Here is a 55,338-nt window from a genome sequence, read left to right on the forward strand (position 1 = left end):
CGATCGCCTGCTGGGAGAACGCGAAGATCCCCAGCCCGATGAACCCGAAGTGGGCGATCGAGGTGTAGGAGACGAAGCGCTTCATGTCGGTCTGCATCGCGGCGAGCAGCGCCCCGTAGAGCACGCCGATCACCGAGAGCACGAGTACGAGCGGGGCCAGCGTCTGTGAGGCCAGCGGGAACAGCGGCAGGCAGTAGCGCAGGAACCCGAAGACGCCGACCTTGTCCAGGACGCCGACGAGGATGACGCCGCCGCCGATCGGGGCCTGGGCACCGGCGTCGGGCAGCCACGTGTGCAGCGGCACCAGCGGCGCCTTGATCGCGAAGGCGGCGAAGAACCCGAGGAACAGGAAGATCTGCGTGGACTCCGGCAGCTGCGCCGCGAGCCGCTGCAGCTCGGCCCAGTCGAAGGTCGCCTGCCCGAGCCGGGTGCCGCTCGCGACGTAGATCCCGATCACCGAGCCGAGCATGATCAGCCCGCCGAGGAACGAGTACAGGAAGAACTTCACCGCGGCGTACTGCCGCCGGGCCCCGCCGAAGCGCCCGATGATGAAGTACATCGGGACGAGCATGACCTCGAACATCACGTAGAAGACGAAGACGTCGGTCGCGGCGAACAGGGCCACGAGCACGCCCTGCAGCGAGAGCATCAGCGCGACGAACCCGCCCGCGCCCCGCGGCTCGCCGTCGGGACCGTCGGGGAACCGCTCCGCCGCCTGCGTGAACGACGTGTACGCGATGACGGTCGGCACGAGGACCGCGAGCAGCGCGACCATCGCGAGCGCGATGCCGTCGAGGCCGAGGGAGAACGAGACCCCGAAGGCCGGGATCCACTCGACCGAGGACTCGCCCTGGAACCGGGTCGGCGCGGCGGGGTCGAACAGACCCCAGACCACGGCGACCGCGACGAGCTCGACCAGGGAGACGCCGAAGCCCAGGGACTTCGCGGCCGCGTCGCGGCCGCCCTTGACCAGGACGCCGCAGACCACCGCCCCCACCAGGGGGAGCAGGACGAGGACGATCACGAGGGCGCTCACGGCAGAGCCACCGCCAGCAACGCCGCGACCAGCACGAGCGAGCCTCCCAGCATCGTCAGCGCGTACGAGCGCACGAACCCGGTCTGGGTCCGCCGGGCCCGGCCCGACGTCCCGCCGAGCAGGGCGGCGGTGCCGTTGACGGCCCCGTCCACCCCGCGGTTGTCGAGGTAGACCAGCGCCCGGGAGAACCAGATCCCCGGACGCGCGATCAGCTTCTCGTTGATCGCGTTGGCGTAGAGGTCGGCGCGGGCGGCCCGCACCGGCAGGGCCACCCGCTGCGGGCGCTCGACCGGGACCTCCTTGCGGCCCACCGTCAGGTAGGCGATCCCGGCGCCGAGCAGCATGAGCACCGAGGCGATGCCGGGGACGAGCCCCGTCGGGATGACGGTGTCCTCGACCTCGCGCAGCGGGCCGATCGACGGCTCGAGCCACCCGCCGAGGCGCTCCCCGATGACGAGGAACGCGCCGGCCCCGACCGAGCCGACGGCCAGCAGGATCATCGGCACCGTCATCGTCGCGGGCGACTCGTGCGGGTGGTAGTGCTCCGGCGAACCGTGCCCGGGCTCCGGGTGCTGCGGAGCCGCCTCGCTCTCCAGCGACGGGTCCCACGGCGCGGCGCGCGGCGTCAGCGAGCGCCACCGCTCCGGGCCGAAGAACGTCATGAGCATCAGCCGCGTCATGTAGAAGGCGGTCAGGCCGGCCGCCAGCAGCGCCGCGCCGCCGAGCAGCCAGCCGCGTACCGGCGAGCCCCCGAGGGCGGCCTCGATGATGAGGTCCTTCGAGTAGAAGCCGGACAGGAACGGGAAGCCGATGAGCGCCAGGTAGCCGAGGGTGAACGTGGCGAACGTGATCGGCATGTGCCGCCACAGCCCGCCGAACCGGCGCATGTCGGTCTCGTCGGCCATCCCGTGCATCACCGACCCGGCGCCGAGGAAGAGCCCCGCCTTGAAGAAGCCGTGGGTGAGCAGGTGCGCGAGGCCGGCCGCGTAGCCGATCGGCCCGAGCCCGACGGCGAGCATCATGTAGCCGATCTGGCTGACCGTGGAGTAGGCCAGGACCTTCTTGATGTCGTCGTAGGCGCAGCCGACGATCGCGCCGATCAGCAGCGTGATCGCCCCGACGATCGTCACCACGAGCTGCCCGGTGGGCGTGAGGTCGTAGATCGGGTGCGAGCGCGCGACGAGGTAGACGCCCGCCGTCACCATGGTGGCGGCGTGGATGAGGGCCGAGACGGGGGTCGGGCCCTCCATGGCGTCGGGGAGCCAGGCCTGCAGCGGGAACTGGCCGGACTTGCCGCACGCGCCGAGCAGGAGCAGCAGCGCGACCGCGGTGACCGCCCCGGGCGAGAGCTCCCCGGCCCGGGCGAAGACCTCGGTGTACTGGGTGGTGCCCAGCTGCGCGAAGAGGATGAAGATCGCCAGCGCGAGCCCGACGTCACCGACCCGGTTCATCAGGAAGGCCTTCTTCGCCGCGGACGCCGCGAGCGGGCGCTGCACGTAGAAGCCGATGAGCAGGTACGAGGCGAGACCGACGCCCTCCCACCCGAGGTAGAGGGTGAGGAAGCCGTTGCCGAGAACCAGCACGAGCATCGACGCGACGAACAGGTTGAGCATCGCGAAGAACTTGCGGCGGTTCTCGTCATGGGCCATGTAGCCCACCGAGTAGATGTGGATCAGCGACCCGACCCCGGTGATGAGCAGGACGAACGTCAGCGACAGCGGGTCCAGGCGCAGCCCGAACTCCACCGACAGCGACCCGGACGCGAACCACTCGTAGAGCGGCAGCTCGCGCACCCGCTCCTCGCCCGGCAGCGCGAGCGTCGAGACGAACAGCACGACGCCGTAGACGAAGGACCCGAGCACCGTGGCGGTGCCGAGCAGGTGGCCCCAGCGGTCGGTGCGCCGACCGCCGAGGAAGAGCACCGCGGCGCCCAGGGCCGGCAGCGCGACCAGGAGCCAGGCAGCGGTGCCGGCTCCCGTCGCCTCGGCCACGGGCGGCAACTCGGTGAGCATCGAGGAGCTCCCGTCAGTACTTGAGGAGGTTCGCGTCGTCGACCGAGGCGGTCCGGCGCGTGCGGAAGATGGCCATGATGATCGACAGCCCGACGACGACCTCGGCCGCGGCGACGACGATGACGAACAGGGCCATGACCTGCCCGTCGAGGTTGCCGTTGATCCGGGAGAAGGTCACCAGTGAGAGGTTCGTGGCGTTGAGCATGAGCTCGACGCACATGAACACGACGATCGCGTTGCGTCGCACCAGCACGCCCACGGTGCCGATCGCGAACAGCAGGGCGGAGAGCAGCAGGTAGTTCGTGGGGCTCACGCCTGGCTCCCCGTGACGGACTGGTCGTGGCGGTGGTCCGCGTGCGCCGACGTGTCGTGCTCGTCGCCGGCGTGCGCCAGTTCAGTCTGGTGGCCCAGCCGCTCGCGGGCGGTCGCCTCGATGATCTCCGAGAGCGACTCGGGGGCGACGGAGCCGTCGGGCAGCAGCGCCGGGGTGGCGACCGAGTCCGCCGTCGCGAAGACGCCGGGACCCGAGCGCGAGCCGTACTTCTCCAGCGGCCCCTGCAGGCGGGCGACGACGCGCTCGCGCTGGCTCGCGGTCTGGCGCTTGGCCCGGCCCGCGAAGGTGTAGACGACCGCGCCGAGGGTGCCGACGACGATGAGCGCCGAGGCGAGCTCGAGCGCGGCGACGTAGCGGGTGAAGACCAGCAGACCGAGGCCGCCGGTGTTCTGGTCCGGCAGGGTCGTGCCGACCACGCTCGCGGTCACCGACCCCGCCACCGTGCTGACGAGCAGCCCGGCGATGCCGACGCCGAGGATCGCGGCCGCGACGCGCTGACCGCGCAGCACCTCGACCACCGAGTCCGAGGCGTCCCGGCCGACCATCATCAGCACGAAGACGAAGAGCATCATGATCGCGCCGGTGTAGACGATGATCTGGGTGAACCCCAGGAACGGCGCCGACTGGACCATGTAGAGGAAGCCGAGCGAGAGCATCGTCACGACGAGCCACAGCGCGGAGTGCACGGCGTTGCGGGCGAACACCATGCCCAGCCCGCCGGCCAGCGCGATGGGGCCGAGGATCCAGAACCCGATGGCCTCGCCGATCGAGGTGGTCATCGCTTCTCCTCCGGGGCCTTCCCGACGAGGGCCGCACCCGGCAGGGCATTCGCCCCGGCGCGGTTGTCGGTGTCGAGGTCGTCCGCGCCGGCCTGGTCCCGGCCGCGCCGCGCCATCTCCGGGCCCTGCACGTAGTAGTCCTGCTCGTCGTCCCCGAGCCGCATGGGGTGCGGCGGCTGCTCCATGCCCGGCAGCAGCGGGGCGAGCAGCATGTCCTTGGTGTAGATCAGGTGCTGGCGGTCGTCGTCGGCGAGCTCGTACTCGTTGGTCATCGTCAGCGACCGCGTCGGGCACGCCTCGATGCAGAGCCCGCAGCCGATGCAGCGCAGGTAGTTGATCTGGTAGATCGCGCCGTAGCGCTCCCCCGGGGAGAACCGGGCGTCCTCGGTGTTGTCGCCGCCCTCGACGTAGATCGCGTCGGCGGGGCAGGCCCAGGCGCAGAGCTCGCAGCCCACGCACTTCTCGAGGCCGTCCGGGTGCCGGTTGAGCTGGTGGCGGCCGTGGTAGCGCGGCGCGGTCACCTTCTTGACCAGCGGGTACTCCTCGGTGACCACCTTCTTGAACATCGTCGAGAAGGTCACGCCGAAGCCGGCGATGCCGTCGAACATGCCCATCAGGCGTCCTCCTTCTGACCGGTGCCCACGGCGGCCGTCTCCTTCGAGGGGCCCGCCGGGCCGGACGACACCGCACGGCGGCGGCGCGGCGGGCTCGCCGGCACGGTGAGGTCGAGCGGCGGCACGGGGTAGTTCCCGACGACGGGTGGCTCGGCCGCGTCCTCGTCCTCGTCGGACGCGCGGTCGGGCAGCATCAGCGCGACCACGATCGCCACGACGAGCACGGCCGCGCCGATCATCAGCACCACCGGCGCCGAGATCGTGCCGAACTGGTTGCGCAGCACCCGCAGGACGGCGATCGCGATCAGCCACACGAGGCTGACCGGGATGAGGACCTTCCAGCCGAGCCGCATGAACTGGTCGTACCGCTGGCGGGGCAGGGTGCCGCGCAGCCAGATGTAGACGAACAGGAACACGAACATCTTCGAGATGAACCAGACGACCGGGAGCCAGCCCTCGTTGACCCCGGGGATCAGCGAGAGCGGCCACGGCGCCATCCAGCCGCCGAGGAACAGCGTGGTGGCCACCGCGGAGAGGGTGACCATGTTGACGTACTCGGCGAGGAAGAAGAGCGCGAACTTCAGCGACGAGTACTCGGTGTGGAAGCCGCCGACGAGCTCCGACTCGGCCTCGGGGAGGTCGAACGGCGCCCGGTTGGTCTCGCCGACCATCGAGACGGCGAAGACGATGAAGCTGACCGGCAGCAGCCAGATGTACCAGCCGTTCTGCTGCGCGGAGACGATGTCGGCGGTGGACAGCGAGCCCGCGTAGAGCACGACGCCGATGATCGAGATGCCCAGCGCCAGCTCGTAGGAGATCACCTGCGCGGCGCTGCGGAGGCTGCCGAGCAACGGGTAGGGCGATCCGGAGGCCCAGCCGGCCAGCACGATGCCGTACACGCCGATCGAGGAGCAGGCGAGCACCACGAGGATGCCGACCGGCAGGTCCGCGACCTGCAGCGCGGTCCGGTACCCGAAGATCGACACCTCAGGGCCGAGCGGGATCACGGCGAAGGCGACGAACGCCGGGATCGTCGAGAGCACCGGGGCGATGAAGAAGACGACCTTGTCCGCGAGGACCGGGCGGATGTCCTCCTTGAAGGCGAGCTTCAGCCCGTCGGCCAGCGACTGGAGCAGGCCGAACGGCCCGTTCCAGTTCGGGCCGGGCCGCTGCTGCATGCGCCCGACGACCTTGCGCTCCAGCCAGATCATGAACAGCGTCATGAAGATCAGCAGGGCGAAGACCGCGACCACCTTGATGATGGTCAGCCACAGCGGGTCGTCCGCGATCAGTGCCTGCGTGTACCCGGGGGTCCCGGGTGGCGGCAGCGGGTTCACTGCGGTCCTCCGTTCCCGACGACGGGCGTGGTGGCGGGGGTGGTCGCGGCGGGTCCGCGGACCTCGACGGCGCCGCCGTGGTGGAGCCCGAGCCCGGCGAGGGTGACGACCCCACCGGCGACCGGAACGTGCGAGGGCGCCCAGACGACGTCGGCGGGCAGGTCGGCGAGCTCGACCACGAGGTCGAGCGCCTCGCCGATCCGGGCCGGTTCCCCGGCGACCAGGCCGAGCCGCTCGGCGGTGTCCGCGGCGACCCGGAGGCGGGCCGGGCGGGCGGTGCCGGGCAGGTCGTTCTCCTCGGCCAGCAGCGCACCGCCGTCGATCAGCTGGCGCCAGGTGGCGAGCCGGACGGAGGACCCGCCGACGGGGGCGGCGGGGGTCGACGGGCGCGTCGCCGGGGTGGACGGGGTGACCGCCACGGTGCCCAGCTCCGCGAGCTCCGCCGCGGCGGCCTGCGGGGTCTGGGTGAACAGGTCGACGTCCATCTCGACGGCGAGCGAGTCCAGGACGCGGCAGTCCGGCAGCGTCACCGCGGCCGTGCCGCCGACGCGGCCGGAGCCGCCCTGGCCGGGGTCGATCGTCGTGGCGAAGGGCCGGTCGCGGCCCTCCCAGTTGCGGTAGGTGCCGCTGCGGTTGACCGCGGGCGCCACCGGCAGCACGACGTCGGCGTGCTCGGTGGCCTCGGAGAACACCTGCTCCAGGGAGATCACCACGTCGGCCTCGGCGAGGGCGGCGCGGGCGAGCTCCGGGTCGGGCAGGTCGGCGAGCTCGACGCCGCCGACGACGAGTCCGGCCAGCTCCCCGTCGCGTGCGGCGGTGAGGATGGCCGTGAGGTCGCGGCCGGGCGTCGTGGGCAGGGCGGGCACGCCCCAGACCTCGGCGACCGCCTCGCGGGCCGCCGCGTCGTCGACGCGACGGGCCCCGGGCAGCAGGGTCGGCAACGCGCCGGCGTCCACGCCGCCGCGCTCCCCGGCCCGTCGCGGCACCCACGCGATGCGGGCCCCGGTCCGGGCGCCCAGCTCGCTGACCGCGGTGAGCAGGCCCGGCACCTCGGCGGCGCGCTCGCCGACGAGCACCACGGCGCCCGGTGCGGCCAGGGCCGCGGCGAGGTCGTCGGGCAGGTCGGAGAGGGCCGCGGCCTCCTCGCCGGGCGCGGCACCCAGCAGGTGCCCCCCGGTCTTCGCGACGGCGGGCGTGGTCCAGCTGCCGACGTGCACCACGCGGGTGCCGTGGCGGGAGGCCTTGCGCAGCCGCAGGAAGACGATCGGCGACTCCTCCTCGGGGTCGAACGCCACGCACAGCACGGTGCGGGCGGCCTCGAGGTGGGCGTAGGAGACGTGGCTCGGCGCGACGCCCGCGACGTGGCCCGCGAGGAAGTCCAGCTCCTCGTCGGAGTGGGCGCGGGCCCGCTGGTCGACGTCGTTGGTACGCAGCGCGACCCGGGCGAACTTGGCGTAGGCGTAGGCGTCCTCGACGGTCAGCCGACCGCCGGGGAGCACCCCGACGCCGGACTTCGCGCCGTGCTCGGTGCCGTCCTCGTCGGTCCGCGGGGCGCCCGCGCCGTCCCGCGCGGCCGCGAGCAGGGCCGCGGCCCGCTCCAGCGCGTCCACCCACGGGACCGGCGTGAGCACGCCGTCCTCACGGACCATCGGCTGCAGCACCCGCTGCGGCGAGGTGGGGTACCGGAAGGCGAAGCGGCCCTTGTCGCAGAGCCACTCCTCGTTGACGGTCGGCTCCTCGCCGGCCAGCACGCGGGTGACGCCGCCGCGGCGCCAGTCCCGGCGGGTCGAGCAGCCCGACGCGCAGTGCTCGCACTGGCCCGGCGTCGAGACGAGGTCGAACGGCCGGGAGCGGAACCGGTAGGAGGCGCTGGTCAGTGCCCCGACCGGGCAGATCTGGATGGTGTTGCCGGAGAAGTAGGACTGGAACTCCTCGCCGGCGCCCCAGGCCGTCTCCTCCGTGCCGATCTGCTGGTGCGCGCCGCGCTCGAGGAGCTCGATGAACGGGTCGCCGGCGATCTGGTCGGAGAAGCGGGTGCAGCGCTGGCAGAGCACGCAGCGCTCGCGGTCGAGCAGCACCTCGTCGGAGATGGGCAGCGGCTTCTCGAAGTGCCGCTTGTGCTCGTGGAACCGCGACTCGGCCCGCCCCGAGGACATGGCCTGGTTCTGCAGGGGGCACTCGCCGCCCTTGTCGCAGATCGGGCAGTCCAGCGGGTGGTTGATGAGCAGGAGCTCCATCACGCCCTGCTGCGCCTTGTCGGCGACGGCGCTGGTCACCTGCGTCCGCACCACCATGCCGTCGGCGACGGTCATGGTGCAGCTGGCCTGCGGCTTGGGCATCGGCCGCCCGCCCATCTCCACCTCGACCAGGCACTGACGGCAGGCGCCGGCCGGCTCGAGGAGGGGGTGGTCGCAGAAGCGGGGGACCACGATGCCGAGGCGCTCGCAGGTCCGGATGAGGAGCTCGCCCTTGGGTGCGTCGACGGTGCGGTCGTCGATCGTCAGCCGGACGTGGCCCTCGGGGACCGGCGGGGCCTCCTGCTCGGGAGCCTGGGTCATGTCAGTGCGCTCCGGCGAGAACTCGGTCCGAGGACACCTGCTGGGAGGAGCAGAGGTCCAGGAACTCCTGGCGGAAGTACTTGATGCCGCTGGTGATCGGGGAGACGGCGCCGTCGCCCAGGGCGCAGAAGGAGCGGCCCAGGACGTTCGAGCACACGTCGAGGAGGGTGTCGATGTCCTCCTCGGTGCCCTGGCCGTCGTTCATGCGGCGCAGGATTCCGGCGAGCCAGTAGTTGCCCTCACGGCAGGGGGTGCACTTGCCGCAGGACTCGTGCTCGTAGAACTCGGTCCACTTCATCACCGCCCACGGCACGCTGACCGTCTCGTTGAAGATCATCACGGCGGTGGTGCCGAGCATGGAGCCGGCCTCCGCGGCGCCCTCGAAGTCCAGCGGGACGTCGAGGTGCTCGGCGGTGAACAGCGGCGTGGACGAGCCACCCGGCGTCCAGAACTTCAGCGGGATGCCGTCCTTCATGCCGCCGGCCATCTCGAGCAGCTCGCGCAGCGTGGTGCCGAGCGGGGCCTCGTACTGGCCCGGCCGCTCGACGTGCCCGGACAGCGAATAGATCTTCGGCCCGGGCGAGCGCTCGCGGCCCATCGTCCGGAACCACTCCTTGCCACCGGCCACGATCGACGGGACGGTCGCGATGGTCTCGACGTTGTTGACCACCGTCGGGGCCGCGTAGAGCCCCGCCGTCGCCGGGAACGGCGGCTTGAGCCGCGGCTGGCCGCGGCGCCCCTCGAGCGAGTCGAGCAGGGCGGTCTCCTCGCCGCAGATGTACGCGCCCGCCCCGGCGTGGACCACGATGTCGAGGTCGAAGCCGGTGCCGTGGATGTCCTTCCCGAGGTGGCCCGCCTCGTAGGCCTCCTGCACGGCGTAGTGCAGCCGCCGGATGGCGTGGACGATCTCACCGCGGATGTAGATCGCGCAGAAGCTCGCGCGGATCGCGTAGGCCGTGATGATGCAGCCCTCGATGAGGCTGTGCGGGTCGGCCATCATCAGCGGGGTGTCCTTGCAGGTCCCCGGCTCGCCCTCGTCGGCGTTGATGACGAGGTACTTCGGCTTGAACTGCGGGGCGTCCTTGGTGGCCTCGGTCGGCTCCTCGCCCGGCTTCGGCTGCGGGATGAAGCTCCACTTCATGCCCGTCGGGAAGCCCGCGCCGCCGCGACCGCGCAGCCCGGAGTCCTTCACCAGGGACACGATGTCGGCCGGGTCCATGGCGAGGGCCTGCTCCAGGGCGCCGTAGCCACCGAGCTCGGTGTAGTGGCGCAGGGTCCACGACTCCGGCAGCAGCCACCGGCGGGTCAGCACCGGGGTCAGCGGGTCGGGGCGGTACTCCTCGGGCGTCCCACTCGGCTGGGTCACGAGGCACCTCCAGGGAGGTCGGTGGCTTCGGTGGGTCGGTCGGGCCCGGCGTCGGGCATCGGGGGCGCGGTCCAGCCACGCTCCTCGGCGAGCCGCGCGCCGCGCAGCGTGGCCTCGTCGGCGCTGGGGCCGGCGTTCGCCGCGGCGCCCCCGACCTCGGGGTCGTCGAAGAAGCCGGCGAGCAGCAGCTCGATGCGGCGGAAGTCGGTCAGCGGGGCACCGCGCGTCGGGTGCGGCTTCTCGCCCCGCTGCAGCGCCGCGATGATCTCGAGCGCGCTGTCGACGGTCTGCCGGTCGTAGAACTCGTAGTTGACGGTGAGCACGGGCGCGAGGTCGCAGGCGGCCAGGCACTCGGCGTGCTCGATGGTCAGGCTGCCGGTGGTCCCCGGCTCGCCCGCGGTCTCCTCGTGGCCGATCCCGCCGAGCCGTTCACGCACGGCCGCGTAGATGTCGTCGCCGCCGAGCGCCGCGCACAGCGTGTTCGTGCAGACGCTGACCAGGTGCTCGCCGACCGGCTCGCGCTTGTACATCGTGTAGAACGTCGCGACCGCCGAGACCTCGGCGGGCGTGATGTCCAGGACGTCGGCGCAGAACGCGACGCCCTCGCGGCTCACGTGGCCCTCGACGTACTGCACGAGGTGCAGCAGCGGCAGCAGGGCCGAGCGCGGCTCCGGGTAGCGCATGACGATGGCCGCGGCCCGCTCGCGCTGCCCGTCGAAGCGCGAGAGGTCGACCTCGTTCACGGTCCGGCTGGTCGAGCTCCGCTGCGCCACGTCTCCCGTGCTGGTCATCGGTCGCAGCCCCCCATCACCGGGTCGAGACTCGCCAGCGCGGCGATGACGTCGGAGAGCAGCCCGCCCTCGCACATCGCCGGCGCGGCCTGCAGGTTGACGAAGCTGGGCTCGCGCAGGTGCACCCGCAGCGGGCGGGTGCCGCCGTCGGACACGAGGTGGGCGCCGAGCTCGCCGCGCGGCGACTCGATCGGCACGTAGGCCTGCCCCGGCGGGACCTTGAAGCCCTCGGTGACCAGCTTGAAGTGGTGGATCAGGGACTCCATCGACTGCCCCATGATCTGCCGGACGTGCTCGAGCGAGTTGCCCATGCCGTCGGCGCCGATGGACAGCTTCGCGGGCCAGGCGATCTTCGCGTCGCCGACCATCACCGGGCCGGGCTCGAGCGCCTCGACGCACTGCCGGATGATCCGCAGCGACTGGTGCATCTCCTCGACGCGCAGCTTGTAGCGCGCGAAGGAGTCGGCCGCCGTCTCGGTCGGCACCTCGAAGTCGTACTGCTCGTAGCCGAGGTAGGGCTCGACCTTGCGCAGGTCCCAGGCGAGGCCCGCCGAGCGCAGGATCGGTCCGGTGACCCCGAGGGAGAGGCAGCCGTCGAGCGGGAGGTAGCCGACGCCGACGAGGCGCTGCTGCCAGATCGCGTTGCCCGTGAGCAGCTGGTGGAAGCCCGGCAGGCGGGAGTCCATGACGTCGCAGAACTCGAGGATGCGCTTCTCCGCGCCCTCCGGGAGGTCCTGGACGACGCCGCCGGGGCGGATGAACGCGTGGTTCATCCGCAGGCCGGTGAGGAACTCGAGGAGGTGCAGGACCTCCTCGCGCTCGCGGAACCCGTTGGTCATGCCGGTGAGGGCGCCGAGCTCCATGCCGCCGGTGGCCAGCGCGACGAGGTGGGAGCCGATCCGGTTGATCTCCATGAGGAGGACCCGGATCACCTCGGCGCGGGTGGGCACCTCGACGCCGAGCAGGCGCTCGATCGACATGCAGTACGCGGTCTCGGTGAACAGCGGCGAGAGGTAGTCCGCCCGCGTCACGAAGGTGACGCCCTGGGTCCAGGTGCGGTACTCGCAGTTCTTCTCGATCCCGGTGTGCAGGTAGCCGATGACCAGCCGCACGTCGGTGACGGTCTCGCCGGAGACCTCCATGACCAGGCGCAGCACGCCGTGGGTGGACGGGTGCTGCGGCCCCATGTTGATGACGATGCGCTCGTCGCCCGACGACTCGTCGATGAGCTCGTCCCAGTCGCCACCGGTGACCGTGTAGACGGTCCCCTCGGTGGTCTCGCGGGAGCTCGCGGCGTAGGGGTCGGTGGCGGTGTCGGTGGTGGGCACGTCGGTGCTCATGTGTAGGCCCTCCGCTGGTCGGGCGGCGGGATCTCGGCGCCCTTGTACTCGACCGGGATGCCGCCCAGCGGGTAGCTCTTCAGCTGCGGGTGGCCGTTCCAGTCGTCCGGCATGAGGATCCGGGTCAGGCTCGGGTGGCCGTCGTAGACGATCCCGAACATGTCCCAGGTCTCGCGCTCGTGCCAGTCCGCCGTCGGGTAGACGGGCACGAGCGAGGGGCAGTGCGCGTCGTCGAGGTCCAGGCAGACCTCGAGCCGCAGACGGCGGCGGTAGGTCATCGAGAGCAGCTGAACCACCGAGTGGAGCTGCTGCGGCACGCCCTCGCCGTAGTCCACCCCGGACACCCCGGAGCAGAACTCGAAGCGCAGGGCCGGGTCGTCGCGCAGCGTCCTCGCCAGGGCCGGGAGGTGCTCGCGGGCGACGTACCAGGTCATCTCGCCGCGGTCGACCGTCACCTGCGGCACGGCCGTCTCGAAGGCGACTGCGTCCGATTCCCCCCGGGCCGCGCCCTCCTCGAGGGCGGCCGCGGTCTCGTCGACGACCTCGTCGAACCAGCCGCCGTAGGGCCGCTCGGCCGGGGCCGGGGCGTAGGCGGGCAGGCGCAGGCCGCCGAACCCGGAGGTGTCGCCGGACCCGCTGATGCCGAACATGCCCTCGCGCGCGCGGCCGGTCACGGCCGGCGCGTGCGGGCGGTCCTGCTCGGTCGGGGAGAACGCGACCGCGCCGCGCTCGGTGTGCTCGGAGGACCCGGCCGTCGCGCCGGTGGGGCCGCTGGCGCCGCCGGTCCCGGTCGCCGGGACGCCGGGCTGCTTCTCGTCGTCCGGCATCAGGCGTTCTCCCGCCCGTACTTGACCGACGACGGGAGCAGCTCCAGCGTCTCGCCCTGGGCGCGGCGCTCGGCGGCGAGCTGGGCCCGGACCGGGCCGAGCGGCTCCTGCTGGATCTTCTGGTGCAGCTTGAGGATCGCGTCGATCAGCATCTCCGGCCGCGGCGGGCAGCCGGGGAGGTACATGTCGACCGGCACGACGTGGTCGACGCCCTGGACCACCGCGTAGTTGTTGAACATGCCGCCGGAGGAGGCGCACACGCCCATCGCCAGCACCCAGCGCGGCTCGGCCATCTGGTCGTAGATCTGGCGCAGGACCGGCGCCATCTTGTTGGTCACGCGCCCGGCCACGATCATCAGGTCGGCCTGGCGCGGGCTGGGGCGGAAGACCTCCATGCCGAAGCGACCGAGGTCGTAGCGCGGCGCGCCCGACGTCATCATCTCGATCGCGCAGCAGGCCAGGCCGAAGGTGGCCGGCCACAGCGACGCCTTGCGGGTCCAGTTCACCAGCCCCTCGACGCTGGCCAGCAGGATGCCGTTCGGCAGCTTCTCCTCGAGTCCCATCTCGGACCTCCTAGCTCCAGTCCAGCCCGCCGCGACGCCACTCGTAGGCGTACGCGATGAGGATCGGCACGAGGAACACGAGCACGGCGGCGAGGCCGAACAGTCCGAGCGCGTCGATGTTGAGGACGTACGGGTACAGGAACACCAGCTCGACGTCGAAGAGGATGAACATCATCGCCGTCAGGTAGTAGGCGACCGGCACGCGGCCACCGCCCACCACGGGCTGCGGCGAGGGCTCGATCCCGCACTCGTAGCTGTCGAGCTTGGCGCGGTTGTAGCGACGTGGGCCGATGAAGGGCGCCGAGGTCACGGAGAACACGGCGAACCCGGCGGCGAGCACGAACATGACGATGAGGGGGATGTACGCGGTGAGTCCCGTGCTGCCCGGCATCCGGGGGAACCTCCAGCTCTTCGTGGCCTAGTGCGTGGTCGGCGACACCGTCGGTCCGGTGTCCGGCGTCACCCCCGGCGGACAGAGTCCGACCCTACGGAGGGACGGCGGACCACAGAGGGGTGAGGGTGTCCTTAGTCCGGTCTCATGCGGCGGTCCCCTTCCCGACGGCGGGTCGGGTCGGTCCGGGCCGTCGGGACGGCCTCGACGGCGCTGACGGCACGGCCTCGGGCAGCGCCGGGGTGAGCCGGAGCAGCACCTCGAGCAGCCGGTCGGACGCGTCGCCGTCGCGCCGGTCGTGCAGGTTCGCGAGCAGCTTGAGCAGGAACGCCATCACCCGGCGTCGGGGGAGCCCGTGGCGGGCCGTGGCCTGCACCAGCCAGGGGTGGCGCAGCGCGTGGGCGAAGCGGTTGCCCAGCCGGTAGTAGCTGGCGAGCTCGGCGCGGACGGCCTCCGGGTAGCCCGCCAGGGCCCGCTCGCGGGACGGCCCCTCGGGCCGGGCGAGGGCCTGGACGACGGCCTCCGCGGCGAGCGCCGCCGACTGCATGGCGTAGGCGATGCCCTCGCCGTTGAACGAGTTGACCATGCCCCCGGCGTCGCCGACGAGCAGCAGGCCGTCGCGGTAGACCGGGGTGCGGTTGAAGCCCATCGGCAGCGCCGCGCCGCCGATCTCGTTGACCGCGTTCTCCTCGCGCAGGCCCCACTCCTCCGGCAGCGAGTCGCACCAGGTGCGCAGGGTGGCCCGGTAGTTCGCGCCGGCCACGGCGTTCGTCCGGTCGAGGATGCCGAGCCCGACGTTCGCCGTCCCGTCGCCCATCCCGAACACCCAGCCGTAGCCGGGCAGCAGACCGCCCCGGCCGTCGGTGAGCTCGAGGTGGGTCTCGAGGTAGTCGTCGGTGCTCTTCGGGCTCGTGTAGTACCGCCGGACGGCCACGCCCAGCGGGCGGTCGTCGCGCCGGTCGATGCCGCGGGAGAGCGCCGTGCGCGCCCCGACGCCGTCGCACGCGATCACCAACGGCGCGCGGTAGGTGACCGGCTCCCGCTCCGGGCCGCGGCGGGCCTCCACCCCGACGACGCGGCCCGTGCGCTCGTCGGTCAGGGCGCCGGCGACCGAGGTCCGTTCCTGCACGCGCGCGCCCGCGGCGCGGGCGTGGTCGGCGAGCAGCTGGTCGAAGTCGCGGCGGGGGCGGACCATGCCGTAGGGCGGGAAGCTCGTGAGGTCGGGCCAGTCCAGGTCGACCGACATCCCGGCGCCGTAGACCCGCAGCCCCCTGTTGTGCAGCCAGCCCGCCTCCGGGCGGGTGTCGACCCCGAGGTCGATCAGCTGCTTGACCGCCCGCGGCGTCAGGCCGTCGCCGCACACCTTCTCGCGCGGGAACTCGGCCTTCTCCAGGACGAGCACGTCGAGTCCGGCCCGGGCGAGGTGCGTCGCGGCGGTGGATCCGGCCGGGCCGGCGCCGACCACGATGACGTCGGCCGCGCAGTCGTCACCCCCGACGCGACGCCGGGTGCGCTCGTGGTGGTGAGCGGACACCGTGGGACACCCCTTGTGAAATCGTTCACTAGCTCCGGGCGGGGACGAGTCTAGGCATGTTGCCTGCGACACGCCCGCTGGGAGGGGGTTTCGATTCCATCCGGACGGGAACCGGGCGCGATCGCCCGGGCCGGCGGCGTCCCGGCAGGGTCAGCGGACGGCGGTGTGGAGCGCGACGATCCCGCCGGTGAGGTCACGCCAGCTGACCGCGTGCCATCCGGCGGCGGTGATGCGGCGGGCGAGCGCGGGCTGGTCGGGCCAGGCGCGGATCGACTCGGCGAGGTAGACGTACGCGTCGGGGTTCGAGCTCACCGCGCGGGCCACCCGGGGCAGGGCCCGCATCAGGTAGTCGGTGTAGACGCGGCGGAACGGCGCCCACGTCGGGGTGGAGAACTCGCAGATCGCCAGCGTGCCGCCCGGCTTCGTCACCCGGGCGAACTCGGCCAGGGCTGCGTCCGGCTCGACGACGTTGCGCAGGCCGAACGACATCACCACGGCGTCGACCGACGCGTCCGGCAGCGGCAGCGCCATCGCGTCGGCGGCGAGGTAGGGCACCACGCCCGCATGCTTGCCCCGGCCCGCCTGCAGCATCCCGAGCGAGAAGTCGGCGGCGAGGCACGTGGCGCCCGTGCGGGCCAGCTCCACCGTGGAGACGCCCGTCCCGGCGGCGATGTCGAGCACGACGTCGCCCGGGCCGATCGTGAGCGCCTCGCGCGTCGCCTTCCGCCAGGCGCGGTCGCGCCCGAAGGAGAGCACGGTGTTGGTGACGTCGTAGCGCGCCGCCACGCCGTCGAACATGCGGGCGACGGCGGACGGGTCCCGGTCGAGTCCGGCGCGAGTGGACATCAGGAGATCATCGTACGGCGCCGACCGGCTCGCGATCGGGCGTCACGTCGTCGTCGGGCCGCACGACCCCGGCGTCCTCGGAGCGTCCGTTCCGGCGCCGCCGGGCGAGGGCCCACGTGGTGGGGCCGAGCACGACCCACAGCCCGACGACGCCCAGTGCGACCGGGCCGAGACCCGCCGTCCAGTTCCGGTCCGCGACGCGGACGAGCTCGGGCTTCGAGCGGTCGTACTGCACGACGACGTAGTTCCCGGGCTCGAGACCGCGCGGGTAGAGCACGCCGGTGTCGGGGGTGAGCACCGCACCGTCGGAGGCGGTGAAGCGGATGAAGGTGTGCCCGAGGTCCCCGCCGTCGAGCACCTCGGCGACCGCGGTGCCCTCGTCGGCCGAGATGGCGGCGTCGTTCCGCGCGGCCCCGACCAGCACCAGCACGGCCAGCACGCTCAGGACGACCCCGATGCCGACCACGATCTCGGGGGCCCGCCGCCCGACCGGGGCGAGCACGGTGCCGGCGATCCGCCAGGCGGACCGCACGGAGGCGAGCAGCGCGCGGACCCGTTCGCCCACCGCCACGCGTCCGTCGCTCACCCCGTCCACGGTAGAGACGACCGTGCGGGACGTGCGCGCCGGAGCCGGTCCGGTGCGCCGTCCGGGGGACCGGACGGGGCGAGCGGCGACCGCGCGTGGGGTCGCCGTGAACGCCGGCGGAACTCCGGCCGACGACCGGGCGGGCGGGCCCTCAGCGGTCGGTCGCGTCGGGGTCCAGGTCGTCCCGGTGCAGCAGGTCGTGTCGCACGCCGCCCGTCCGGTACGCCAGGCGTCCCACCAGGTGGGCGGTCACCGGGGCCGTGATGAGCGCGAACGCACCGATGAGCACGAGCATCCAGACGTCGGCCGCCTCCCGCAGGTGCAGGGCGGTGCCGATCGCCACCAGGAGCAGGCCGGTGGTCTGGGGCTTGGTCGCGGCGTGCATGCGGGACAGCACGTCGGGCAGGCGGACCAGCCCGATCGCCGCCGCCAGCACGAGCAGCGTGCCCAGGACGATGAGGACGCCGCCGATCACGTCGAGCACTCCGCCGTCGCTCATCGCCGCTCCTCCGTCCCGCTCGGGGTGTCGTCCCGGGTCTCCGTACGGGGCGGCGAGGTGCGGGGCGGCGAGGTGCGGGACGTCGAGGTGCGGCCGCGGCCCAGGAAGCGGGCGACCGTCGAGGAGCCGAGGAAACCGACGAGGCTCACCGCCACCACCGCCGGGAGCACGGTCGAGTCCCCGGTCGTCGCGGCGTGGATCATCAGGCCGCTCATGATGATCGCGACGATGGCGTCCAGGGAGACCATGCGGTCGAGCGCGGACGGGCCCAGGACGAACCGGACCGCGGCCACGAGCAGGGCCACCCCCACGAGGCCGAGCCCGATGGTCAGCAGCGTCATGCCACGCCCTCCTCGTCGGGCTCCCGGGCGCGGTCGCCGCGGACGGCCGTGATGCCGGTGGCGAGCAGGTTCTTCTCCAGGACGTGGACCCGGGCGCGGAACGCCTCGACCTCGGAGTCGCTGTCGGCACCGAGGACGTGGGCCCACAGGACCCCGCGCTCGGCGTCGGCGTCCACGACGACACTGCCCGGCACCAGCGACAGCGCCTCCACGAGGGCCGCCATCAACGCCTCGGACCGCTCCTCGAAGACCACCTCGATGACCGAGCTGCGGATCGGCGGCCCCGGGCGGACCGACTGCCACGCCACCTGCAGGCTCGACACCACGAGGTCCGCGGCGACCCGCAGGACGACCCGGGCGAGACCGAGCGGTCGCAGCCGGCCGTCGGAGGCGACCCCGGGCAGCGGGAACACCAGCACCACGAACAGGGCCACCGCGAGGCCGCCGAGCAGGTTGGCCCAGGAGAACGTGCCCCACAGCAGGATCCAGACCAGCGTGAGCCACACCAGGCGGAACAGCCGCGGCCCCGGCCGGCCGAACCGCGCCCTCACCGGGCGACCCGGTCGTCGGTGGCCTGGGCGAACACCGCGGAGACGTACGGCGTGCGGGCGGTGAGATCGGCGGCGGCGCGGTCGGTCAGGGCGTACAGCGGACCCGCGAAGACCGTCAGCGATACGCCGACCGCGACCAGCCCCGCCGTCGCGGCGGTCATCACCCGCGGCAGGCGCACCGACTCCTGCCGGTCCTCGCGGTCGGAGACGCCCGCACCGAGGAAGGCCCCGGAGTAGGAGGTCGACGGCCGGGACGAGCCCGCGTACGCCTCGCCCGCGCGGCCCGCCCCGATCAGCACCGGGAACCGCTCGTCCATCCCGTCGCGCAGGGTCTCGGGGTCGACCGGTTCGTCCTCGGGGTCCAGGTGGTCCTCGGGGTCGTCGCCGTCGTCGGCGGGCTCGAACGCGTCGTCGTCGTCCCCGTCGGCGTCGTCGGGGTGCTCGGCCGGCAGCTGCTCGACCGGGCGCCAGAACGCCAGCACCCACACCTTCGCCATCGCGTACAGCGTGAGGAGGCTGGTGAGCACCGAGCCCACCACGAGCAGCCACGCGAGGACCGAGCCGTCCTGCACACCCGCCTCGATCAGGCCGAGCTTGCCGACGAAGCCGGACAGCGGCGGGATGCCGCCGAGGTTGATCGCCGGCACGAAGTACAGGACGGCGAGCAACGGACTGGCGGCGGCGAGCCCGGCCAGCCGGGTGGTAGAGGTCGAGCCGCCGAGCCGCTCGATCAGTCCCGCGACGCAGAACAGGGTCGCCTGCACCGTGATGTGGTGGACGACGTAGAAGATCGCCGCGCCGACGCCCGCGGGGGTCGTCAACGCCACCCCGAAGATCATGTAGCCGATGTGGCTGACCAGGGTGAACGACAGGACCCGTTTGATGTCGTCCTGCGCGATGGCCCCGAGCGCCCCGATGACCATCGTCGCGAGCGCCGCCACCAGCAGGATGTCGTCGGCGATCGAGTCGCCGGGGAAGAGCAGCGTCTCGGTGCGGATGATCGAGTAGACGCCGACCTTGGTGAGCAGGCCCGCGAACACCGCGGTGACCGGCGCCGCCGCCGTCGGATAGGAGTCGGGCAGCCACGCCGACAGCGGGAACACGGCGGCCTTGATGCCGAACGCGGTGAGCAGCACCAGGTGGATGGTGAGCTGCGTGCCCGCCGGGACGCCCTCCATCCGCACCGAGATCTGCGCGAGGTTCAGCGTGCCCACCGCCGCGTAGACCAGGGCGATCCCGGCCAGGAAGACCAGCGAGGAGACCACGTTGACCACGACGTAGGTCAGGCCCGCCCGGATGCGCGAGCGCGTGCCGCCGAGGGTCAGCAGCACGTAGCTGGCCATGAGGAGGACCTCGAAGCCGACGTACAGGTTGAACAGGTCGCCGGAGAGGAACGCGTTGGCGACGCCGGCCGCGAGGACCAGGTAGGTCGGATGGAAGATCGACACCGGGGTGCGGGAGTCGTCGTTCGCAGTGCCCTGGCCGATGGCGTAGAGGAAGACCAGCAGCGTCACCGTCATCGACGTCAGCAGCATGATCGTCGAGAGCTGGTCGGCGACCAGGGTGATGCCGAGCGGGGCGGGCCAGGAGCCGACCGTGACCACCCGGGGCCGCTCCGCCGCTCCGGCCACCAGCACGGCGGAGATCGCGACGACCGCGACGAGCACCGAGACCGACACCGCGCGCTGCAGGTTGGGGCGGCCCGCGAGGACGAGGGCGAGCCCGGCGCCGAGCAGCGGCAGCAGCACCGGCAGCGGCATCAGGCTCTCGATGACGGTGGGTGCCGGGTTCACGTCCCGCCCCCCGTCGCCGCGGCGGGCGCCGCCTGCTCGGCCCGCGCGGCGCGCTCGTCGTCGGTGTCCGAGGTCGACTCGCACCCGGTCGTGTCGAACTCGTCCTCGTCGATCTGCTCGTCGCGCTCGAGGCGACGGCGGACCGAGCGGTCCTCGGCGTCCACGGCGAGGTCGTCCTCGCGGTCGAGCGTCCAGGTCCGGTGGATGATCGAGAGCAGGAAGGCGGCCACCCCCAGGGTGATGACGATGGCGGTGAGCACGAGGGCCTGCACCAGGGCGTCGCTCATCCCGGCCTCGGGGCTGCGCCCCACGAACGCCGGGGTGCCGAACGGGCCGCCCGACGAGATCACCAGCAGGTTGGTCGCGTTGCCGAGGACCAGCACGCCGAGCAGCACGCGGGTGAGGCTGCGGTCGAGCAGCAGGTAGATCCCCGCGCTGTAGAGCAGCGCGATGAGCACCAGCATCACGAGGGACATGCTCACGAACCGACCTCCGTCCGTTCCGGGGCGACCACCGCGGCGCTGGGGTCGGTGCGACGGTCGAGCTCGGCGCCGAGGCTGCGCAGGATGTCGAGCACGAGCCCGACGACGATCAGGTAGACGCCGATGTCGAACACCAGCGACGTCACGAACTTGACGGTGCCGAGCACCGGGAGGGTGACCTCGAGGACGGCGGTCTGCAGCACCTCGCCGCCGAGGACGAGCCCGCCGACGCCGCTCAGGCCGGCCAGGAGCAGTCCGGCCCCGAGCAGGGTGCCTGCTTCGACCGGGGCCGCCTCCCCCAGCTCGTAGCGGCCGCCCGCCACGTAGCGCACCACCAGGGCCAGTCCCGCGAGCAGGCCGCCCGCGAAGCCGCCGCCGGGCGCGTTGTGCCCGGCGAAGAGGAAGTAGATCGAGAGCACCATGATCGTCGGGAAGACGAGCCGGGTGACCACCTCGAGCAGCAGGCTGCGCTCGGTGGGCTCCGGTCCGGGGCGGGACCGCCGGGCGAGCCGCTCGAGCGTGGGTCCGCGCAGCCAGCCGAAACCGCCGCCCGGGGCGGGGTCGACCGTCGTCCGGCGTCGGCGGCGCCGCGACCCGCCGGGCGGCAGACCGGTGCGGCGGTTGAGGAAGACGAGGCTCGCCACGCCGGTGGCGGCGGCGAGCAGCACCGAGAGCTCGCCGATCGTGTCCCAGGCGCGGATGTCGACCAGGGTCACGTTGACGACGTTCTGGCCCTCGCCGAAGGCGTAGGCCTGCGACGGGAACGCGAGCGACACGGCGGGCTGGGTCCGCGCCCCGAGCGCGGTGGCACCGAGCAGGGCGACCAGGACACCGACGGGCAGCGCGACGGCGAGCCGCGCCAGCCGGCGGCGCCCGCTGTGGTGCTCGGTGATGTCGGCCGGCAATCGCCGCAGCACGAGGACGACCACCACCAGGGTCATCGTCTCGACGAGGGCCTGGGTGAGCGCGACGTCGGGCGCCCCCGCGAGCGCGAAGATGACCGCGACGCCGTAGCCGAGTCCGCCCACGAGCAGGACGGCGGCGATGCGGCGGCGGGCGCGCGCCGCGGCGACGGTCGACACCACCGCCAGGACGGCCATCACCACCTGCCCGGGCGAGTCGGCGACGCGGTCGACGCGGATGTCGCCGAGGGCCCCGGAGAGCACGAGGACGAGCCCCGGGCCGAGGAGCAGCACCCCGAGGATCGTGCAGAGCACCACCGGCAGCGATCCGCGCTGGGTCCGCACCGTGACCCGCAGGGCGACCTTCTCCAGCGCGTGGACCAGGGCGCGCCAGGTGACCTCGGAGCGGATCGCGTCGAGCGGACGGAACGTCGCGAGCCGGTCCGCGATCCGGGGGACCGCGAGCACCATGCCGAGCACGATCGCGAGCACCGAGAGCCCGAACGCGAGCGTGAGGCCGGGCCAGAGCTTGAGCTCCAGGGGCGTGGGATAGCTGGCGGCGAGGCCGTCGGCGTACGCGGTGAGCAGCGGGGTGAAGCCGCCGAGCACGAAGCCCGCGACGAGCGAGGCGAGGCCCAGGACGGCGGGCGCGGCCAGGAACAGCGCGCCGGGCCGGATCCACTCGGTGCGGGCGGCGGTCGTGGTGAACACGCCGGTGAAGGCCCCGAGGACGAAGCGGGAGCTGTAGGCGACGGTGAGCACCGAGCCGAGGACCACCAGCGCGAGCACGACGGACGCCCACGACCCGTAGGCCCGGTGGAGGAACGCCTCGAACGCGCCCTCCTTCGTCACGAAGCCGAACAGCGGTGGCATGCCCGCCATGGACGCCGCGGCGAGCGTGCCGACCACCGCGAGGACCGGCGCGCGGCGGGCGAGGCCGGAGAGCTCGCGGAGGTCCCGGGTGCCGGCGCACCGGTCGATGACGCCGACGGTGAGGAACAGCGCGGACTTGAACAGCGCGTGGGCCAGGACGAGCGCGACGGCGGCGAGCGCGGCGTCGCGGGTGCCGGCCCCGGCGAGCAGGAGGATGAACCCGAGCTGGGACACCGTGCCGTGCGCGAGCAGCAGCTTGAGATCGGTCTGGCGGGCGGCGACGATCCCGCCCAGCAGCATCGTGACGCCCGCCGCGATCGCGATGACGGGCCGCCAGCCGGGGTCGGCCGCGAAGCCCGGGGCGAGGCGCAGCACGAGGTAGACGCCGGCCTTGACCATCGCCGCGGCGTGCAGGAAGGCGCTGACCGGCGTGGGCGCGGCCATCGCCGACGGGAGCCAGAAGTGGAAGGGGACGAGCGCCGACTTCGACAGGGCGCCGACGAGCACGCACACCACGCCCGCCGTCACCGCCGCGCCGCCCAGCGACGGGCCCGCCGCCACGATCGCGGAGAGCCGGTAGGTGCCCGCGGCCTCGGCGAGGATCACCAGCCCGACGAGCATGGTCAGGCCGCCGGCCGCGGTGACCGTCAGCGCCTGCATCGCCGCCGCGCGGCTCGCCCGCTTGTGGGCGTCGTGTCCCACGAGCAGGAACGAGAAGATCGTCGTCAGTTCCCAGCAGACGTAGAGCACGACGACGTCGTCGGCCCAGACCAGTGCCAGCATCGCGGCGGCGAAGGCGAGCAGCACCCCGGCGAAGCGGGGCAGCCCGCCCGACGAGGGCGTGAAGTAGCGGGCGCAGTAGAGGACGACCAGGGCGCCGACCCCGGTGACGAGCAGGGAGAGCAGCGCCGAGAGCGGGTCGAGCCGCACGGCCACGTCGACGCCGAGGGCCGGGATCCAGGTGAAGCCCTCCACGACCGGACGCCCTGCGAGCACCGCCGGCAGCTGCGTGAGGATCCAGGCGAACGCGGCGGCGGGGACGAGGGCCAGCCCGACGAAGGCGGTGCGCCCGAGCGCCCGGACGACGAGGGGGGCGACGAGCGCGGCCACGGCCTGCACCGCCAGCAGGACCAGCACCTATCGACCCCCAGCTCCACCGCGTCGTCACCCGTCGTCGGGAACCAGCCTACCGACCGACGCCCGTCCGACCCGGTCGTCAGCCGAGGGCGACGTCACCCGGAATGTCCGGTTCGCCGATCGCGGCGCGGGCCGCGTCCCGACGGCGGTCGGCGTCGGCCCGCCGCGTCGAGCGCTCGACGGCGACCTCGACGACCCGGACGCCGGGCCGTCCGCCGGGCGCGAGTGCCTCGGCCAGCGCGGCGTCGTCGCCGGCGCACACCGTGCGGTGGGCGACGCCGTGCGCCCGGCACAACGCCTGCAGATCCGTGCCGTGCGGCGTGCCGAACACGCGCTCGAACGCGGCGGCGTGCGCCGGGGCGCCCTGCTCGAGCGTGGCGAACACGCTGCCGCCGTCGTCGTTCGCGACGACGATCGTGAGCTCCGGGCGGGGTTCGTCGGGACCGACGAGCAGGCCCCCGGAGTCGTGCAGGAAGGTCAGGTCCCCGAGCAGCGCGTAGGCGGGACGACCGTCGGCGAGCGCGGCGCCGGTGGCGAAGGACACGGCACCGTCGATCCCCGACACCCCGCGGGCGGAGAGCAGCGTCAGGTCCGCCCGCGGGACGGCGGCGAGCGCGACGTCGCGGACGGGGCTCGACGAGCCGACCACGAACAGCGCGCCGGCCGGCAGGGTGCGCACGACCGCGGCCGCGAGACCGGCCGCGGACCCGGCGTCGGGACCGGTCACCCGAGCCACCCGCGCGTCCGCCGCGCGGACGGTCTCGCCCCAGGCGACGTCGACGCCCCAGTCCGCGGGCGGTGGCAGCGCGCCGACCCGGGACGCCGAGGAGGCGACGTCGGTCCAGCCCGGGCGGGCCCCCGTCTCCCCGGCCGACGGGACCACGACCACCTCGACCCGCGGGTCGGACAGCAGCCGCGACACCGGCCGGTGCAGCGTCGGCCGCCCCACGACGACGGCGCGGGCGGGCAGCAGGTCCGGGCGCGTGCCGTCGAGGGCCGACTCCAGCAGCTGCGTCCCTGCCCGGAGCGAGCGGCCCCACAGCGGCGAGGTCGGTTCCGCGATCACCGGGACGCCGTCGGGCAGGCCGTCCGGGGCCTCGGCGCCGTGCCCGGCCACGACGATCGTCGGGACGGCCGCGGAGAGGTCCAGCGGTGCCACCTGCGGCACCCGGGCGGCGACAGCGGTCCACGGGGCGCCGTCCGCCCGGCCCCGGGCCCAGTCCGGGAGGTCGTCCTCCGGCCCGTCGTCGACCAGGGGTTCCCGCAGGGGCAGGTCGAGCTGGACCGGGCCGGGGTCCGCGGTGGTGGTGCCGCGCGCCCGGTCGAGCACCCGGCACACCGCGGCCCGCCACCCGGCCGCCGCCCGCGGTCGCTCCTCGGCGAGGGGCAGGACGACGGCCGCGCGGACCGCGCCGCCGAACAGCCCGGCCTGGTCGATCGTCTGGTTCGCGCCGGTCCCGACGAGCTCGAGCGGCCGGTCGGCGCTCGCCACCACGAGCGGAATTCCCGCGTGGGAGGCCTCGAGCACCGCGGGGTGGAGGTTCGCGACGGCCGTCCCCGACGTCACGACGACGGGCACGGGGCGGCGGGAGCGTGCGGCGAGGCCGACCGCGAGGAAGCCCGCCGAGCGCTCGTCGATCCGGACGTGCAGGCGCACGCGCCCGGCGGCGTCCGCGGCGTGGAGGGCGAGCAGCAGCGGGGCGTTGCGTGAGCCCGGGCACGCCACGACCTCGCGGACCCCGCCCCGGACCCACTCGTCGACGACGACGCGGGCCTGCATCGTCGACGGGGTCACGACCGGCGAGGGTATCCAGGGCGCGCGCTCCCGGCCGTGCGAGCGCGACGGACGCGGCGCAGGACACCCACATCCGCCCCGTCCGTGCCCGTCCGGGCCCCGGACGACGGGCGCGTCCGGTTCGCAGCGTGGCCCGCGCCCCGGGCGGATGACGCCCGAGGGGGTGGAGCCGGGCGCGTCCTGCCCGGGGCGGCCACCCGCCGCGGGGTGCACTGCGGGACATGCGCTCCCCCCGGTCCGCGGACGACGGTCCGACCCCGCGGCGGCCGGTCCCCCGACGGCGGCGGCTCCTCCTGCCCGCCCTGCTGACGAGCGGGGTCCTGCTGCTCGCCGGGGCGATCGCGGCGATCGGGGCCCCGCCGCCCACCCCCGGGGTGACCTCGCCCGGGGTCGACGCGCAGACCTGGCGTCCGGAACTCGCCGGCGACGCGGTGGGCGTGCAGGTGGCCGACGGCTCCGCCCGGCTCGCGTCCCCGCGGGCGGCGCAGCGGCCCGGCAGCCTGCGCGGCGCCTCCCGGCAGGGCTTCCTCGATCTCGGGACGCACACCTTCGCGCGGCCGGTGGACCGGTTCGTGGTGCCGGTGACGGCGGACGCCCCGGCGGGCACCGCGGTGGACGTCGACGTGCGCGGCCGGGACGAGGCCGGCCGGTGGAGCGAGTGGACCCCGGCGGAGCCGGGGGATCCCGCCGTCCTGCCCGCTCCGACGCGGACGGTGGCGCTGCGGCTCACCCTGGCCGCGCCGCCCGGCGGCTCGACGCCCACGGTCCGCGCCGTCACCGTGCGCGCGGACCGGGTGGCCGCCGGATCGCGGGCGCTGTCCCCGCGCGCCTCCTACCGGGTGTTCGCCACCCGGGAGGGCCTCGTCGGCGGCACCACCGCGAACGGCCACGTCATCGCCGAGGACGACCAGTTCGTCGCGCTGCCCTCGCGCCGGGCGCTCGACGTCGACGGCAAGGGCGACTACACCGTGCGGGTCTGCACCGCGGCGGGTCGCTGCGCGACCGTGCCGGTGTGGGACGTGGGCCCGTGGAACACCGACGACGACTACTGGAACGCCGCCCCGCCCCGGCAGAACTGGGGCGACCTGGCGCAGGGCACCCCGCAGGCGCAGGCCGCCTACACCGACCGGTACCACGGCGGGGCGGACGGCTTCGGGCGACAGGTGAAGAACCCGGCCGGCATCGACCTCGGCGACGGGGTGTTCCACGCGCTCGGGATGCAGGACAACGGGTGGGTGACCGTCGACTACCTCTGGACCGGGCGCTCCGGCGAGGCCCCCGCCGACGTGCACCTCGCGACGGCGGACAGCCCCGCGGCCCCGATCACGGTGCGGTCGGCGCCGACCGCGGGCGCGGTCGACGAGGGCGTGGTGGGCCACGGCGCGGTGGTCGACGTCCAGTGCCGGACGACGGGCGACGCGGTCTCCGGCAGCCGGGGCGCGAGCGCGGAGTGGCTGCGCATCGCGGCCGACCGCTACGTGCCCGCCGCCTTCCTGACGACGGGGACGCCGGCCCCCGCCTGCTGAGATCGACTTCCCTGCCGGCCTGACTACAGTCGCGCCATGGCCACCGTGGCGGAATGGATCGAGGGCGCCCGGCCCCGCACCCTGCCGAACGCGATCGCTCCCGTCGTCGCCGGCAGCGGGGCCGCGGCGAGCGGGGACGGATTCCACCCCCTCGCGGCCGTGCTCGCGCTGCTCGTGGCGATGGGCATGGTGATCGGCGTCAACTTCGCCAACGACTACTCCGACGGCATCCGCGGCACGGACGACGACCGGGTGGGCCCGATGCGCCTCGTCGGCTCGCGGGCCGCCTCCCCCGGGGCCGTGCGGCGGGCCGCGTTCGTCTCGCTCGGGATCGGCGCGCTGGCCGGCGTCGCGCTGCTCGCCGTCAGCGGCGCCTGGTGGCTGCTCGTCGTCGGCCTCGTCTGCCTCGCCGGGGCCTGGTACTACACCGGCGGCTCCTCGCCCTACGGCTACCGCGGGCTGGGCGAGATCGCGGTCTTCCTCTTCTTCGGCCCGGTGGCGGTGCTCGGCACGGAGTACACACAGTCCGGGCGGGCCAGCGGGCTCGGCATCGGGACGGCCGTCGGGGTGGGGCTGCTGTCGTGCGCCGTCCTCGTCGCGAACAACCTCCGCGACGTCCCGTCCGACACCGTCGCGGGTAAAAGGACCTTGGCCGTCCTGCTCGGCGAGCGGGACACGCGTGTGATGTACGCCGCTCTCGTGGTGGTCCCGCTGGGCATGAGCCTCGTCCTGAGCCTCCGCGCACCGTGGGCGCTGCTCGGTCTGGTCTCGCTCGTGCTCCTGGTGCCGGCGCTGCGCCGGGTGCTCGGTGGCGCCCGCGGACCCGCGCTCATCCCGGTGCTCCGCGACACCGGCCTCGCGCTGCTGGTGTGGGCGGTCGGCACGGCGATCGGACTCGCGCTCGTCTCCTGACGGCGGGTCGGGCCCGGCGGCGGCGTGCGATCCCGCAACGCCCGTTGCCCGGCGGCCCCCGCAGGAGCGGGCCGGGGGTGGCCCTACGCGGCCGGGTCGTCGCCCCGCAGCTCGGCGCGGAGACGTTCGCGCTGCTCACGACGGGTGGCGGTGACAGCACCGAGCTCGGCGTTGACCCGCGCGCGCAGCGGCCGGAACAGCACCAGCGAGAGCGGCAGCGCGAGGACGATCGCGATGATGAGGGCCACCAGCACCGGCAGACCCACGAGGACGAGCACCCCGGCGAGCACCGCGACGAGCACCAGCCGGGCACCGACGTACAGCCCGATCGCGAGCGCGGCCGAGCCGCTGCGCCCGGTTCCGGACGCCGGCGTGGCCACGGTCTCCGGGCCCTGTTCCCCTGTCTCCACGGGGTCCAGGGTAGGCGCGCGGGGGCGGTGGACACTGCGACCCGATCGTCCGATTCCTGCCTTTGTGAACCTTTTACCTCCGCACTAGCGTTCGAGTACGTGGGGGGTGCGATGTCACGATCGCTCCAGTTCGTCTGCTCCGCCCCGCGGTCACCTGGCCGCACCGGGCGACAGAACCCTGGGATATCGGGCCCGCGCGGCCCGAGGAGGTGCAGCATGACCATCGCACCCGAGGCGACCGAGCGTCTGATGACCCCCGGCGAGGTCGCCACCATGTTCCGTGTCGACCCGAAGACGGTGACGCGCTGGGCCGCGGCCGGCCGCATCGGCTCCATCCGGACGCCGGGCGGACACCGCCGCTTCCGCGAGTCGGAGGTCCGCACCCTCCTGGACGGCCTCACCAGCGAGGCGCACGGCTGATCGAACTCTCTGCCGGACGAGGGCCCGGGCGCACGGACACCACACCGTGCCCCCGGGCCCTCGTCGTGTCCGGCGTGCCCCGTTCGTCGTCACCGGTGGTCCACCTGGCGGACCTGTTCCGCTCCACGCCCGGACATCACCTGTGGCAGGTAGCGTGAGGACGACGGGGCCTGGAGATGTCGGGCCCGTCGAGGAGGTGCGGACGTGGTGCTGTTCGTCGTCGCGGTGATGGTGCTGGTGGCGGTCGGCGTCCTGCTCTGGAAGGCCGTGTCCGCGCAGGCGCTCGCCACCGGGAACGGTGCCGCCGACGAGGAGACCCCCACGGGCCCCACCCGGTCGCCCGGCGCGTCCCGTGCCCGTCGGACCCGGCCCGTGGCCCCGGACGACGACCCGGAGTTCCTGCGCAGCCTCGACGAGCAGGTCCGACGCGACCGCGAGGACCCGCCCGGCCAGGGCTGACCGTCGGCGCACGTCCGATCGGGCGTCGGGCTCTTGCCACCCGTCGGTAGCTTCCGTCATCGTTCACATAGAGTGACGCCCGTCCGAGGGCGTCACCTGATGGGACGAGGCGACGACGATGGCACCGACGTGGGGAATCTCCGGCCCGGCCTTCCTGGCCCTCTGGCTGCTCCTGGCGGCCGTGACGATCGTCGTGCCACACCTCGTCCGGGCCACGGCCGGGCGACGACCACCGGGTCGTGACCCCGACCGGACGGTGACGCCGGCCCAGCTCGGCGTCCTGGCGGGCGGGGAGGACCGGGCGGTCGCGGCGAGCGTGGCGGGCCTGCTGGAGAGCGGCCGGCTGCGGGTGGACGACTCCCGGCGGTTGTGCACCGTCGTGGGGCCGGTGCGCCCCGAGGACGACCCGCAGCTCTCCGACCTCGACGTCCGGGTCCTCCGGGACGCGACCACCCCGCGCACGGCGAACGCCCTCGTCGCCGCCACCCGGCGGGCCGACGAGGTCGGGGAGCTCACCGACCAGCTCGTCGCCCGGGGACTCCTCCACGACCCGCGCGCGATCCGCCGCCGCGTCCGCCGCGCGTGGATCCCCTTCGGGCTCGTGGTGGTCCTCGGTGTCGCGCGCCTCGCCGCCGGGCTCGGCCGTGGCGCGTCGGTCGGCTTCCTCGTGGCGCTGCTGGTCGTCGCCGGACTCGTCGCGCTCGCCACCCGGCCCCGCTCGACGCGCGTGCTCACCCCGCGCGGGCAGGCCACGCTCGCCGACGCGCGGGCGTCGGCCCGACAGGTCCGCCCGCCGGTCGGGGCAGGCATGTCCGGGGCCGCCCCGTGGGTCGGGGCCGCGGCCCTGCTCGTCGCCGTCGGCGGGTTCGCCGCCTTCCCCGATCCCGAGCTCGCGGGCCTGCTGGTCCCCCCGATCGCCCTCGGGGGCGGCGGCGACGGGGGCGGGTTCGACGGCGGGTCCTCGTGCGGCTCGTCGTCGTGCGGAGGCGGGAGCAGCTGCGGTGGCGGTGGCGGCTGTGGCGGTGGCGGGTGCGGCGGATGAGCGCCCCGCCCGGGGTCGGCCTCGGCTGGCGCCCGGAGATCGACCGCACCGTCGAGTCCCTCGTCGACCGCGGCGCCGCGGACTTCGTGGAGGTGGTGGCCGAGGACCTGCGCCCGGACTCCCTCCCGGCCTCCCTCGGCCGGCTCCGGGCCCGCGGGGTCACCGTGCTGCCGCATGCGGTCTCGCTCTCCCTCGGCGGGGCGGAGGAGCTGCGCACCGACCGGGTGGACCACCTCGCCGCGGTCGCCACCGCGCTCGACGCCCCGCTGGTCAGCGACCACGTGTGCTTCGTCCGCGGCGGTGGCCTCGAGTCCGGCCACCTGCTCCCGGTCCCCCGCACCCGGGACGCCCTCGACGTCCTCGTCGAGAACGTCCGGGTCGCGCAGGACCGGCTGCCGGTCGGGCTGGCCGTGGAGAACATCGCGGCGCTGCTCGCCTGGCCGGACGCCGAGCTGACCGAGGGCGCGTTCCTCGCCGAGCTGTGCGCCCGGACCGACGTCGGGCTCGTTCTCGACGTCGCGAACCTGCACGCCTGCGCCGTGAACCTCGACCAGGACCCGGCCCGGGTGCTGGACGACCTGCCGCTCGAGCGGGTCGTCTACGTCCACGCCGCGGGCGGCACGACGGGCCCCGACGGGCTGTACCACGACACGCACGCCCACCCGCTGGGTCCGGCGGTGCTGGACCTCCTGGCCGACCTTCTCGCCCGGTGCGCGGCGGTCGGGGTCCGGCCCGGCGTCCTGCTCGAGCGCGACGACCGCTATCCCTCCGACGCCGAACTCGCGGGCGAGCTCGACCTGCTGCGGGCCGTCCGGGACCGCAGCCCGGTCCCGCGGTGACCGACACCCGTCGTCGGGACCTGGCGGCCCGGCAGGCCGAGCTCCTCGCGGCCCTCGTGGCCGACGCCCCCGTCCCGCCGGGGTTCGACGCGGACCGGGTCGCCGCCGAGGCGCGGACGCTGCGGGTGAAGCGGCGCCGGGTACTCGGGCGCGTGGTGACGGAGGTGCTCGACGCCGCGGGGCGCCCGGTGCCGGAGGACCTCGACGCCCGCCTCGACTGGTGGATCACGGGGCGGCCCCGCCGGACCGGCACCGGCTTCCACGACGACGCGCACGCCTTCGTCGCGACCCTGCCGGGGCCGCGACGGCGGTGGTGGTCGCGCGGCTGAGGTCGGCGCGGGTCAGCGGGGGCCGATGCGGACGCGCGACCCGGCCCGCGGGAAGTCGTCGGCCACGAGCGCCGCGAGTTCGAGCATCGCGGTGCGCGTGCGCGGGGCGAGCTTCTCCAGGTGGATCTGGGCGCCCTCGTCGAGGTGCGGGTCGAACGGGAGCCGGGCGACGGCGCGGCACCGGCCGGCGAAGTGGTCGGCCACGCGGTCGAGGTCGACCCCGCCCGACGACCGGCGCACGTAGTTGATCACCGCGACCGAGCGGGCCACGAGGTCGCCGTAGCCGTGGGCGTCGAGCCAGTCGAGCGTCGCGGAGGCGGACAGCGCGCCGTCGATCGACGAGGAGGAGACGACGACCAGCGAGTCCGCCACGTCGAGCACCCCGCGCATCGCGGAGTGCATCAGTCCGGTGCCGCAGTCGGTGAGCACGATGTTGTAGAAGTGCTCGAGCAGGTCGACGGTGCGCCGGTAGTCGAGCTCGCTGAACGCCTCGGAGACCGCCGGGTCCTGGTCGCTGGCCAGGATCTCCAGCCGGGACGGTCCCTGCGAGGTGTAGGCGCGGACGTCGGAGTAGCGGCGGACGAGCGCGGCGTCGCGCAGCAGGTGCCGCACCGTCGCGGTCGTCTCCACCGGCACCTTCTCCGCGAGCGTGCCGCGGTCGGGGTTGGCGTCCACGGCGACCACGCGGTCACCCCGCAACGACGCGAAGGTGGAGCCGAGCGAGGCCGTCGTCGTGGTCTTCCCGACGCCGCCCTTGAGGCTCAGCATCGCGATCTTGTAGCAACCGGCGAGCGGCTGGTTGACCCGGTCCACCAGCTCGCGGCGGGCGACGTCGGCGTCGCTCTCGCCCGGGTTGAGCAGGCCGCCGCTGGCCACGAACACCGCGCGGCGCCAGCCGGTCCGCGGCTCGGGCCGCGTGGGGCGCAGCAGCTGGGCCGAGGACAGGTCGGTCGGCCCCGGGGCCGGCGGTCCGATCGGGGCGAGCGCGGTGGACGGCTCGGGCGGGCGGCGGACGTCACCGCGGGCGGCCCCGGCGGTGTCCACCTGGTGGGTGGTGTCCGCGGGCGGGACGGACGCCGCGGACACCTCCGCGGGAGCCGCGTCCTCCGAGGACGGCGTCACGGACGCGGCCTCGGCGGTCCCGTCGTGCGGCGCCGGGTCCTCCGGTCGGGCCTCCATCGTCGCCGCCCCCTGTCGCGGTCCGCCTCGGGATCTCCGGGCGACCGTAGTCGGCCCGGACGATCCGGACACCCGGAACTCCGGAAGGATCTCAGCCGACGCCGGCGTACGAGTGCAGACCCGTGACCACGAGGTTGACGAAGAACAGGTTGAACACCATCACGGCGAAGCCGACGACGTTGATCGCGGCGGCCCGCTGGCCCCGCCACCCCGCGGTGGACCGGGCGTGCAAATAGCAGGCGTAGACCACCCAGGCGATGAACGCGGTCGTCTCCTTGGGGTCCCAGCCCCAGTAGCGACCCCAGGCCGCCTCGGCCCAGATGGCGCCGGTGATGACGGCGAAGGTCCAGATCGGGAACGCGACCGCGGTGGCGCGGTAGGCCACGCGGTCGAGGACCTGGGCGCCGGGGAGCCTGGCGGTCCACGCCATCCGTCCGCTGCGGTCGTGCGCCGAGCGCAGCAGGTAGAGCACGCTGGCCACACCCGCGAAGAGCAGGATGCCGGACGAGATGACCGCGGCGGTCACGTGGATCGCGAGCCAGTAGGAGCGCAGCGCGGGCACCACGGGCGCGGTCTGCGTGTAGAGCACCGTCCCGCCGAGGAACATCAGCAGGATCACCGGGAGCAGCACGAACACGCCGAGGCGGCGCAGTTCGGGACGGCGGTAGAGCACCACGAGCCAGGCGCCCACGCCGACCAGGCAGACCGCGGCGGTGAACTCGTACATGTTGCCCCACGGCGCCCGGCCGGCGGCCACGCCGCGGACGATCAGCATCGCGAGGTGCAGGCCGAACCCGAGGACGGTGAGCGAGACGCCCATCCGACCGAACCGCTCGGAGAGCGGGCGGGCCGCGCGCGTCGGGGCGTCGTCGCCGGTCGTCGGGACGTCGGGGCCGGAGCCGGCACCGACGGCCACCGGGACCTGGGCGAGGGCGGCCTCGGGCTCGGCCCGGCGCAGCAGTCCGTGCTCCACCGCGTGCAGCAGCATCGCGAGGATGTAGACGGCGAGGGCGGAGTAGAAGAGCACGTCGCCGAAGTCGCCGAGGGGGGCGTCGACGCCCATCAGGAACCTCCGTGTCGGGGTCGCAGCAGGTCGTCGCGGAGCCGTTCGAACTCCTCGCCGTACCCGGCCTGGTCCGTCCGGGCGAGCCCACCGACCTGCACGAGGCTACGACGATCCGTCGTAGACGGCGCGGCGGGGGTGACCCGCACCCAGAACCGACGCCGCTTGATGGTGAGCGAGAGCGTGATGCCGACCAGCAGGGCGATCGCGGCGACGAGCACGGCGTCCTGGGCCGGGTCGTGGGAGACCTGCAGGTTCACCCACTCCTTGACCCCGTCGAGGCGCACCTGGGTGCCGTCGGGCAGCGCGATCGTCTGCCCGGGCACGAGGTTCTCGCGCGCGACCCGCGTGAGCCGACCCTGGTCGACCATCGACTGGTCGATCGCGAAGATCGACTGGCCGCGGCCGGAGTCGAGCCCGAGGTCGCCCTCGTAGACGTCGGCGGCCACCTCGGGGGCGGTCAGGGCGGGGAACGTCGAGGTGACGACGGACCCGCCGCTGGACGTCGGGGCGAACAGGCCGGTGATCGCCACCTGGGTCCTGCGGCGCTCGGCCTCGTCGGTGACCCCGGGCCGGTCGAACTTCGTCGCGCCCTGCGAGAGGAACGTGCGCTGGTCGACCGGCTCCCACTGGGTGGCGAGCGTCCGCTGCGCGCCGCCGGGGAAGGTCACGGTGAACTGCGGGGCGTAGCCGTGGCCGAGCAGGTAGACGCGCTCCCCGTCGAAGCGCAGCGGGTCGTTGACCGCGATCGTCGTCGGCACCGGCGGGCTGCCGTCGGCGAGGGCGTCGGCATCGGAGTACCGGACGTCGGCGGCGAACGAGTCGGCCGCCCCGTCGGGGCGGTACTGCGCGGTGAAGCGGTCGACGTCGAGGCAGAAGGGCGACAGGTTCGTCCCGTCGACGCGCAGGCCGGGCCGGAACGTGTCGTAGGCGAGGATCCCGGAGTTGCAGAACTCCGAGCCGTCGGCCATCACGATCACGTTGCCCTCGTAGCCGAAGAGCTTCCCGACCGCGATACCCAGCAGCAGGGCGAGCAGGCTCATGTGGAACACGACGTTCCCGACCTCGCGCAGCGCGCCCTTCTCCGCCGAGACCGTGCGGACCCCGTCGGGCTCGGACCGGACGTCGACCTTCCAGCCGCGCAGCCGGGTCCGCGCCGCCGCGACCACCTCGTCGGGCGTCCGGTCGTCGTCGCCCGCCGCGTGGTGGGGCAGCCGGGAGAGGTTGCGGGGGACCGCGACCGTGCGGGCCCGCAGGCCCCGGATCTGCTCCCAGGTCCGCGGGACCAGGCAGCCGACGAGCGAGATGAACAGGAGCAGGTAGATCGCCGAGAACCACGGCGTCCCGAAGATGTCGAACATCCCGATGCGGTCCAGCAGCGGCGCCAGCGTCGAATGCTCGGTGAAGAAGTTCTGCACCGCCTGCGGGCTCGGCGTGCGCTGCGGCAGGAAGGCGCCGGGCAGCGCGGCGAGCGCCAGCAGGAACAGCAGGATGAGCGCCGTCCGCATGCTGGTGAGCCCGCGCCAGGTGTTGCGGGCGAGCGCCAGCAGGTCGCGGCCGGGGTGACTGCTTCCCGACGGCGGGTCGGTGCGCTTCTCGAGGGTGTCGGTCATAGCGGTGTGGAGAACCCCGCGATCGGTGCGCGCAGCTGGGTGACGAGCTCGCCCCAGAGGCCGGTGGCGAGGGCCAGGCCGACGAGGACGAGCAGGACGCCCCCGGCGATCTGGATGCCGCGGACGTGGCGGCGCAGCCAGGCCTGGGCCCGCACCGCCCGCCCGGCACCGAGCGCGATGACGATGAACGGCACGCCCAGCCCGAGGCAGTAGGCGAGCACCAGGGCGCCCCCGCGCAGGGCGGCGCTGCCGTCGCCGCCGGTGCCCGAGGCGAGGGCGATGACGCCGGTGAGGGTGGGGCCGAGGCACGGGGTCCAGCCGAGGCCGAACGTCGCGCCCAGCAGCGGGGCGCCGGCCAGACCCATGCGCGGTACCCAGTGCGGGCGGGTGTCGCGCTGCAGGGCCGGGACGAGGCCGACGAAGACCAGTCCCATCGCCACCGTCACCACCCCGCCGAGGCGCTGCAGCACGGCCTCGTTGGTGACCAGCGCGTCGGCCGCCCACACGATCGCGCCGAGGCCCAGGACGAACACCACGGTGAACCCGGCGACGAACAGCGCGGCGGCCCCGGCGAGCCGGACCCGGTGGGTGGAGGCGCGGCGGGTGATCGTCTGCGTCGTGCCTCCGTCAGGGGCCGCGTCGGTCGGCACATCGGTCGGCTCGTCGGTCCGCACCGGGGGCGCGCTCGCGCCGACCAGGCCGGCCAGGTACGCGAGGTAGCCCGGCACCAGCGGCACCACGCACGGGGAGGCGAAGCTGACGAACCCCGCGACCAGCGACAGCGCGAGAGCGAGCAGGACGGGGCCCGACGTCACCGTCTGGGTCAGGTCCATGCGCACTCCATCTCGCGTCCCAGCGTAGGACGCCAACGTCGCTCCGGCGTGAGGAGGTCCTACCGGTTGTCGTAGGTCACCCGCCGCCCCTGTTCCCCCCGCCCCCCTGCGTGAGGATTTCCCTCACGCAGGGGGACGGGGGACGGGAGCCGGGGTCAGGCCGCGGGCGCCGGCTCGGCCGCGACCCGGTCGACCACGGGCTGCAGGTCGCTCGCCAGCACCGCCGTGAGGAACACGGCGGCGACCCGCTGCTGGCGGTCCAGCACGATCGTCGACGGCACCGCGTTGCGCGGGTAGCCGCGCAGCGCCAGCAGCGAACGGCCGGGCGGGTCGTAGATCGAGTCGTAGCTGACCCCGCGGTCCCGGACGAAGTCGGCCGCCGCGGCCCGGTCGTCGCGCACGTCGACGCCCACGAACTGCACCCCGCGCGCCTTCGACGCCTCGGCGACCTGCTCGAGCGCACCCGCCTCCGCGCGACACGGGCCGCACCAGGAGCCCCAGATGTTGAGCACGACGACCTGCCCGCGGAACTGCGCGGTCGAGAGCTCCTGGCCCGGCCGCAGCAGCGAGTCGCCCGCCACCGGCGACAGCGGCCGGCGCTCGTTTTCGGGATAGGAGATCTGGGTCTGTCCACCCGGCGCGACGAACGTGAACCCGCCGTCGTCCCGGTTCTCCGCCGACGAGCAGCCGGCGAGCAGCGCGAGCACCACCACCACCGTCGTCACGAACAGCTTCTTCATGCACCCGTCCCGGTCGAGGTGCCGCTCGGCTCGACGTAAGCGATGTCGACCAGCGACTCGTCGTCGAACGTCAGCGTGGTCACCGACCCCAGCGAGCACTCCCGCTTCGCGGGGTTGTGCCAGAGCCGGTCACCCGCGAGGTAACGCCGCAGCGTCCAGATCGGCAGCTGGTGCGACACGCACACCGCCTCGTGCCCCGCCGCCAGCGCCCGCGCCCGGTGCGCCGCGCCGAGCGTGCGGTGGGCGATCTCGAGGTACGGCTCGCCCCACGACGGGCGGAACGGGTTGCGCAGCAGCGGCCAGTACTCGGGCTTGCGCAGGGCCCCGTCCCCCACGGCGACCTGCATCCCCTCGAACGCGTTCGCCGCTTCGATCAGCCGGTCCTCGGTGAGGATCTCGAGCCCGAGCTTCTCCGCGATCGGCGCAGCGGTCTCCTGCGCGCGCTGCATCGGGGAGACGAGCAGGGCCGTGACGTCGGCCCCCGCGAGGTGGTCGGCCACCCGCCGCGCCTGCTCCCGCCCCGTCTCCGAGAGCCCGTAGCCGGGCAGCCGGCCGTAGAGGATGCCCTCGGGGTTGTGGACCTCGCCGTGCCGCACCATGTGCACCTGGGTCTTCACGACGACGGGGCCTCCGCGGCCGCCGCGGCCCGCGCCGCGTGGGGCAGGGCGTCGGCGATGACGCCGAACGTCTCGTCGTCGAGCGCCGCCGAGATGAAGCACGCCTCGAACACGCTCGGCGGGAAGTACACCCCGCGGTCGAGCAGCGCGTGGAAGAACGGCGGGAACCGCCAGGTCTCGGCGGCCTTCATGTCGTCGTAGTTCCGGCCCGGCTCGTCGGCGAAGCGCACCGACACGAGCGATCCGGCGCGCTGCATCGTGTGCACCACGCCGGCCTGGTCGAGCGCCTCGTGGATCAGCGCGTGCAGCCGGTCGGCACCGGTGTCGAGCGCGGTGTAGACGTCCTCGGTCGCGTGCCGCAGCGTGGTGAGCCCGGCGGCCACGGCGACGGGGTTCCCGGCGAGCGTCCCGGCCTGGTAGACGGGCCCGGCCGGTGCGAGGTGGCCCATGATGTCGGCCCGCCCGCCGAAGGCCGCAGCGGGCAGCCCGCCGGACATGACCTTGCCGAAGCAGTACAGGTCGCCCGCGACGCCCTCGAGGCCGAACCAGCCCGCGGACGAGACGCGGAACCCGGTCATCACCTCGTCCATGATCAGCAGCGCGCCGTGGGCGGCGCACAGCCGCTTGAGCCCGGCGTTGAACCCGTCGTCGGGAGCGACCGCCCCCATGTTCCCGGCGGCGGCCTCGGTGATGACGCAGGCGATGTCCTGACCGCGCTCGGCGAAGGCGGCGGCGACGGCGTCGAGATCGTTGTAGGGCAGCACGATGGTGTCGGTCGCCTGCGCACCCGTGACGCCGGGCGTGCTCGGCAGGCCGAACGTCGCGACCCCGCTGCCCGCCTCGGCGAGCAGCGCGTCGACGTGGCCGTGGTAGCAACCGGCGAACTTCACGACGACGCTGCGGCCCGTGAAGCCGCGCGCCAGTCGGATCGCGCTCATCGTGGCCTCGGTGCCGGAGTTGACCAGGCGGACCTGCTCCACCGGCTCGACCCGGCGCACGATCTCCTCGGCCAGGTCGATCTCGCCCTCGGTCGGCGTCCCGAAGCTCAGTCCGCGGGTCGCTGCCTCGCGGACCGCCTCCACGACGGCGGGGTGGGCGTGCCCGAGGATCATCGGTCCCCAGGAGGAGACCAGGTCGACGTAGCGGTTGCCGTCGGCGTCGGTCAGCCAGGCGCCGGACGCCTCCCGCATGAAGCGGGGCGTGCCGCCGACCGACCGGAACGCCCGGACCGGGGAGTTGACGCCGCCGGGGACGATCGCCTCGGCGCGCGCGAAGAGCTCGGCCGAACGGGTCACCGGTCCGGTCGCTGTCGCGGGAGCGCTGCTCACGGCGCCATCCTCCCAGGCACCCCGGAGTGGCCGCCGTGTGCGGGCCTCCTCCACCCCCGTGACAGCCGGCCCCGGAGTTCAGTGGCACGAGGGCGACTCAGCTGCACCCGTTGCCACTGACGTCCGAGCCGCCGAACGGCCGACACGCGCCGGAGGCGACGACGTGGCGATCCTGTCGCTGGATGACAGCAACGACGCTTTCCTGCCAGGTGGAGGGGCCTCAGGCGGCGCGGGACACCCGGACGCGGGCCACCACGTCGATCAGGCACAGCACGGCCGCCGTGACGAGGACGACCGCCGCGGCCACCCAGGCGCCGAGCACCCGCGTGAGCTCGACAGGCGCGACCAGCAGGCCCCCGGTGGACGGCGAGGTGTCGATGCCGCGCGCGAGGCACAGCGCGGCGCCCACGAGGAGCAGGACCGCGACGACCGCGGTGACGAGGGCCCGACGGTTCACGACGACGGCTCGCGTTCCGCCAGCACGGCCGACAGCGCGGCGTGCAGCCCGTCGGCGTCGCGGGCCCACGCGGCACGGCGGGTGCCGTCGTCCATCGTCACCACGACGGCGCCGAGGTGCCGCAGGACCGAGGGGTGGTTGCCGAACGGCTTGATGCCGAAGCGGCCGCTGCCGTCCGGCGGACGGGCGCCGACGATCCGCTCCAGCGGCACCGTCTCGTCGCCCTGCACCAGCTCGGTGTCGGTCACCCGCACCTTCAGCAGCTTTCGCCGCACCCGCACGATCAGGGCGATCGGGGCGAGCAGGACCACGCCGATCACCACCCACGCCCACGGGGTCGCCCCACCGGGCGCCATGCGGTCGAGGAACGGGCCGCCGACGGCGACGACGGGGCCGATCAGCACCGGCCACCAGGGCGCACCCGCCTCGGCGAACCGCACCGAACTGCTCGACGAGGTCGAGCTCCGCTCCGCTGCGTCTCCGCCGCCGGGACCGGGGACAGCGGCCATCACGCGAACCAGGCGCGCGCCGCGGGCAGGTGCAGGAGCAGCGCCCCGGCGGCGAAGGCGACGAAGTACACGCCGCCGACCCCGAGGAACGTCAGCTGGACCAGCCCGGCGACGGCGAGCACCACGCCGATCGCGGTCAACGTCGCGCGGGCGGGGCGCGACCGGGCCGCGAGCCCGCGGGAGGCCCACAGCGTGGCGCCGCCCAGCGCGGCGAGCACCACGGCGGTCAGCACGAGGGAGCCGGTCCCGGTGTTCGGGTCGGCGTTCCCGACGACGAGGGCGATCAGGAACAGCACGGCCGTCCCGACGAGCAGCACGCCGAGCACGACCCACAGCACCAGCGCCACCGTCACGATCGTGGGGCGGTGGGGCTCCTCGCGGGGCGGGGTGACCTCACGCACGTGCTCGCTCATGTGGCCCTCAACGATCGAGCCACGTCGCCAGTTCGGTCGCCCAGTAGGTCAGGACGATGTCGGCACCGGCGCGGCGGATGCCGGTGACGGTCTCGAGGATCGTGCGGTCGCGGTCGATCCAGCCCCGCTCGGCGGCGGCGGAGATCATCGCGTACTCCCCGGAGACCTGGTAGGCGGCGACCGGGACGTCGGAGATCTCGGCGACCGAGCGCAGGACGTCGAGGTAGGCCATGGCCGGCTTGACCATCACCATGTCCGCGCCCTCGGCGAGATCCAGCGTGGTCTCCCGCAGGGCCTCGCGCGCGTTCGCCGGGTCCTGCTGGTAGGTCCGGCGGTCGCCCGTGAGCTGCGAGTCCACGGCCTCACGGAAGGGCCCGTAGAACGCACTCGCGTACTTGGCGCTGTAGGCGAGGATCGCGGTGTCGACGTGGCCGGCGGCGTCGAGCGCGGAGCGGATCCGCCCGACCTGGCCGTCCATCATCCCGCTGGGGGCGACCACGTGGGCGCCGGCGTCGGCCTGGGCCACCGCCATGTCCGCGTAGACCTCGAGCGTGGCGTCGTTGTCCACCGTGCCGTCGGGGGCGAGGACCCCGCAGTGGCCGTGGTCGGTGAACTCGTCGAGGCACGTGTCGGCCATGACGGGGAGGGCGTCGCCGACCTCCTCGCGGACCTCGCGCAGCCCGACGTTGAGGATGCCGTCGGGGTCGACGGCGCCGGTGCCGGTCGCGTCGTGGTGCGCCGGCACGCCGAACAGCATGATCCCGCCGAGCCCCGCGGCGGCGGCCTCGGCGGCCGTCTTGCGCAGGGTCTCGCGGGTGTGCTGGACGACGCCGGGCATCGACGCGATCGGCTTCGGCGACTCGAGTCCCTCGGCGACGAACACCGGGAGCACCAGGTTCCGCGGCCGCACCTCGGTCTCGGACACCAGCCGGCGCAGGGCCGGGGTGGTGCGCAGCCGCCGGGGGCGATCGGTGGGGTACATGGTCACCGCCGGCGCGCCTTCGTCTTGCGCGGGGGCGGCAGGGCGCCCTCCGCGCGCAGCTTGTCGGCGTGCGCGGCGAGCGCCTCCACCAGCGCCGGGACCTCGGCGATCTCGGGCTTCACGTCGACGCGCAGGCCGAACTCGACGGCGGTCTCGGCCGTCTTCGGGCCGATGCACGCGACGATCGTGCGGGCGTGCGGCTTGCCCGCGATCCCGACGAGGTTGCGCACCGTGGACGACGAGGTGAAGCACACCGCGTCGAACCCGCCGGTCTTGATGGCCTCGCGGGTCGGCGCGGGCGGCGGCGCGGCGCGCACCGTGCGGTACGCGGTCACGTCGTCGATCTCCCAGCCGCGCGACTGCAGGCCCTCGGCCAGCGTCTCGGTGGCGATGTCGGCCCGCGGGAGGAGCACGCGGTCGACCGGGTCGAGCACGTCGTCGTGCGGCGGGAAGATCTCGAGCAGGCCCTCGGAGGACTGCTCGGTCTGCTCGGCCGGCACCAGTTCGGGGTGCACCCCGAACGCGCGGATCGCCGACGCGGTGGCCTCGCCGACGCAGGCGATCTTCACGCCGGAGAAGGCGCGGGCGTCGAGGCCGAACTCCTGGAACTTCTCCCAGACCGCGCGGACGGCGTTCTGCGAGGTGAACACGACCCACTGGTAGCGGCCGTCGACCAGGCCCTTGACCGCCCGCTCCATCTGCGCGGGCGAGCGCGGCGGCTCCACGGCGATGGTCGGGACCTCCTCGGGCACCGCCCCGTGGACGCGCAGGCGGTCACTCATGGCGCCCGCCTGGTCCTTGGTGCGGGGCACGAGCACGCGCCAGCCGTAGAGCGAGCGCGACTCCCACCAGGACAGCGCGGCGCGGTCGCCCGCGGCCTCGCCGATGGTGAGGGTCAGCGGCCCGTCGAGGTCGGCCCCGTCGGCGGCGAGCTTCTCCAGCGTCGAGGTGACGGTCCGCTGCTTGGACTCCGTGCCCTGCGCGGTGACCAGCGCCGGCGTCTCGGGCTTCCAGCCGTTCTCCACCAGCGACGCCGACGTCGACGCGAGGTCGGCGGCGGTCGCGGTGAGCACGAGCGGGCCGGGTGCGACGGCGAGCGTGGTCCAGTCGAGCCCGCCGCGGACGTCCGCGGCGGTGTGGGCGGAGCCGAGCGCGACGCCGGCGTAGGCCGGGACCGCGGTGCTCGCGGGCATGCCGGGCACGACGTCGAACGGCACGCCGGCGGTGGCGATCGCCTTGACCTCGGTGATCACCGACTCCCGGGTCAGCGGGTCGCCGCCCACGAGGCGGACCACCGAGTCGCCCTCGCGGGCGCGGGTGACGAGGTGCTCGGCCAGCGCGGCCGGGTCCTCCGGCAGCGGCGCGGCGATCTCGGCGCCCTCGGCGAGCGAGCCGGCGGCGTCGTCGCCCAGCGGCGACACCTCCGCGTCGGCCCCCACGCGGCGCACCGTCACGGTGTCCCCGTCGAGCGACGCGACGATCTCGGCCGGCACGCCCGGGTCCGCCACGACGTACGTCGCGGACGACAGCGCCTCACGGGCCCGGACGGTGAGCAGGCCGGGGTCACCGGGCCCGCTGCCGACGAAGGCGACCCGGCCGGCGGTGGTGGAGGGGGGTGCGGTCATGTCGTTGTCTCGTCCTTATCCGTCTTCTTCACTGCGTCGGGGGGGGTCACGGCGCTGACGCGCCGCGCGGCTCCGCCCCGTCGGCGAGCAGCTCGGCGGCCAGCGACCGCCCGAGCTGCTCGGCATCCTTCGTCTCTCCGATGACCGAGTTGCGCACCGGCGCGCCCTCGGCCGTGGTGGCGAACGCGCGCAGGGACAGCCTCTCCACGATGCGGCCGTCGTCGTCCAGATCCTCGACGAGTTCGGCGAGTGCACCGATCGGGGCGCTGCACGGTGATCCGAGCTCCTGCAGGACCGCCCGTTCGGCCGACACCGCGGTGAACGTCGACTCGTCGTGCAGGGTCGACCGCAGGAGGGTCTCGAGGTCGGTGTCCGCCGCGCGGCACTCCACGGCGAGCGCCCCCTGCGACGGCGCGGGGAGCATCTGCAGCGGGTCGAGGACCTCCGTGGCCTCACCCGCCCGGCCGATCCGCGCCAGCCCCGCCCGGGCGAGCACGACGCCGTCGACCTCGCCGTCGGTGACCTTGCGGATGCGGGTCTCCACGTTGCCGCGGATGCCCACGATCTCCAGCCCGAGCCCCAGCGCGTTCAGCTGCGCGGCCCGCCGGGGCGACCCGGTGCCGATGACCGACCCCGGCGGGAGCTCCCCGAGCACCATCTGGTCCCGCGCGACGAGCACGTCCCGCGGGTCGGCGCGCTGCGGCACCGCCGCGAGCACGACGCCGGACAGGCCCGCCGTCGGGAGGTCCTTGTAGGAGTGCACGGCGACGTCGATGCGCTCCTCGAGCAACGCGTCCCGCAACGCCGAGGTGAACACCCCGACGCCCGATCCCGCGAGCGGGATGTTGGCGGCCTGCGTGCGGTCGCCGTCGGTGGAGACGTGCACGATCTCCACCGTCGCGCCGGCCGCGGTGAGCGCGTCGGCGACGGTCTGGGTCTGGGTGCGGGCGAGCAGGCTCGCCCGGGTCCCGATGCGGATCGTCCCGAGGTCGGCGGCGGTCATCGGCCACCCCGGTCCGGGACGTCGCGCGCGCTCCGGGCCGCCAGGGCCTGGTCGACCTCCGCGCCCTCGAGGTGCGAGGACTCGCCGAGCAGCGCGTCCGGCGCCGCCACGACCTCCGCGACCGGGCCGGAGGCGACGGCCGCGGGCGCCTGCGGGTCGAGCTCGAACAGCTCGCGCAGCGCCTCGGCGTAGGTGTCGCCGCCCGGGGACTGCGCGAGCTTCTTCACCTGCACCGTCGGGGTGTGCAGCAGCTTGTCCACGACGCGGCGCACGGTCTTGGCGACCTCGCCGCGCACGTCGGCCTCCAGACCCGGCAGCCGGCCGTCGAGGCGGAGCAGCTCCGCGTCGACCACCTCGGCCGCGCGGCGGCGCAGGGCGGTGACGGTGGGTGTGACCTCGGCGGAGCGCTGCGCCGCGAGATAGGCGCGCACCTCCTCGGAGACCAGGGTGCGCGTCGTCGCGACGGCGTGCCCCGCCGCGGCGTCGCGCAGCCGGTCGGCCAGCGAGGCGAGGTCCACGAGCGTGATCCCCGGCAGGGCCGCGACCTCGGGTGCGACGTCCCGCGGCAGGCCGAGGTCGCAGATCACGAGCGGGCGGTCGGTCCGGGCGCGCGCGGCGCGGACGGTCTCGAGGTCCACCACGGTGCCGATCGCCCCGGTGGAGACCATGACGACGTCGGCCGTCGCCAACGCGGGCCCGAGCGCGTCGAGGCCGACGGCACGGGCGGGCGTCCCCTCCGCCTCGGTGAGCTCGACGAGGCGCTCGGCACGCTCGGGGGTGCGGTTGGCGACGACGACCTCGCCGATCCCCCGGCGACGCAGCGCCGCGGACGACAGGCCGCCCATCGAGCCGGACCCGACGACGAGCGCGCGGCGACCGACGAGGCTGCCGAGGGCGGCCTCGGCGTCGTCGAGGGCCTCGGTGACGACGGAGGCGCCGGCGGCGTCGATCCCCGTCTCGCTCTGGACGCGCTTGCCGACCCGCAGGGCCTGCTGGGCGACCTCGTGCAGGACGGTGCCCACGGTGCCGAGCTCGCGGGCCGTGGAGTACGCCGCCCGCAGCTGGCCGAGGATCTGGGCCTCGCCGACGACCATCGAGTCGAGGCCGGCCGCGACGGAGAACAGGTGCTCGACCGCCGAGCCCGCGTAGTGCACGTAGAGGTTGTCGGTGAGGTCCGACACGTCGGTCTGCGCGTGTCGGGCGAGGACGCCGGAGACCTCGGTCAGTCCGCCGTGGAACGTCTCGACCACCGCGTAGATCTCGATGCGGTTGCACGTCGAGAGCACCACGGCCTCGGAGACGTACTCACCGCTGATGAGTTCGTCGAGGACCTTGGCCGTGTCCTCGCCGGAGATCGCGACCTGCTCCAGCACCGACACCGGCGCCGTGCGGTGCGACACACCCACGAGCAACAGACTCATCCGAACACCTTTCCCGTCGCTTCGCGACCATCCGCCGCTGCGCGGCCGTCGTGGCGGGAGACGTGGAACGCCAGGATCTGCATCTCCACCGCCAGGTCGACCTTGCGCACCTCGACGCCCGTCGGGACGGACAGCACCGCGGGGGCGAAGTTCAGGATGCTGGGCACCCCGGCCCCCACCAGCGCGTCGCAGACCTGCTGCGCCGCGCCCGCGGGCGTCGCGATCACCCCGATGGTCACACCCTTCGAGGCGCAGACGCGGGGGATCTCCGCCACGTCGAGCACCTCCACCCCACCGATCGTCGTCCCGACGAGAGCCGGGTCGACGTCGAACAACGCTGCCACGCCGAAGCCCCGCTGCGCGAATCCGCCGTAGCCCGCGAGCGCATGCCCGAGGTTGCCCACCCCGACCAGCGCCACCGCGTGCGACCGCGTGAGTCCCAGCACCGACTCGACCTGCTCGGTCAGTCGGGACACGTCGTAACCGACCCCGCGCACCCCGGACGAGCCGATGTGCGAGAGGTCCTTGCGCAGCTTCGCGGCGTTCACCCCGGCCGCCGCGGCGAGCACGTCCGAGGAGACGGTGCGCACACCCTGCGCGAGCATCTCGGTGAGCACGCGCAGGTAGACGGCCAGTCGGGCCACGGTGGCCTGCGGGATCCGGTCCGGGTCGACCCGACCCACCGGACGTGCCGCCGGCCGAGCAGGGCGGGACACGCCCCCGTCCACCGTCACGCCGGGAGCCTCCCTGCCCGCACCACGCGTACCGCTCGTTCTCACCGTTCCGCTGTCCTTCGAGCGTACCGCTCGTGAACGCGCGCACAAAGTCGCTGGTCAGCGACCCTCACACCGCGGTGACCGCGACAGTGTGCCAGCCCGTCGCCCCGTCCGGGATGGACAGGGCCTCGACCCCGGTCTGCACCGCGCCCGAGCGGTCGGTCGCCCGCACCCGCAGCTGGTGCTGCCCCCGCGCGAGGGTCAGCGGCAGGCGCCACATCCGCCACGAGTCCACGGTCGGCTCGGCGGCGAGCTGCGCGGGCTGCCAGGGGCCGTCGTCCACCGAGACCTCCACCCCGGCGATGCCGGTGTGCTGGGCCCACGCGACGCCGGCGGCCACGGTCGGGCCCGCCGGCACGGTGGCCCCGTCACGCGGCACGTCGATCCGCGAGGAAGTCTTCACCGGGCCGAACTTCCCCCAGCCCCGCTGCTCCCAGTAGGAGGTGAACCCGTCGAAGGTGGTCACCTCGATGTCGGTGATCCACTTGGTGGCCGAGACGTAGCCGTAGAGCCCGGGCACCACCATGCGCACCGGGAAGCCGTGCTCCACCGGCAGCGGCGCGCCGTCCAGCCCGATCGCGAGCATCGCGTTCCGCCCGTCGGTGAGCGGGCCGAGCGGGGTGTTGGCGTTCCAGCCGTCGGACGACGTCGAGGCGATCTGCTGGGCACCGGGGCGCACCCCGGCGAGGGCCAGCACGTCGCGGATCGGGACGCCGAGCCACTGCCCGTTCGAGATCAGCGTGCCGCCCACCTCGTTGGAGACGCAGGTCAGCGTCACCGGGGCCTCGACGAGCCGCATCGCCCGCAGCTGGTCGAAGGTCAGGGTCACCTCGCGGTCGACCATGCCGTGCACCCGCAGCGACCAGTCGGCGACGGAGATCCGCGGGACCGACAGCGCGGTGTCGATGCGGTAGAAGTCCGCCGGGGCGGTGAGCCACGACGGCGTGCCGTCGGCGACGAAGTCGGCGTTCACCGGGACGGGGGCCGGGCCGGCGGGCGCCGGCGGCAGCGTCACGGAGGTGGGACCGGCCGCACCGGCGTTCACGACGCGCCCCACGACGCCGGCGGCGATCGCCCCGACGGCGGTCAGGCCCGCCGTCGTCAGGAAGCGCTGGCGGCTGACCGCGCCCGCCGGCGCCGGTGCCGGGTCGTCCCCCGCCGGGGCGGGGTCCCCGACGGCGAGCCCGCGCAGCCACCGCCACACCAGCACCCCCGCGAGCACCGCGGCGCCCGAGGGCACGAGGTCGAGCGGCGCGAAGGTCGGGGCGGTGACGACGGCGGCGACGCCGAGCAGGCCGAACGCGACGACGAGGACGAGCCCGGGGCGCTCGTCGCGGCGCGAGGCGAGCCCGGCGAGGACCGTGATCGCCGCGATGACCACGACCATCCCGGTGAGCAGCGCCACCTTGTCGTAGGTGCCGAACCACGCGATCGCGGTCTCCTTGAGCCACTCCGGCGTGAGGCGGATCGCGGCCTGCCCGACGGCGAGGAACGGCGACCCGGCCGGCGAGACCAGCGCCGCGACGAGCTCCCCGACCCCGACGGCGGCGCCGACCGTGACCACGGCCGCGACGACCGGACGGCCGCGTCCCGGGGCGTCGTCGACGTGCTCCCCGAGCGACGGCCGGTCGGCGGTGGGGGTCGCCATGGGGGCTCCTGTCTCGCGACTGCCTCGCGACGGACTCGCGACGGCGGGGGTACCGGTGCGATTCGGTTGCCCGCAGCCGGACGGTTCACCCGCCGGGCCGACTCACAGGGTCAGCGCGTCGAGCCCCAGCGGTGCCCCGGCGGCGCTCGGGGTGGCCCCCGTGGGCCGCCCGAGGAGGAAGGCGGCGGTGGCCCCGTGCATGGCGGAGACCGGGGCGAGGGTCGCGGCGAGCGCGACGGCCCCCGGATCGGTGAGCTCCGCCGCCCGCTCCGTCACGGTCCCCCCGGTCATCGCCTCGACGTCCACCGCGAGCGCGAGCAGGTCGGTGGGCGCCGCGGCCCGGCCGAGCGCGGCCCGCCGTTCGCTCTCGACGGCGAGCGGGGTCCCGGTCACGGCCGGACGACCCGCGGCGGTCAGCAGCGCGTTCCAGGCGGCGGCGTGCTCGGTGTGCTGGGCCCCCGCGCCGGAGAGGAAGGCCGTCACCACACCCGGCACCTGCCCGAGCCGGCCGTCCGTCGCCGCCAGCACGGCGCCGGAGTAGAGGCTCGCGGCGAGGGCGGACGTCGCCGCGCACAGGGCGACCGCCCGCTGGTCCCCGACGTAGGGCACCGGGGTGGACGTGGTCGTCGTCGCGGCGGGCGCACCGGAGGACGGCCCCGGGGCGGCCGCGGGCGGGGCGTCGGAGCAGGCGGCCAGCGCGCCCGCCCCGAGCAGGCCGACCGCGGAACCGAGCAGGACCCGTCGTCGGGACAGCATCAGTTGCCCTCCTCGGGCGGCGCCGCCTTCGCCGTCGGGAAGCGGGTGTCGGGGAAGCCGACCGTCCCGACGCCACCCGGCAGCGAGGCGAGGTCCGGCGGGGCGACGACGAGGTCGGCGCGGCCCGCCGAGAGCAGCGAGTTGACCACGAGCAGGGTGGCCTTGCGGGCCGCCGCGTCGGACCCGAGCCGGAGGGCGAGCGAGCGCAGGGCGGGGGTGGACAGGCCGGCCGCGTCCGCGACGAGCGTCTGCGCGAGCACGTCCTCGAGAGTGAGGACGAGCCCCACGACGTCGGCGGGCGTGCGCACCGTGGGCAGGGCGGCGTCGACGACGCCGCCGTAGGCCGGGTCGGGCACGGTCTGCGCCCGTCCACCCGCACCCGTCGTCGCGGACGCGAGGGCCGATCGGGCGTCGCCGAGCTCGACCACCGCCGCGGAGAGCAGGTCGCGGACCAGGGGCACGGCCGTGGCCCCGCCGCCCGCCGCGTTCGTCTGCAGCGTCCGGTAGGTCGACTGCGCGAGGACCACGAGACCGGTGGCGGTCCGCAGCGCCGGGACGTCCCCGGTGGCGGTCTGGGCGGGGACGCCCGCGGGCCGGCGGCTCACGCGAGCGCCCGGCGCAGGTCGTCCGGCTCGACGCGCCAGGAGGCCAGCTCCTCGCCGTCGACCAGCACCACCGGGACGCGGTCGCCGAACTCGCCGCGCAGCTCCGGGTCGGACGTGGCCGCGTCGACGTCCACCGTCTCCCAGTCCTCGCCGACCTCCTCGCAGACGGCGCGGACCACGAGCGCCATCCGGTCGCAGGTCCGGCAGTCCGCACGGACCAGCACCGTCACTCGGACGGTGTCGGACGACTCCCCGACAGACTGTGACAACCCGGAACCCTCCCGCTCGCTCGCGTGTCGCCGAGTCTGGCAGACCCCGTCCGACCGCCGACGGCGTGGTCGGGACCTCTCACCGCAGGTCAAGGGCATGTCAACGAGGGCGACGCGAGTGGGTGGCGCTCCGGTGACGAGGGCCTCCGCGCCGCACGTATGCTCCGTCCCCAGCGTGGTCACGGGGAGGTCTCGGTCCGACCGGAGCCCCTCCGACCCGCAGGAGGAAGCGAGTGGTCGTCCAGCGAGGGAGAACGCCTTGTCCGCTGTCGTCGGCGTCGGTGTGACGGCGGGGCCGCTGCCGGCCCCCGTCGCGCCCGCGGCCAGCGATGGTCGAGCTCCACTCCGTTCCGCCCCCGGCGGACTCCCCGGCGTCGACGGTCGAGCTCCGCTCCGCTCCGTCTCCGGCGGAGACCGATGACGCCTCGCAACGGCGGGAACGCCCCCGACCCCGGTCGCCGCGACCGTGCGGTGCGGTCCGGTCACGGCCCGCTCACCGACACGCCGCCGGAACCGCTCGGCGCGTACACCGGCGGGCCGCCGGAGCAGGGGTTCGCCACCCCCTACCCCGAGCAGCGCGGCCGGGAGGGCGCCCGCCCGGCGCCGGGGCCCCACCCGATGGACCACCCGTCGCACCCGGATCTCCCCCGGATCACGGGCCACCCCGCCCCGATGCGTCCGGCCCCGCACGCGCCCGGTCCGGTGCGTCCGGGACCCGGTCACCCGCCGCCGCCTCCTCCCCCGCGCCCCGGCCCGGGCGGGCCCCCCGGACCCGCCACCGGTCCGAGCGCCCCCACCGGACCCGTGCCGGTGCCGCAGGCGCACCCCGCCACGACGCCGCTGCCCGCACCCGCCGCCGAACCGGTGGGCGACGGACCCGACGCCCCCGAGCGGGTCGAGGACGACGTCGACCAGGCCGATCTCGACGAGGCCGGGCTGGCCGAGGCCGACGAGTCGGTCGCCGACGGCTGGGCCCTGGTGCGCGCCACGCAGGACGGTGACGTCGAGGCGTTCGGCACGCTCTTCGACCGCTACCACGACGTGGTCTTCCGCTTCGTCTTCTACCGCCTCGGCGACCGCGGGGTCGCCGAGGACCTCACCCAGGAGACCTTCGTCCGGGCGTTCCGGCGGATCTCCTCGGTCAGCTACCAGGGCCGGGACATCGGGGCGTGGTTCGTCACGATCGCCCGCAACCTGGTGCTCGACCACGTGAAGTCGAGCCGGTACCGCCTCGAGCAGGCCACGCCGGAGATCACCGACGTCGCGCCCGACCGTGGGAGCCCCGGTCCGGAGAGCGAGGTCATCGCCGGCGCCACCCACGAGGAGCTCCTGCGCTGCGTCGCGAAACTGGGCGACGACCAGCAGGAGTGCATCACCCTCCGGTTCCTCCAGGGACTCTCGGTGTCCGAGACCGCGCACATCATGGGACGCAACGAGGGCGCCGTGAAGGCGCTGCAACACCGGGCGGTGCGCCGCCTCGCTCAACTGCTCCCTGAGGGTTTGCGGTGAGTGACACCGCTGTAGTTCCACCCGACGGCGTGGAGGACGTAACCGGTCGCCTTTCCGGTCGTTCTTCTCGACGACGGGTACAGCACGTGCCGGAGGGCACGGGCGCACGATGAGGACGGACGACATGTCGAGCGGTCGCGACGGGGCAGACGAGCGGTTCGCCGCTGCCTGGGACGAGCGGATGCGCGCACGCGCCACCGGCCGTCCGGCGCAGGCCACACCGCCGTTCAGCGATCTGGGCCACGCCGGTAACGATTCAGGGGTCCACGGACGAAACCGGGCCGTGGACACCGACCTCGCCGACGATCTCCGGATCGCCGACCTGCTGCGCGACGTCGCGGCGGCCACCCCCGGCCCCGACGCGGCGACCTCCGCCCGGATGCGCGCCGCCCTGATGGCCACGATCACCGAGCAGGGCCCCGGCGGCGACGCCCCCACCCGCACGGTCACGACCTCCGACGCGCCCGCCCGTCCCTCGCACGGCCGCCGTCGCGCCGACCGCCGCGGGGCGACCCGCCCGGCCGACCGCCGCCCCGCCTCCGCGTCCGGCTCGAGCGGGCCCGCCCGCTCCGCGATGCGTCGGCTGATGTCGACCACCGTGGCCGGCGTCGCCTGCATCCTCGCGCTCGGTGCCCTCACCGTCCTGCTCTCCCGCGGCTCCCTGCCCGGCGACATGCTCTACGGCCTCAAGCGGGCCTCCGAGTCCGCCGAGATCGGGCTGACCTCCGGCCAGGAGGCCAAGGGGCAGAAGCACCTCGACATCGCCGCGCTCCGGCTGGACGAGATCCAGCAGATGATCCAGCGCGACGCCACGACCGCCGCGGGCCCGCGCCCCACCGCCGCCGGCCTCGACGAGGCGGACGCCGCCCTCGTGGCTGACAACCTCCGCGCCTTCGACCAGCAGGCCCGGACCGGTTCCAAGCTCCTCCTCGGCCTCGTCGACCAGCCCTCCGGGCCGTCGGCGACCAACCTCTCCGACTGGGCCACGCGCCAGCAGCAGACCGTCGAGGGGTTCTCGCCGTCGCTGTCGCCGGAGGGCCGCGAGCAGGCCGCGTCCTCGCAGCGCCTGCTCTCCCAGCTGCAGTCCCGCGCCGCGGCCTTCGCGGCGGACCCGCGCTGCGGCACCGAGTCGGCCGACGAGCTCGGCCCGCTCCCGGCCGCGGCCTGCCGCGACGCCCGCCAGGGGACCACCAGCACCTCGGCCGCGCCGCAGACCTCGTCCTCGACGCCCTCGTCCACCACGCGGACGACGACCTCGACGGAGCCGACGACCACCACGTCCGGCACCGACTCGACCCGCTCCACGAGCACGCCGGCCGGGTCCACCCCGACCACCACCAGCACGCCCGCGCCGGTCCAGGTGCCCGTGCCGGTGCCCGGGCTGCCGAAGGTCGAGCTGCCCCCGCTCCTGCCCGGTCTCCCCGGTCTCACGCTCGGCTGAGGGGTCCGCACGCCGGGTCGCCCGCCCGGGCTACCACTAGGGTTGGTCGGAACGACGACCGGCGTGTGAGCGGGAGGGTGCAGGCGGTGGGACGACGGCGTGACCGCCGCGAGGTGCCGGGCCCCGGGGACGACGCGGAGGCCGGCCTCGAGGCCCTGGATCCCTCTGCGCTCGCCGCGTCCGGCCTTCCCGACGACGGGGCGGCGCGGGACGCCGGGGCGGCTGCGGCCGCGGCGGCGGAGACCGAGGGCCCGACGACGCCGAGCGTCCCGCCGGACCTCACGGCCGCGGCGTTCTTCGACGTCGACAACACCATGATGATGGGCGCGTCGATCTTCCACTTCGCGCGCGGACTCGCGGCGCGGAACTTCCTCTCCGGCGCCGACCTGCGCGGCTTCGTGTGGCAGCAGGTGAAGTTCCGGCTCGGCGGCGAGGGCACGCCGGAGGACATCCGGGCGCACCGTGAGGCGGCGCTGTCCTTCGTCGCCGGACGCGAGGTGTCCGAGCTCGTCGAGCTGGGCGAGGAGATCTACGACGAGCTGATGGCCGACCGGATCTGGGAGGGCACCCGCGCGCTCGCGCAGATGCACCTCGACGCCGGTCAGCGGGTCTGGCTCGTCACCGCCACGCCCCTCGAGCTCGCCGGGATCATCGCCCGCCGGCTGGGCCTCACCGGCGCGCTCGGCACGGTCGCCGAGCACGTGGACGGCGTCTACACCGGCCGGCTGGTCGGCGAGCTCCTGCACGGGCCCGCCAAGGCCCACGCCGTCCGCGCCCTGGCCGCCCGCGAGGGGCTCGACCTACGGCGCTGCTCGGCCTACTCGGACTCCATCAACGACGCCCCCATGCTCTCCGTGGTGGGCACCGCGGTCGCGGTCAATCCCGACGCCGAGCTCCGGGCGCTCGCGCGGAAGAAGGGCTGGGAGATCCGGGACTTCCGGTCCGGGCGCAAGGTCGCCCGCATCGGGGTGCCGTCGGTCCTCGGCGCCGGTGCCGTCGCCGGCGCCGTCGCGGGTGCCGCGGCCTACCGCCGACGCGGGTAGGTCCCACCCCGCCCGGCGAGGTGCACACCACGCAGGTTCTCGGGCCGCGGAGGCTGCCCCACGTCACTCTCGCGAACGGAGCAGCCCCGCGAGGTGCACATCAGGCAGGTCCTCGGGCCGCCGAGGCTGCCTCATGTCACTCTCGCCGGTCCCGGATCACGACCGTCCCGGCCGCGTGGTCGCCGACCCGCTGACGGTGCCGGGAGCACAGCATCACGATCAGCCCGACGAGGCCGCCGGCGAGGGTGTCCACGATCAGCAGCAGCGCCCGGCCCAGGTGCTGACCGGACGACGCCGGCCCGCCCCCGTCCCGACGCACGATCCGCAGCCCGAGCGCCATCATGAGGAGGGTCCGGCCCGTGCGGGCCGGGATGACGACGAACGCCACCAGCCACAGTCCGACGGTCACCACGACGGCCAGCAGGGACGGCCACCCGCCGCCCTGCGCCACCAGCTGCGGGACGTCGAGCGACCGGCCGCGCAGCACCTCGAAGCCGGCGCCGGGAGCGAGCGTGTCCGCGATCCAGCCGACGGTGGCCACGACCGCGCCGAGGACGAACAGATCGAGGAAGTACTGCACGATCCGCCGCACCGTGACACGGGTCCGACGTTCCTCGACGGTCGCGCCGACGAGTTCGGTGGTGGTCATGCCACCGGACTGCCCCGACCCGGCGTCGGGAACGCGCGTCCGAATGTCCCCGATTCGGGCGGATCTAGCCCAGGAACGCGTTCCGGCGACCCGAGAGGAGCCGGTAGAGGGTCTGCTGGATGTTCTCCCGGACCTGGTCGGTCAGGTTGAACACGAGCATCGGGTCGTCGGCGGCACCGGGCTCGTACTCGTCGGTGCGGATCGGCTCGCCGAACTCGATGTACCACTTCGAGGGCAGCGGGACGAGACCGAGCGGGCCGAGGAGCGGCCACGTCGGCGTGATCGGGAAGTACGGCACGCCGAGGAGGCGGGCGATCGGGCCGAGGTCACCGATCTTCGGGTAGATCTCCTCGGCCCCGACGATCGAGCAGGGGATGATCGGCACGCCGGTGCGCAGCGCCGCCGAGACGAAGCCGCCCCGGCCGAAGCGCTGCAGCTTGTACCGGTCGGCGTAGGCCTTGCCGATCCCCTTGAAGCCCTCCGGCCAGACACCGACGAGCTCGCCGTCGCCCAGCAGGGCCTCGGCGTCGGGGCTGCAGGCCAGCGTGTGGCCGGCCTTGCGGGCCAGCGCCCCCGCACCGGGCAGGCCGAACACGAGGTCGGCCGCGAGCATGCGGAGGTTGCGGGGCGTGGGGAGGTCGTCGTGCGTGGCCACCACGGTCATCAGCGCGTCCAGCGGCAGCGTCCCGGAGTGGTTGGCCACCAGCAGCGCGCCGCCCTCGGCGGGCACGTTCTCCACGCCGATCGTCTCCACCCGGAACCAGCGCTCGTAGAGCGGGCGCAGCGTGGGGAGGATGACGTTCTCGTTGAGGTCGGGGTCGAAGCCGAACTCGTCGACGGTGTAGCGGCCGGCGAGCCGACGGCGCAGGAACGCGGCGACCTCGGTGACCGTGCGCTCGAGCTCGGACGGCGCGGTGGTGGCCGGGAGGGCGGCCGCGGGGGTCTGCTCGGTCACGATCGGCTCCGCGGGCGTCTCGGCCGGTGGCGGCATCAGGCTGCGCCGCCGCGGGGTCGGCCGGGGGCGCGGGCGCCCACCGGGACCGTGCAGCGGGATGACGTCCGCCTCGCCCATCGGGTCGTTCCTCCTGCTGCTCACGTGGTCGTTCCTATCGCACCGGTGCGAGGGCGGGCTGGTCCGACGCGGCCTCGAGCTGGACCGGGGCGGCCCCGCGGCCGAGGCCGGGGAGGTGGTGGGCGGCGGAGTGGGCGATCGACTCCCCGAGGCCCACCACGCGGTCCGTGTCGATGACGGGACGCAGGGCGCGGCCGGCCACGAAGTCGTCGAAGGCCTGCACGGTGGTCCACCGCGGTTCGAACCCGAACTCGGTCTTCAGCTTCGTCGTGTCGACGACCCGGCCGTAGTTGAGCAGGCGCATCTGTTCGGGCGAGAAGTCGACGAGCCGCGCGCGGCGGGTGAAGCGCCCGACCCACGGCACCAGCGGCTCCGGGATGGGCAGCGCCATGCGGCCGGCCCGCCGGATGGCCTGGGACAGCATCAGGACGCCGTCCGCGCCGACGTTGAACACGCCCGGCAGCTCGTTCGTGGTGGCCCGCTCCAGCACCGCGACCGCGTCCTCGTGGTGCAGCAGCTGCACCCGGGCGTCGAAGCCGAGCACCATCGGCACGACCGGGAGC

The 55,338-nt window shown here is 74.3% G+C and carries 56 protein-coding genes (2 of these 56 running past the window's edge); 10 read left to right on the top strand and 46 right to left on the bottom strand.

Annotated features, from left to right (window positions below; all coding sequences use genetic code 11):
• The 23 genes from BJ983_RS19565 to menD all read right to left on the bottom strand — a co-directional run.
• Positions 1 to 1,036, bottom strand: the 5' portion of a protein-coding gene (locus BJ983_RS19565; protein ID WP_179795349.1) for an NADH-quinone oxidoreductase subunit M. Its footprint begins 623 nt before the window's first position; 1,036 of the gene's 1,659 nt are visible here — the first part of the coding sequence; it begins with the start codon at positions 1,034 to 1,036; its stop codon lies beyond the left edge, outside the window.
• Positions 1,033 to 3,048, bottom strand: a complete 2,016-nt coding sequence (gene nuoL, locus BJ983_RS19570; protein WP_179795350.1) for an NADH-quinone oxidoreductase subunit L — start codon at positions 3,046 to 3,048, stop codon at positions 1,033 to 1,035. The genes BJ983_RS19565 and nuoL overlap by 4 nt, the downstream gene beginning before the upstream one ends.
• A 13-nt stretch (positions 3,049 to 3,061) precedes the next feature.
• Positions 3,062 to 3,361 (bottom strand): NADH-quinone oxidoreductase subunit NuoK, encoded by a 300-nt coding sequence (nuoK, locus tag BJ983_RS19575; protein ID WP_179795351.1) that lies wholly within the window; start codon positions 3,359 to 3,361, stop codon positions 3,062 to 3,064.
• The gene (locus BJ983_RS19580; protein ID WP_179795352.1) at positions 3,358 to 4,161 is read right to left on the bottom strand and encodes an NADH-quinone oxidoreductase subunit J; all 804 of its coding nucleotides are present in this window, start codon (positions 4,159 to 4,161) and stop codon (positions 3,358 to 3,360) included. The genes nuoK and BJ983_RS19580 overlap by 4 nt, the downstream gene beginning before the upstream one ends.
• Positions 4,158 to 4,775, bottom strand: coding sequence for an NADH-quinone oxidoreductase subunit NuoI (gene nuoI, locus BJ983_RS19585; protein WP_179795353.1), 618 nt, complete (start codon positions 4,773 to 4,775; stop codon positions 4,158 to 4,160). The genes BJ983_RS19580 and nuoI overlap by 4 nt, the downstream gene beginning before the upstream one ends.
• On the bottom strand, positions 4,775 to 6,112 hold the full coding sequence (nuoH, locus tag BJ983_RS19590) for an NADH-quinone oxidoreductase subunit NuoH (RefSeq protein WP_343054257.1): 1,338 nt from the start codon (positions 6,110 to 6,112) through the stop codon (positions 4,775 to 4,777). Before nuoH ends, nuoI begins: the two co-directional genes overlap by 1 nt.
• Positions 6,109 to 8,670 carry an NADH-quinone oxidoreductase subunit G gene (locus BJ983_RS19595; RefSeq protein WP_179795354.1) on the bottom strand — a complete coding sequence of 854 codons (2,562 nt, stop codon included), beginning with the start codon at positions 8,668 to 8,670 and terminating at the stop codon, positions 6,109 to 6,111. The genes nuoH and BJ983_RS19595 overlap by 4 nt, the downstream gene beginning before the upstream one ends.
• 1 nt (position 8,671) lies before the next feature.
• A complete protein-coding gene (nuoF, locus tag BJ983_RS19600) occupies positions 8,672 to 10,036 on the bottom strand; it encodes an NADH-quinone oxidoreductase subunit NuoF (RefSeq protein ID WP_179795355.1) in 1,365 nt (454 codons plus the stop codon).
• Positions 10,033 to 10,827: an NADH-quinone oxidoreductase subunit NuoE gene (gene nuoE / locus BJ983_RS19605; RefSeq protein ID WP_281376286.1), complete on the bottom strand. Its 795-nt coding sequence runs from the start codon at positions 10,825 to 10,827 to the stop codon at positions 10,033 to 10,035. Before nuoE ends, nuoF begins: the two co-directional genes overlap by 4 nt.
• On the bottom strand, positions 10,824 to 12,167 hold the full coding sequence (locus tag BJ983_RS19610; protein ID WP_179795356.1) for an NADH-quinone oxidoreductase subunit D: 1,344 nt from the start codon (positions 12,165 to 12,167) through the stop codon (positions 10,824 to 10,826). Before BJ983_RS19610 ends, nuoE begins: the two co-directional genes overlap by 4 nt.
• Positions 12,164 to 12,994: an NADH-quinone oxidoreductase subunit C gene (locus BJ983_RS19615; protein ID WP_179795357.1), complete on the bottom strand. Its 831-nt coding sequence runs from the start codon at positions 12,992 to 12,994 to the stop codon at positions 12,164 to 12,166. The genes BJ983_RS19610 and BJ983_RS19615 overlap by 4 nt, the downstream gene beginning before the upstream one ends.
• Positions 12,994 to 13,557, bottom strand: a complete 564-nt coding sequence (locus BJ983_RS19620; protein WP_179795358.1) for a NuoB/complex I 20 kDa subunit family protein — start codon at positions 13,555 to 13,557, stop codon at positions 12,994 to 12,996. Before BJ983_RS19620 ends, BJ983_RS19615 begins: the two co-directional genes overlap by 1 nt.
• A gap of 10 nt (positions 13,558 to 13,567) precedes the next feature.
• Positions 13,568 to 13,948, bottom strand: a complete 381-nt coding sequence (locus tag BJ983_RS19625; RefSeq protein ID WP_179795359.1) for an NADH-quinone oxidoreductase subunit A — start codon at positions 13,946 to 13,948, stop codon at positions 13,568 to 13,570.
• Positions 13,949 to 14,093: 145 nt separating this feature from the next.
• Positions 14,094 to 15,482, bottom strand: a complete 1,389-nt coding sequence (locus BJ983_RS19630; RefSeq protein ID WP_179795360.1) for a geranylgeranyl reductase family protein — start codon at positions 15,480 to 15,482, stop codon at positions 14,094 to 14,096.
• A 150-nt stretch (positions 15,483 to 15,632) separates the two neighbouring features.
• Positions 15,633 to 16,328, bottom strand: a complete 696-nt coding sequence (locus BJ983_RS19635) for a demethylmenaquinone methyltransferase (protein ID WP_179795361.1) — start codon at positions 16,326 to 16,328, stop codon at positions 15,633 to 15,635.
• Between the two features lie 7 nt (positions 16,329 to 16,335).
• Positions 16,336 to 16,914: a DUF3592 domain-containing protein gene (locus tag BJ983_RS19640; RefSeq protein WP_179795362.1), complete on the bottom strand. Its 579-nt coding sequence runs from the start codon at positions 16,912 to 16,914 to the stop codon at positions 16,336 to 16,338.
• A gap of 151 nt (positions 16,915 to 17,065) precedes the next feature.
• Positions 17,066 to 17,413, bottom strand: coding sequence for a monovalent cation/H(+) antiporter subunit G (gene mnhG / locus BJ983_RS19645; protein ID WP_179795363.1), 348 nt, complete (start codon positions 17,411 to 17,413; stop codon positions 17,066 to 17,068).
• Positions 17,410 to 17,754, bottom strand: coding sequence for an MrpF/PhaF family protein (locus tag BJ983_RS19650; protein ID WP_179795364.1), 345 nt, complete (start codon positions 17,752 to 17,754; stop codon positions 17,410 to 17,412). The genes mnhG and BJ983_RS19650 overlap by 4 nt, the downstream gene beginning before the upstream one ends.
• A complete protein-coding gene (locus BJ983_RS19655; RefSeq protein ID WP_179795365.1) occupies positions 17,751 to 18,305 on the bottom strand; it encodes a Na+/H+ antiporter subunit E in 555 nt (184 codons plus the stop codon). The genes BJ983_RS19650 and BJ983_RS19655 overlap by 4 nt, the downstream gene beginning before the upstream one ends.
• Positions 18,302 to 20,098, bottom strand: a complete 1,797-nt coding sequence (locus BJ983_RS19660; protein WP_343054258.1) for a Na+/H+ antiporter subunit D — start codon at positions 20,096 to 20,098, stop codon at positions 18,302 to 18,304. The genes BJ983_RS19655 and BJ983_RS19660 overlap by 4 nt, the downstream gene beginning before the upstream one ends.
• Positions 20,095 to 20,574 carry a Na(+)/H(+) antiporter subunit C gene (locus BJ983_RS19665; RefSeq protein ID WP_218891339.1) on the bottom strand — a complete coding sequence of 160 codons (480 nt, stop codon included), beginning with the start codon at positions 20,572 to 20,574 and terminating at the stop codon, positions 20,095 to 20,097. The genes BJ983_RS19660 and BJ983_RS19665 overlap by 4 nt, the downstream gene beginning before the upstream one ends.
• Positions 20,575 to 20,576: 2 nt before the next feature.
• Complete coding sequence (locus tag BJ983_RS19670) at positions 20,577 to 23,492, bottom strand: Na+/H+ antiporter subunit A (protein WP_179795367.1); 2,916 nt, start codon at positions 23,490 to 23,492, stop codon at positions 20,577 to 20,579.
• Positions 23,493 to 23,571: 79 nt separating this feature from the next.
• Entirely contained in the window at positions 23,572 to 25,287 is a 1,716-nt protein-coding gene (menD, locus tag BJ983_RS19675) for a 2-succinyl-5-enolpyruvyl-6-hydroxy-3-cyclohexene-1-carboxylic-acid synthase (RefSeq protein ID WP_179795368.1), read from the bottom strand.
• 221 nt (positions 25,288 to 25,508) lie between these two features.
• Between menD and BJ983_RS19680 the strand changes: the two genes are divergently transcribed.
• Both BJ983_RS19680 and BJ983_RS19685 read left to right on the top strand, forming a co-directional pair.
• Positions 25,509 to 26,813 carry a hypothetical protein gene (locus BJ983_RS19680; protein WP_179795369.1) on the top strand — a complete coding sequence of 435 codons (1,305 nt, stop codon included), beginning with the start codon at positions 25,509 to 25,511 and terminating at the stop codon, positions 26,811 to 26,813.
• 36 nt (positions 26,814 to 26,849) lie between these two features.
• A complete protein-coding gene (locus BJ983_RS19685) occupies positions 26,850 to 27,725 on the top strand; it encodes a 1,4-dihydroxy-2-naphthoate polyprenyltransferase (RefSeq protein WP_179795370.1) in 876 nt (291 codons plus the stop codon).
• Positions 27,726 to 27,808: 83 nt separating this feature from the next.
• On the opposite strand, the gene BJ983_RS19690 is transcribed toward BJ983_RS19685, so the two are convergent.
• Positions 27,809 to 28,135, bottom strand: coding sequence for a DUF4229 domain-containing protein (locus BJ983_RS19690; protein WP_343054259.1), 327 nt, complete (start codon positions 28,133 to 28,135; stop codon positions 27,809 to 27,811).
• Positions 28,136 to 28,351: 216 nt separating this feature from the next.
• On the opposite strand from BJ983_RS19690, the gene BJ983_RS19695 reads away from it, so the two are divergent.
• The 5 genes from BJ983_RS19695 (at position 28,352) to BJ983_RS19715 (ending at position 31,224) form a co-directional block, all read left to right on the top strand.
• Positions 28,352 to 28,555: a BldC family transcriptional regulator gene (locus BJ983_RS19695; RefSeq protein ID WP_179795371.1), complete on the top strand. Its 204-nt coding sequence runs from the start codon at positions 28,352 to 28,354 to the stop codon at positions 28,553 to 28,555.
• A 204-nt stretch (positions 28,556 to 28,759) separates the two neighbouring features.
• Positions 28,760 to 29,014 carry a hypothetical protein gene (locus BJ983_RS19700; RefSeq protein ID WP_343054260.1) on the top strand — a complete coding sequence of 85 codons (255 nt, stop codon included), beginning with the start codon at positions 28,760 to 28,762 and terminating at the stop codon, positions 29,012 to 29,014.
• A 118-nt stretch (positions 29,015 to 29,132) separates the two neighbouring features.
• Positions 29,133 to 30,056, top strand: coding sequence for a TIGR04222 domain-containing membrane protein (locus tag BJ983_RS19705; protein WP_179795372.1), 924 nt, complete (start codon positions 29,133 to 29,135; stop codon positions 30,054 to 30,056).
• Positions 30,053 to 30,895 (top strand): MbnB/TglH/ChrH family RiPP precursor modification enzyme, encoded by an 843-nt coding sequence (locus BJ983_RS19710; RefSeq protein WP_179795373.1) that lies wholly within the window; start codon positions 30,053 to 30,055, stop codon positions 30,893 to 30,895. The genes BJ983_RS19705 and BJ983_RS19710 overlap by 4 nt, the downstream gene beginning before the upstream one ends.
• Positions 30,892 to 31,224, top strand: coding sequence for an SCO6045 C-terminal-like domain-containing protein (locus tag BJ983_RS19715; protein WP_179795374.1), 333 nt, complete (start codon positions 30,892 to 30,894; stop codon positions 31,222 to 31,224). The genes BJ983_RS19710 and BJ983_RS19715 overlap by 4 nt, the downstream gene beginning before the upstream one ends.
• A gap of 12 nt (positions 31,225 to 31,236) precedes the next feature.
• Here the strand turns inward: BJ983_RS19715 and BJ983_RS19720 are convergent, their stop codons facing one another.
• The 19 genes from BJ983_RS19720 to BJ983_RS19810 all read right to left on the bottom strand — a co-directional run bounded on the left by BJ983_RS19720 (position 31,237) and on the right by BJ983_RS19810 (position 49,022).
• A complete protein-coding gene (locus tag BJ983_RS19720; protein WP_179795375.1) occupies positions 31,237 to 32,403 on the bottom strand; it encodes a MinD/ParA family ATP-binding protein in 1,167 nt (388 codons plus the stop codon).
• A gap of 91 nt (positions 32,404 to 32,494) precedes the next feature.
• Entirely contained in the window at positions 32,495 to 33,466 is a 972-nt protein-coding gene (gene ccsB / locus BJ983_RS19725) for a c-type cytochrome biogenesis protein CcsB (protein ID WP_179795376.1), read from the bottom strand.
• Complete coding sequence (gene resB, locus BJ983_RS19730) at positions 33,466 to 35,079, bottom strand: cytochrome c biogenesis protein ResB (RefSeq protein WP_179795377.1); 1,614 nt, start codon at positions 35,077 to 35,079, stop codon at positions 33,466 to 33,468. Before resB ends, ccsB begins: the two co-directional genes overlap by 1 nt.
• Positions 35,076 to 35,912, bottom strand: a complete 837-nt coding sequence (locus BJ983_RS19735) for a cytochrome c biogenesis CcdA family protein (protein WP_179795378.1) — start codon at positions 35,910 to 35,912, stop codon at positions 35,076 to 35,078. Before BJ983_RS19735 ends, resB begins: the two co-directional genes overlap by 4 nt.
• A gap of 155 nt (positions 35,913 to 36,067) precedes the next feature.
• Positions 36,068 to 36,652 (bottom strand): TlpA family protein disulfide reductase, encoded by a 585-nt coding sequence (locus tag BJ983_RS19740; protein WP_179795379.1) that lies wholly within the window; start codon positions 36,650 to 36,652, stop codon positions 36,068 to 36,070.
• The gene (locus tag BJ983_RS19745) at positions 36,649 to 37,251 is read right to left on the bottom strand and encodes a histidine phosphatase family protein (RefSeq protein WP_218891344.1); all 603 of its coding nucleotides are present in this window, start codon (positions 37,249 to 37,251) and stop codon (positions 36,649 to 36,651) included. The genes BJ983_RS19740 and BJ983_RS19745 overlap by 4 nt, the downstream gene beginning before the upstream one ends.
• Before the next feature lie 14 nt (positions 37,252 to 37,265).
• Entirely contained in the window at positions 37,266 to 38,564 is a 1,299-nt protein-coding gene (gene hemL, locus BJ983_RS19750; protein WP_179798020.1) for a glutamate-1-semialdehyde 2,1-aminomutase, read from the bottom strand.
• 253 nt (positions 38,565 to 38,817) lie between these two features.
• A complete protein-coding gene (locus tag BJ983_RS19755; RefSeq protein WP_179795381.1) occupies positions 38,818 to 39,054 on the bottom strand; it encodes a hypothetical protein in 237 nt (78 codons plus the stop codon).
• On the bottom strand, positions 39,051 to 39,494 hold the full coding sequence (locus BJ983_RS19760; protein WP_179795382.1) for a hypothetical protein: 444 nt from the start codon (positions 39,492 to 39,494) through the stop codon (positions 39,051 to 39,053). The genes BJ983_RS19755 and BJ983_RS19760 overlap by 4 nt, the downstream gene beginning before the upstream one ends.
• Before the next feature lie 68 nt (positions 39,495 to 39,562).
• Positions 39,563 to 39,976, bottom strand: a complete 414-nt coding sequence (locus tag BJ983_RS19765; RefSeq protein WP_179795383.1) for a DUF7937 domain-containing protein — start codon at positions 39,974 to 39,976, stop codon at positions 39,563 to 39,565.
• A 7-nt stretch (positions 39,977 to 39,983) separates the two neighbouring features.
• On the bottom strand, positions 39,984 to 40,958 hold the full coding sequence (hemB, locus tag BJ983_RS19770) for a porphobilinogen synthase (protein ID WP_179795384.1): 975 nt from the start codon (positions 40,956 to 40,958) through the stop codon (positions 39,984 to 39,986).
• A gap of 2 nt (positions 40,959 to 40,960) precedes the next feature.
• Positions 40,961 to 42,583 carry a bifunctional uroporphyrinogen-III C-methyltransferase/uroporphyrinogen-III synthase gene (locus BJ983_RS19775; protein ID WP_179795385.1) on the bottom strand — a complete coding sequence of 541 codons (1,623 nt, stop codon included), beginning with the start codon at positions 42,581 to 42,583 and terminating at the stop codon, positions 40,961 to 40,963.
• Positions 42,584 to 42,629: 46 nt separating this feature from the next.
• A complete protein-coding gene (hemC, locus tag BJ983_RS19780) occupies positions 42,630 to 43,586 on the bottom strand; it encodes a hydroxymethylbilane synthase (RefSeq protein ID WP_179795386.1) in 957 nt (318 codons plus the stop codon).
• The gene (locus BJ983_RS19785) at positions 43,583 to 45,007 is read right to left on the bottom strand and encodes a glutamyl-tRNA reductase (protein ID WP_179795387.1); all 1,425 of its coding nucleotides are present in this window, start codon (positions 45,005 to 45,007) and stop codon (positions 43,583 to 43,585) included. The genes hemC and BJ983_RS19785 overlap by 4 nt, the downstream gene beginning before the upstream one ends.
• On the bottom strand, positions 45,004 to 45,741 hold the full coding sequence (locus tag BJ983_RS19790; RefSeq protein ID WP_179795388.1) for a redox-sensing transcriptional repressor Rex: 738 nt from the start codon (positions 45,739 to 45,741) through the stop codon (positions 45,004 to 45,006). The genes BJ983_RS19785 and BJ983_RS19790 overlap by 4 nt, the downstream gene beginning before the upstream one ends.
• Before the next feature lie 109 nt (positions 45,742 to 45,850).
• Entirely contained in the window at positions 45,851 to 47,431 is a 1,581-nt protein-coding gene (locus BJ983_RS19795; protein ID WP_179795389.1) for a molybdopterin-dependent oxidoreductase, read from the bottom strand.
• Between the two features lie 102 nt (positions 47,432 to 47,533).
• Positions 47,534 to 48,187, bottom strand: coding sequence for a ferritin-like domain-containing protein (locus tag BJ983_RS19800; RefSeq protein WP_179795390.1), 654 nt, complete (start codon positions 48,185 to 48,187; stop codon positions 47,534 to 47,536).
• The gene (locus tag BJ983_RS19805; protein WP_179795391.1) at positions 48,187 to 48,792 is read right to left on the bottom strand and encodes a ferritin-like domain-containing protein; all 606 of its coding nucleotides are present in this window, start codon (positions 48,790 to 48,792) and stop codon (positions 48,187 to 48,189) included. The genes BJ983_RS19800 and BJ983_RS19805 overlap by 1 nt, the downstream gene beginning before the upstream one ends.
• Positions 48,789 to 49,022 carry a glutaredoxin family protein gene (locus BJ983_RS19810; RefSeq protein WP_179795392.1) on the bottom strand — a complete coding sequence of 78 codons (234 nt, stop codon included), beginning with the start codon at positions 49,020 to 49,022 and terminating at the stop codon, positions 48,789 to 48,791. Before BJ983_RS19810 ends, BJ983_RS19805 begins: the two co-directional genes overlap by 4 nt.
• Before the next feature lie 879 nt (positions 49,023 to 49,901).
• On the opposite strand from BJ983_RS19810, the gene BJ983_RS19815 reads away from it, so the two are divergent.
• From BJ983_RS19815 to BJ983_RS19825, 3 genes are all read left to right on the top strand, one after another.
• Positions 49,902 to 50,570, top strand: coding sequence for a sigma-70 family RNA polymerase sigma factor (locus tag BJ983_RS19815; RefSeq protein WP_425484813.1), 669 nt, complete (start codon positions 49,902 to 49,904; stop codon positions 50,568 to 50,570).
• A gap of 283 nt (positions 50,571 to 50,853) precedes the next feature.
• Complete coding sequence (locus BJ983_RS19820) at positions 50,854 to 52,011, top strand: DUF5667 domain-containing protein (RefSeq protein WP_179795393.1); 1,158 nt, start codon at positions 50,854 to 50,856, stop codon at positions 52,009 to 52,011.
• A gap of 113 nt (positions 52,012 to 52,124) precedes the next feature.
• Positions 52,125 to 53,054, top strand: a complete 930-nt coding sequence (locus BJ983_RS19825; protein ID WP_425484814.1) for an HAD family hydrolase — start codon at positions 52,125 to 52,127, stop codon at positions 53,052 to 53,054.
• A 136-nt stretch (positions 53,055 to 53,190) separates the two neighbouring features.
• Here the strand turns inward: BJ983_RS19825 and BJ983_RS19830 are convergent, their stop codons facing one another.
• The 3 genes from BJ983_RS19830 to BJ983_RS19840 form a co-directional block, all read right to left on the bottom strand.
• Complete coding sequence (locus BJ983_RS19830) at positions 53,191 to 53,703, bottom strand: RDD family protein (protein ID WP_179795394.1); 513 nt, start codon at positions 53,701 to 53,703, stop codon at positions 53,191 to 53,193.
• Between the two features lie 64 nt (positions 53,704 to 53,767).
• Positions 53,768 to 54,775 carry a lysophospholipid acyltransferase family protein gene (locus tag BJ983_RS19835; protein ID WP_179798026.1) on the bottom strand — a complete coding sequence of 336 codons (1,008 nt, stop codon included), beginning with the start codon at positions 54,773 to 54,775 and terminating at the stop codon, positions 53,768 to 53,770.
• 34 nt (positions 54,776 to 54,809) lie between these two features.
• Positions 54,810 to 55,338, bottom strand: the end of a protein-coding gene (locus BJ983_RS19840; protein ID WP_179795395.1) for an NAD-dependent epimerase/dehydratase family protein. It continues 584 nt past the right edge of the window; the window shows 529 of its 1,113 coding nt (coding positions 585-1,113); the start codon falls outside the window, past its right edge — the gene reads right to left on this strand; its stop codon occupies positions 54,810 to 54,812.

The organism is Actinomycetospora corticicola, assembly GCF_013409505.1.
GTDB lineage: Bacteria > Actinomycetota > Actinomycetes > Mycobacteriales > Pseudonocardiaceae > Actinomycetospora > Actinomycetospora corticicola.

Excerpts from the sequence above, each read along its gene's own strand:
- nuoL (WP_179795350.1), bottom strand. The coding sequence starts at position 3,048 with ATGCTCACCGAGTTGCCGCCCGTGGCCGAGGCGACGGGAGCCGGCACC.
- BJ983_RS19580 (WP_179795352.1), bottom strand. The coding sequence starts at position 4,161 with ATGACCACCTCGATCGGCGAGGCCATCGGGTTCTGGATCCTCGGCCCC.
- nuoI (WP_179795353.1), bottom strand. The coding sequence starts at position 4,775 with ATGGGCATGTTCGACGGCATCGCCGGCTTCGGCGTGACCTTCTCGACG.
- BJ983_RS19595 (WP_179795354.1), bottom strand. The coding sequence starts at position 8,670 with ATGACCCAGGCTCCCGAGCAGGAGGCCCCGCCGGTCCCCGAGGGCCAC.
- nuoE (WP_281376286.1), bottom strand. The coding sequence starts at position 10,827 with ATGACCAGCACGGGAGACGTGGCGCAGCGGAGCTCGACCAGCCGGACC.
- BJ983_RS19610 (WP_179795356.1), bottom strand. The coding sequence starts at position 12,167 with ATGAGCACCGACGTGCCCACCACCGACACCGCCACCGACCCCTACGCC.
- BJ983_RS19615 (WP_179795357.1), bottom strand. The coding sequence starts at position 12,994 with ATGCCGGACGACGAGAAGCAGCCCGGCGTCCCGGCGACCGGGACCGGC.
- BJ983_RS19620 (WP_179795358.1), bottom strand. The coding sequence starts at position 13,557 with ATGGGACTCGAGGAGAAGCTGCCGAACGGCATCCTGCTGGCCAGCGTC.
- BJ983_RS19625 (WP_179795359.1), bottom strand. The coding sequence starts at position 13,948 with ATGCCGGGCAGCACGGGACTCACCGCGTACATCCCCCTCATCGTCATG.
- BJ983_RS19635 (WP_179795361.1), bottom strand. The coding sequence starts at position 16,328 with ATGTCCACTCGCGCCGGACTCGACCGGGACCCGTCCGCCGTCGCCCGC.
- mnhG (WP_179795363.1), bottom strand. The coding sequence starts at position 17,413 with ATGAGCGACGGCGGAGTGCTCGACGTGATCGGCGGCGTCCTCATCGTC.
- BJ983_RS19650 (WP_179795364.1), bottom strand. The coding sequence starts at position 17,754 with ATGACGCTGCTGACCATCGGGCTCGGCCTCGTGGGGGTGGCCCTGCTC.
- BJ983_RS19665 (WP_218891339.1), bottom strand. The coding sequence starts at position 20,574 with ATGTCCCTCGTGATGCTGGTGCTCATCGCGCTGCTCTACAGCGCGGGG.
- BJ983_RS19680 (WP_179795369.1), top strand. The coding sequence starts at position 25,509 with ATGCGCTCCCCCCGGTCCGCGGACGACGGTCCGACCCCGCGGCGGCCG.
- BJ983_RS19685 (WP_179795370.1), top strand. The coding sequence starts at position 26,850 with ATGGCCACCGTGGCGGAATGGATCGAGGGCGCCCGGCCCCGCACCCTG.
- BJ983_RS19695 (WP_179795371.1), top strand. The coding sequence starts at position 28,352 with ATGACCATCGCACCCGAGGCGACCGAGCGTCTGATGACCCCCGGCGAG.
- BJ983_RS19705 (WP_179795372.1), top strand. The coding sequence starts at position 29,133 with ATGGCACCGACGTGGGGAATCTCCGGCCCGGCCTTCCTGGCCCTCTGG.
- BJ983_RS19710 (WP_179795373.1), top strand. The coding sequence starts at position 30,053 with ATGAGCGCCCCGCCCGGGGTCGGCCTCGGCTGGCGCCCGGAGATCGAC.
- BJ983_RS19720 (WP_179795375.1), bottom strand. The coding sequence starts at position 32,403 with ATGGAGGCCCGACCGGAGGACCCGGCGCCGCACGACGGGACCGCCGAG.
- ccsB (WP_179795376.1), bottom strand. The coding sequence starts at position 33,466 with ATGGGCGTCGACGCCCCCCTCGGCGACTTCGGCGACGTGCTCTTCTAC.
- resB (WP_179795377.1), bottom strand. The coding sequence starts at position 35,079 with ATGACCGACACCCTCGAGAAGCGCACCGACCCGCCGTCGGGAAGCAGT.
- BJ983_RS19735 (WP_179795378.1), bottom strand. The coding sequence starts at position 35,912 with ATGGACCTGACCCAGACGGTGACGTCGGGCCCCGTCCTGCTCGCTCTC.
- BJ983_RS19740 (WP_179795379.1), bottom strand. The coding sequence starts at position 36,652 with ATGAAGAAGCTGTTCGTGACGACGGTGGTGGTGGTGCTCGCGCTGCTC.
- BJ983_RS19745 (WP_218891344.1), bottom strand. The coding sequence starts at position 37,251 with ATGGTGCGGCACGGCGAGGTCCACAACCCCGAGGGCATCCTCTACGGC.
- BJ983_RS19765 (WP_179795383.1), bottom strand. The coding sequence starts at position 39,976 with ATGAGCGAGCACGTGCGTGAGGTCACCCCGCCCCGCGAGGAGCCCCAC.
- hemB (WP_179795384.1), bottom strand. The coding sequence starts at position 40,958 with ATGTACCCCACCGATCGCCCCCGGCGGCTGCGCACCACCCCGGCCCTG.
- BJ983_RS19775 (WP_179795385.1), bottom strand. The coding sequence starts at position 42,583 with ATGACCGCACCCCCCTCCACCACCGCCGGCCGGGTCGCCTTCGTCGGC.
- hemC (WP_179795386.1), bottom strand. The coding sequence starts at position 43,586 with ATGACCGCCGCCGACCTCGGGACGATCCGCATCGGGACCCGGGCGAGC.
- BJ983_RS19785 (WP_179795387.1), bottom strand. The coding sequence starts at position 45,007 with ATGAGTCTGTTGCTCGTGGGTGTGTCGCACCGCACGGCGCCGGTGTCG.
- BJ983_RS19795 (WP_179795389.1), bottom strand. The coding sequence starts at position 47,431 with ATGGCGACCCCCACCGCCGACCGGCCGTCGCTCGGGGAGCACGTCGAC.
- BJ983_RS19800 (WP_179795390.1), bottom strand. The coding sequence starts at position 48,187 with ATGCTGTCCCGACGACGGGTCCTGCTCGGTTCCGCGGTCGGCCTGCTC.
- BJ983_RS19830 (WP_179795394.1), bottom strand. The coding sequence starts at position 53,703 with ATGACCACCACCGAACTCGTCGGCGCGACCGTCGAGGAACGTCGGACC.
- BJ983_RS19835 (WP_179798026.1), bottom strand. The coding sequence starts at position 54,775 with ATGGGCGAGGCGGACGTCATCCCGCTGCACGGTCCCGGTGGGCGCCCG.